Consider the following 43,549-nt stretch of genomic DNA (forward strand, 5'->3'; position numbering starts at 1 on the left):
GTACTGAGCACATAGCTTATCTGCGAGGGAGCGCAGGAAAGACGCTCGGCCAGCTCATTGCGCTGCACAAGCACAGTATCCTCGTGCTCTCGCAGCAGCTCACCTATAATAAAGCTTTCAATTGCATCTGCTAAATTTTTCATAGTAACTCACCTTGATTATATATTTGAATATATTATATTTGACTTTTCGACTTTAGGCAAGTGAAAAATCTATGACAGAAAATCGACGCGCAAAAAAAGACCACTGCAACTCTAATCAGCCGCAGCAGCCTCTTAAACATCAAATTTATTAACCCTTAATAGTCTTCAGCATCTGCAAAGCCTGCACGATATCCTGCATGGTAAAATTCTCCAGAGAAGTCGCTGCAGTCTCTTTCTTTGCTTTTTCTTCGCCAAATACTATTTCATCAATACCACAATCGAAAATATTCGTCATTTTAACCAGATTTTCCAAAGTCAGGCCAGCACGTCCACTTTCAATATTACTCATATGTGTTTGTGATACACCTATATTTTTGGCTAATTCAGTCTGATAAATATTGTTCTTTAAGCGCAAGGTCTTAATGCGCAAACCAACGGCCTTATAATCTACTTGCTTTGCCATATTAGCTCATCCCCTAACTATTTGCTGATATAGTGATGCCAGCTACCTCCTGATGTTTGCAAAATGACCTACTATATAACCTGCACACTATATGATTTTGCAATACATTCTCATAGAACACCTTCCTACCGTGCTTCCTCCTCTCTCGGAACAGACGCCTCATCTGCGTTTAAATTGTTCTTTTAACGAATGCTTATTCCAATTAACCTAGTTATATAATACACCTCTTTAAGACATTATGCAATAATAATAATTAATATTTTAACGCAATTAATTTACATTGAAACTTTTCTCCCTCTTATCCTCATTATTTGAAAACCAAAAGCATCTTTCATTTATAAATAAATTTTCTACTTTTCTGCTTCTGCCAAAATAAATACCTATAATTTCACAATAGTTTTGCAATTTTTTTGCCTTTTTGACTTTTCATAAATTGACAGCAGCAAAACTTTCTTTTACAATAAAATAAAGCAGGTCTTACAAGCCTGTCTAAAATCCGTTTATTGCGAAAGGAGATATACAAATGAAAGGTATTTTAGGCGTTCTCGCCGCTATTGTCATTATGGCAGCTATGTTTTTCAGCAGCTATAATGGTCTTGTAAGCATGAATGAAAATGTTACCGGCAAATGGTCGCAGGTGGAAAACCAGCTGCAGCGTCGCAACGATTTAATCCCCAACCTGGTAAACACTGTTAAAGGCTATGCTGCCCACGAAACAGAGGTTTTCAAGGCTGTATCCGATGCCCGCGCTAAGCTGGGCGGTGCCAAAACCGTAGCAGAAACAACTGCAGCCAACAACGAAATGAACAGCGCTCTGAGCCGTCTCTTAGTTGTTGCGGAAAACTACCCTGACCTGAAGGCCAACACCAATTTCCAGCAGCTGCAGGATGAGCTGGCAGGTACTGAAAACCGTATCGCTGTAGCACGCAAGGATTACAACGATGCCGTACAAGTCTACAACGCAAAAATTAAATCTCTGCCTACCTCTTTATACGCAGGTGCCTGCGGCTTTACTGCCAAAGACTACTTCAAGGCAGATGCAGCAGCGCAAAAGGTTCCGCAGGTTAAATTTTAATTTAATCCCGCTAGCTGCAAGCTGCTGACGGAGGGATGATAATGAAACGTTTTATAATCTGCCTGCTGCTTCTGCTGCAGACCTTCTTTGCTGCTTACGCCAGCGCCGCGCCTGCTATTCCGCCGCGTCCGGCGGCAGGCAGCGGCATTTACGTGCAGGATTACGCCGGTGTAATCTCTGAAGAGGACAAGCAGCAAATACTCAGCCTGGGCGCTGAGCTGGACAACAAAACTACAGCGCAGCTGGCAGTACTGACAATTAACACGCTCGACGGAGCGCCTATCGAAGATTACGCGCTGGAGGTTCTGCGCCAATGGGGCATTGGCAGCAAGGAGCAAAATAATGGTGCTCTCATCGTCGTCGCTGTCAAGGACAGACGCTCACGCATTGAAGTTGGCTACGGCCTGGAGGGTTCTCTGCCTGACGGTCTTACCGGACGCATCCAGGACCAATATATGATTCCTTACTTCAAGGACGGTAATTACAGCAAGGGTATTTTGCAGGGCTACAAGGCTGCAGCAGCCAAGATTGCCCAAGGCTATAACACGGAGCTGAGCGGTGTAAAATATCAGGCTCCCGCTCCCCAACCGCAAAAAAATACCGGCTCCAGCTTAGATGATTTGCTATTGGCACTAGGACTCATCGGCTTTCTGATTGTAGATAATCTTTTGTTAGGCGGCTTTTTTACGCGCATCCTGCTACTGCTGATTTTCCGCGGCGGTGGACGTGGTGGCGGTGGCGGTCGTGGCTTCGGCGGCGGCGGTGGCGGTGGCGGCGGTTCGTCCCGCAGCTGGTAAATTGCTAAATATGCACAACTTCAATTGAACTGCATCACCCCTTGGTGATGCAGTTTTTTCATGCTCGCTTTAAAGCGAGCATGTAGCAACAATACGCAGTCTTTTTAAGATATACAAAAAAATTCCTGCCAATGGCCAATGCCCAGGCAGGAATTTTTTCTTTAAAGCATTATTTTAGATAATTAAACGAACTTCAGCAATTATATCTATACCATACCTCTGATTTTCATTGCTTCCTCCAGGCTGCCCAGCGCAACCATGTAAGCAGCAACACGCAGCGGCACATTATACTGCTTAGCTTTTTCATAAACAGCCTTAAAGGCCTTGCGCATCAATGCGTTCTGCTTTTCAATAACCTCTTCTTCAGGCCAGAAGTAACGATACAGATTCTGTACCCATTCAAAATAGCTGACAGTTACACCGCCGCCATTAGCCAGAATATCCGGAATAACCATTACGCCCTTAGCCTCCAGAATGTCGTCAGCCTCCGGTGTAGTCGGTCCGTTCGCGCCCTCGCAGATAATGCTGGCCTGTACAGCCGCCGCATTTTCCGCAGTAAGCTGCAGCTCAATAGCGCAAGGTGCCAGCACAGTAACTTCCATCGCCAGCAAATCAGCATTGGTAATCGCTTTACTGCCCGGATAACCTACTATGCTGCCTGTTTTCTTAACATAAGCATCTACATCATAGCAGTCAAAACCGTCTGCATTAAAGATAGCGCCATAAACATCGCTCAAGGCAATAACCTTAACGCCTGCATCACAGAACAGCTTAGCAGTCCAGCTGCCTACGTTGCCGAAGCCCTGCACAGCAGCAGTTGCCTCATGCGGCTGAATTCCTTTCAGCTTCAGCGCTTCCAGTGCCGCCACAACAACGCCGCGTCCGGTAGCAGCAGTGCGTCCCAAGGAGCCGCCTACGCTGATTGCCTTACCGGTAATAAAGCCAGGCTCATATTGACCGGCCAGCTTGCTGTATTCATCCATCATCCAGCCCATAATCTGAGCATTAGTATTCATATCAGGCGCCGGGATATCACGTTTTTCACCGATAATCGGTGCAATTTTATCTATATAACCGCGTGTCAGACGCTCAAGCTCAGCCTTTGAAAGCTTTGCCGGATCTACGATAATACCGCCCTTACCGCCACCATACGGCAAACCGGCTACGGCACATTTACAGGTCATCCAAAAGGCAAGCGTCTTTACCTCATCCATGCTTACATTCTGATGATAGCGTACACCGCCTTTTGCGGGGCCAAGGATTGTGCTATGCTGGCTGCGATAGCCGGTAAATACTTTTGTAGTACCGTCATCCATTTTTACAGGAATAGAAACCTCCAAAGTACGTTCGGGAACCGCAATAATAGCTGCTGCGCCTGCATCAAGCTCCATTGTCTCAATCGCTTTATTCAGTGGAATTTGGGCCATTTCAAAAATATTCATAATCAAGCCTCCTTGCTTTCCAAAAGGATATAACCCCATATCCGTACTTTTATTATAACGTGTACATTATTCAGTGTCTACAGAATTTTTTGTAACTTTTCTTATATTCAAGAGCTTTTTTACTTGCAAAACCATTTTGTTTACAGTAAAAACGCCAGCGAAGCCGCCGGCGTTTTACTTTAGTCTATCACAGGGAATTCATCATATACTCTGCCAAAATCAATTCCACCAATAATTTTATTCTTGTACTGCTCGCGAATCGCCCGCTCGCCCTCCTCCATATGCTTGGAGGTTATACCATAGCGACGCGACAACCATACCTCTACAAAGGCCGAAAGATTATCGCAGCCTTTGAGCACGCTGCCGTCAATCGCATGGAAGCCAGGCTTGTTGTACTTGCTGCTAATCTCTTCAATACTCGTCTGCATCACCTTGCCGTCAATGCGCACACGGTTGGAAAATTCATTTTGCGTATAATATAGAATATCCTCATGCCAGGTATAGGGCAGCAGCGGCAGAATCTTTTCAGCCACCATCCGCTCCTCCATGCGCTTAATCAGCTCATCAAGTCCCGGCACACTGCGTTTCACCGGCGAAATAATATCGCGCGTCAACACCTCCGGCAAATCGTGGAAAAGACCACAGAGGAAATCGCCCACGATACGCTCATCACAGGCACCCAGCTTAACAGCGCAAAAATAACCCATAATCGCTACCAACAGCTCATGCCCCATGACGGAGGTTTCCGGGACACGCGGCGACTGCGCCCAACGCTTTTGGAAGCGCAGCTGGCCGACAAGGTCGATAAACTTGCTGCTTTTACCTTTAAGCGCCAGTTTTTTCACTGCTGCCAAATCGTAATGGTCCTCCAATTCATTTTCAATGATAGCTTTGGTATCCTCACTGCCGTAAATGCCTTCATTGAAATGATAAATCAGCTCAAATTCCCACTTCGTTGCCAGATAATGTGCTGCGCGCAAAATCTTTTTTTCTAAAGCGCAGTATTGCGGGTCCTCGAAATAGCACTGCATTTTCTCCATAAAGTCTTCCTGAATATCAGGAATTCTTCTACGCAGCTCCTGATAAACCCAGGCGTTAAGCTCCTTGCCATAAACACGCATCATTTCATGGAAAATCTGCGGCTTAATGTCAGTAAGCACGTTACGCTGCAAAAACTCAAAAATACCGCCCTCAATCAGCAGACGCCAGTTGAGCTGTGCACCATGGTCATCCTCCTCATGGCGGGCCAGCACATACATAATCATCATCTTGTGCGCCTGCTTATCAAGCTCTGTAAAGCCGCTGGGGCGGATATGCTCATTCCAGCGCTGAATATGCGCTGCATCATATAAAAATTCAATAAAGCTTTTGGTCAGCATTGCTTCATCTCCCTCATTAACACATCTACTCTTATTTAACAGCAAAAGCTTGCTTTTGGCAAGGACGTAAGTAATTTTATTTTATAGCTGCATATATTAAAAGGCAGCCTCCGCCTGTGCGAAAGCTGCCCGTTAATTAACTTATGCCTTTTTATCCAGCATCTGCTCCAGTGTATGCCAGCCAAGCACAGCGCATTTTACACGCGCCGGCATGTGGGATACGTCCTGCAGCACACCTGCTTCCTCCAGCTCGTCAATCTCTTCCTCGCTGGCAGTGCCCTTGATCATGCGCAGGAAGATATCTGCAAGGCGCAAAGCCTCTTCTTCGCTCTTGCCGATAACCAGGTCCAACATCATATCAGCGCTGGCCTGGCTGATTGCACAGCCGCTGCCCTGAAAGGCACCGTCGACAACCACACCGTCGGCAAGCTTCAGCTTCATGGTGATATCATCACCGCAGCTGGGATTATATCCGCGCATCTCTACGTCTGCGTCAGGCAAATCATGCTTATGACCGGGATGCATATTGTGGTCGATTAAAATTTCGTTATAAAAGGCTCTATTATCTGCCATAGCCCATTCTCTCCCTTATTGTAGACAAGCTGTTGATAAAGCGCTCTACATCTGCTGCCGAATTGTAGAAGGCCAGGCTTGCACGGGCAGTTGCACCAGTGCAAAGGTGGTCCAGCAGCGGTTGAGCGCAATGATTGCCGGCACGTACATTTACGCCGTCAGCATCAAGGATTGCAGCGATATCATGCGGGTGCACACCTTCTACCGTAAAGGTAAGAATACCCTTGTGCTCCTCTGCAGTTTTGCCGCCGATAATATGCACACCGGGAATCTTCTGCATAGCATCAAACGCCAATTTCGTCAGCGCTGCTTCGCGCGCTTCGATTACCTCAAAGCCAATGCTGTTGATGTATTCGATAGCTGCATGCAGTCCGGCAGCACCGGCAGCATTTACCGTGCCAGCTTCAAACTTGTGCGGCAACGGCGCATATTCCTGACCGTCACGGCTTACAAAGCTGATCATCTCGCCACCGCTCAGGAACGGAGGCATAGCCTCCAGCAATTCCTTCTTGCCGTACAGCACACCGATGCCCATAGGTCCGAGCATCTTGTGACCGCTGAAGGCAAGAAAATCAGCGTCCATTTTCTGCACATCAATCGCCATATGCGGTGCGCTCTGCGCTGCGTCAATCACAGCAACAGCGCCAACCTTATGCGCAGCACTGATAGCCTTGGCAATCGGGTTCAAGCGTCCCAAAACGTTGGAAACCTCTGCCATTGCTACGATTTTAGTTTTTTCGGTTACAGCAGCGTCAATAGCCTCATCGCTGATGCTGCCGTCAACAGCACATTCAATGTACTTTACTACAGCACCGGTCTGCTGCGCAACCATGCGCCAGGGCAGCATGTTGCTGTGATGCTCCATAATCGTGGTAACGATTTCATCACCGGGCTTAAGGTTAGCCAAACCGTAACTATAAGCCACCAGGTTCAGGCTTTCTGTAGTATTGCGGGTGAAAATAATTTCCTGCTCGCTTTTGGCATTGATGAACTTCTGCACAGCAACGCGCGTATCTTCATAAATGTCGGTTGCCTGCATAGCCAGGTCATACAAGCCACGCAGCGGATTGGCATTGTGCTTGAGATAAAAATCACGCTCTGCCTCAATAACGCAGGCAGGCTTTTGTGTGGTAGCAGAGTTGTCCAAATAAGCAACATCGTTAGCTGCCAGCAAAGGGAAATCCTTTTTATAATCAAAGGACAGTAAATCCTTATCATTCACCATCTGCCATCACTCCTTCCAGATAACGCTGTACCAATTGTACAGTATCCTCGTCATCAATCTTACGGCACAGGGCATCAATCTTCGCCTTGGCCATCATATCAACAGCCTCCTGCTCACTGAAGCCGCGGCTGCACAAATAAAATAATAATTCGTCATCAAGCTTGCCGATGCTGGCGCCATGGTTGCCCTGTACGTCCTCCTCGCTACACAGAATCAGCGGGATCGTCTGGTTAACCACGTCGTCGCTCAACAGCAATACTGTTTCCTTCTCGTCACCAATCGCACCGGCGCTGCCGTTTTTGAAATCAATAGTGCCACGGTAAATTTTCTTGGCACCACCCTGCAGCACACCGTCCGCAGTCATTTCGCAGGTAGTCTTTTTGCCGTAATGGTTGGCAATAAAGTTCATGTCCACAGTCTGTCCATGGCGGCCGTAGTAGCCAATCGCAGCCTTGAAATCACTGTTTTCACCAAGAAGCTCCGTGCGTGCGCCGTTGTAGATTTTATCTGCACCCAACTGGATTTGCAGAAGCTCAAAGGCAGCATTTGTGCCAAGCTCACTGCCAACGTCGTTGATATGCAGGAAATCTCTGCCTAAAAGCTGCACCTGCACCAGCTTAACCTTAGCGCCGGCAGCTACGTCTATCTTAGTCTGAATGCTGGCCTGACCTTTAGCCTGCGCTGTAGAGATATAGGTCATCAGCACAGTAACCTCACTGCCGGGCTTAGCTTCAATTTCAATCTGATTATAGCAGCTTGTATTATCGGCATAACGCAGAGTAACAGCAGCTACGCTCTTGCCTGCATCAGCAACAAGACGCAGCTTGTGGCCCTCGCCTAGACTGCTCATTGCTTCACCGACACCGCCTGCTATTTTGGCAAAATCAGTGCCATGTACTGCGCACTGTGCCTTTTCGCTACAGCCGCAGCAATTGCTGCCCTTGCTTTTATTCAGGCAAACGCTGCCCTCCAAAGCTACACGCGGTTCACAGCTATCCTGCGGCAGTTCTAAGCCGGCCAGCTTTGTTTCATTCATTTTTAACCTGTTCCAGGTCGGAGCAGGCAACTGATTAATCACTAATTCTTCTATCATGCTGCTCCTCCTTAACCTATACTGCCTTGCATTTCCAGGCGAATAAGGTTGTTCATCTCAACAGCGTACTCCAGCGGCAATTCCTTGGAAACATTATCCGCAAAGCCGCTGACAATCATCGCTCTTGCTTCTTCCTCGCTGATACCGCGGCTCATCAGGTAGAACACCGCATCATCGCTGATACGGCCGATTTTTGCCTCATGTCCGATATCCGCGTCGGCAGTACGCACATCAATAGCGGGAATGGTATCGGAACGGGAAATATTATCCAGCATCAGGCTTTGGCAGGAAACAGAAGATTTGGCCTGCTTAGCCTTATTGGTAACAACTACACTGCTGCGGAAGGTACTGATGCCGCCGCTCTTGGAAATAGAGCGTGTGTTGACAATGCTGGTAGTTTTCGGTGCATTGTGTACAACCTTGCAGCCTGTATCCAGATTCTGGCTGTGACCGGCAAAGGTTACGCCCGTAAATTCACTGTGCGCGCCGATGCCGTTCAAAATACTCATCGGATAGAGATAGGAAACGTGGGAACCGAAGGAGCCGGAAACCCATTCAATAGTACCGCCCTCTTCAACCAAGGCACGCTTGGTATTAAGGTTATACATATTCTTCGACCAGTTTTCAATCGTAGAATAACGCAGCTTAGCATTTTTGCCGATAAACAGCTCAACGCAGCCTGCATGCAGATTAGCAACGTTATATTTCGGTGCGCTGCAGCCTTCGATAAAGTGCAGGTCTGCGCCCTCGTCAACAATAATCAGCGTATGCTCAAACTGGCCTGCGCCCTTTGCGTTTAAGCGGAAATAGGATTGCAGCGGAATCGCCACGCTTACTCCCTTCGGTACATAAACAAAGGAACCGCCGGACCACACTGCGCCATGCAATGCAGCAAATTTATGGTCGGTAGGAGGCACCAGCTTCATAAAATGCTCATGCACCATCTCCGCATACGGTCCATTCAAGGCGCTTTCCATATCAGTATAAATAACGCCCTGCTCTTCTACCTCTTTACGCACATTATGATATACTACCTCGGAATCATACTGCGCGCCTACACCTGCCAGGCTGCTCTGCTCTGCCTGGGGAATACCCAGACGATCAAAGGTATCCTTAATATCTTCGGGAACATCCTCCCATTTACCCTGCATGTTCGTATTCGGACGTACATAGGTAACGATGTTATCCATATTCAGACCGTCAATCGAAGGTCCCCAGTTCGGCACCTGCAGCTTATTATAAATATCCAGGGATTTCAGACGGAATTCCAGCATCCATTCCGGATCATGCTTTTCGCGAGAAATTTTTTCAACAATCTCACGTGTCAGGCCTTCCTGAATGCGGTAAGCGTCCTTATCCTCGTTACGGAAGTCGTAAAGACTTCTGTCTATATCATCAACATAGGTTTTTTCTTCCATATTTTCCCCACCAGTTATTCCTTATTCTGCAAAAACTTTTCAAAGCCATTTTTGCTGACTTCGTCAACCAGCTCCGGACCGGCATTTTTGATAATTTGTCCCTGAGCCAGAATATGAGTGTGGTCAACATGCAGTGCATCCAGGATTTTAGTATTATGAGTGATAATCAGCAATGCTCCCTGACGATGCTCCTGGAAGGTTTTAATGCCCTGAGAAACAATCTTCACTGCGTCAACGTCCAGACCGCTGTCTGTTTCGTCCAAAATTGCCAGCTTAGGGTTCAGCATCAAAAGCTGCAGGATTTCTGCTTTCTTCTTTTCGCCGCCGCTGAAGCCGGTGTTCAGATCGCGCTCGGCATATTTGCTGTCCATCTGCAGCAAAGCCATTGCCTGACGCAGCTCCTTACGGAAATCCCAGGCCTTGATGCGTACACCGCGTTGCTGCTCCAAAGCAGTTTTCAAGAAGCTGCTCAGGCTGATGCCGGGAACCTCCAGCGGATTCTGGAAGGAAAGGAACAAGCCTGCCTTAGCACGTTTATCTACGGCAAGTTTGGTAATGTCTTCGCCGGCAAAATTAATGCTGCCGTCCTTTACGGTATATTTAGGATTGCCCATCAGCGCATAACCAAGAGTGGATTTGCCTGCGCCGTTAGGTCCCATAAGCACATGGGTTTCACCAGGCTTAATATCAAGATTAATATTGTGCAGAATCTCTTTGTCTTCTACATTGACTACGAGATTCCTTACCTCTAATAAATTCTCTGCCATATTTATCCTCCAATCGAAGCAATTGAGAAGAACTGCTTCTCAAAATTTTAATTCCCACATTTCTAGTATGAATTCCATAACCTATTATAAAATTATTTTTCACACTATGCAAGCACTAAGCGCAAAATCCGCCTACAATTTGCAAATATTTTGCAATGCTGCGCACCAAAATTTCTTTGTAACAGCATTCTTCTTATTATATAATATTTTTAGAAAAAATTATAGTGAGGTGCGAAAAATTATGGCTAAAACCGCAAAATTCACTGTCTACGAAAAACTTTCCAAAAAACAACGCCGCGAAATTGATAATGCAAAGCGTGGCAGCTGGGGTTTAGTTAAACCAATCACCAAGGTTAAGCCCTCCGGCAAGCTCTACAAACGCTCCAAAGCAAAACAGGATGTGCAGGCATATTCATCAGCTTGTACATCCTGTTTTGCTTTGTAATTTAAAATTGCTCAGCGACCACCAGCAAAGCTACAAATAAAAAACACCATACAACGAAAAAAAGCACTTCATTTACATGAAGTGCTGAATTTACGTGGTGGGCGCTAACGGGATCGAACCGCTGACATTCTGCTTGTAAGGCAGACGCTCTCCCAGCTGAGCTAAGCGCCCGAAAATGGTGACCGGTGGGGGAATCGAACCCCCGATACCGCCGTGAAAGGGCGGTGTCTTAACCGCTTGACCAACCGGCCAGGTGGCTCCCCGAGTAGGACTCGAACCTACGACGCCCTGATTAACAGTCAGGTGTTCTACCGGCTGAACTATCGGGGAATATTTTGTGATGTTTTGTATTGCTCAACATCACGAGTGTTATTATACTAAGTCCACACGCATTTGTCAACACTTTTTTTGAACTTTTTTATGATTTTTTCAGAAAAAGTTTTTCAAAGTTGCCGAGTCGCTTTGCTTAAGCAGCAAAAATCGCTCAACCATGCGTATTTCAGGCTTTTACCTTAACTACGATTTTTTGTACGTTGCTGGCGATTTTTTCTACAGAACAATTAGGTCTGTGCAATTCCCATGGGAAAAAAATAGCAAAATCACCGGAATTTAATACTGCGCAATTCTTCTCCTGCGGGTCAGCATAAAAAATTACATCTTCTTTTTCTGCTTTATTTTCTGTTTCTACACAATCAGCTGTCAGCGGTGTATACCAAATTGCTTCCTCACCGCGAGCAACAAACTGTACATCAATATAATCGTTGTGCTTTTCCGGACGGCGTTCAGCCTTAGGCTCGGTATCATATGTATTGACGCGGGCAAAAACATTACGTCCGTCAATTTCATATTCTCCGTTTTCTACCTTGCTGAAATCAGTCGCAGCAACGTAAGCCAAAGCTTTTTGCAAACGCTCGCTTACATACGGCAGAAGCTTTTCAATATCATTTTTATTTCCTTGCAGCATAATTATTTTCCTCCTCTATCGTTGACGAAAGCATTGTTGATTGTTATAATGTATATAGGTTGGTCTGACGATTGAGCCCGTCAGCTCTTCCCAATTAATTCTTTAAGTTAAGAAAAGGCTGGCTTGCTTTAGTCGGTCTTTTTCTTTTTATGTAATGTTACTTACACGCCAAGATAATGGTCGCAACAAGAATGCCGAAAGCAATCATAAGACTTAAGGCTTCGTACACTCGCATAGCTCCCACCTCCCTTGAGTGGCAGCCGACGTTCGTCAGACCATTATCATTATACCAAAACTAAACTAATAAAGCGAGGTTTTTATGAGCTACTTAAATGTCACCAATGTTTCCCACTCCTTTGGCGGCCGCCAGATTTTAGAAAACGTTTCCTTTAAGCTCCTGCGCGGTGAACACGTAGGTCTTGTCGGCGCAAACGGCGAAGGCAAATCCACCTTTTTGAATATCGTAACCGGTCACGTACTGCCTGACGAAGGTAAGGTTGAATGGCCCGGTAAAGTCACCGTCGGTTATCTGGATCAGCAAAGTACCCTGGAAAAGGGCATGACCATCCGCGAAGTTCTGCGCACTGCTTTTGACGGCATGTATGCTATGGAGCAGCAAATGCTGGAGCTCTACGATAAAATGGGCGATGCTTCTCCCGAAGAGCTTGATAAAATGATGAATACCGTCGGTGAAATCCAGTCTGAACTGGAGCACAGCGGTTTCTATTCTCTGGACAGCAAAATCGAAGAATTTGCCAATGGCCTCGGTCTTGGCAACATCGGTCTGGATAAAGACGTCAGCGAGCTTTCCGGCGGTCAGCGCAGCAAGGTTCTGCTGACTAAGCTGCTGCTGCAGAACTCCCAAATTTTGCTGCTGGACGAGCCCACCAACTATCTGGACGTTGAGCATATCGAATGGCTCACCAAGTTCCTGCAGAACTATGAGCATGCCTTTATTCTGATTTCCCATGACATTCCCTTCCTCAACAAGGTTGTCAATGTTATCTATCATCTGGAAAATTGCGAGCTTACCCGTTACAGCGGTGACTACGATAAATTCCAGGAAATGTATGCCATCTATCAATCACAGAAGGCTGCAGCCTACGAGCGTCAACAGCAGGAGGTTGCTAAGCTGGAGGACTTCATCGCCCGCAACAAAGCTCGCGTTGCTACCACCAACATGGCCAAAAGCCGTCAGCGCAAGCTGGATAAGATGGAAATGATTGAAAAACCGCGTGAAAAGCTGAAGCCGACCTTCAAATTCACCGAAGCACGCACCCCCAGCCGCTTCATCGTAGAGGCGAAGGATTTGGTACTCGGTTACGACAGCCCGCTCACCAGACCTGTTACCTTTAATCTGGAGCGTGGACAAAAAATTGCTATCCGCGGTGTCAATGGCTTAGGTAAAACCACCCTGCTGAAGACCATTTTAGGTATCATTCCGCCTGTCAGCGGCAAGGTTGAGCTGGGTGAATTTCTGGAGCCGGGCTATTTTGAGCAGGAGGAACGCGAAAAGAACGAAAACACTGCTCTCGATGATGTTTGGAACGAATATCCCGGCCTGACCAACTACGAGGTGCGTGCTGCACTTGCAGGCTGTGGCCTGACCAACGAGCACATCACCAGTAAGGTTTTCGTCCTCAGCGGCGGCGAAGCTGCCAAAGTACGTCTTTGCAAGCTGATGCTTAAAGATGTCAACTGGCTGGTACTAGACGAACCTACCAACCATCTTGATGTTGACGCTAAAGACGAGCTGAAGCGTGCGCTGAAGGAATTCAAGGGCAGCGTTCTGCTTGTTTCCCACGAACCGGAATTCTACGAAGACTGGGTAGATAAGGTTTGGAACATCGAAGACTGGACCACTAAGATTATTTAATATCTTAAGCACACGACAAAAAAGCGTTCTGCCGTAAAATTGCGGCAGAACGCTTTTTTTATTTGCAACAGCTTGCTTTTCAGCGTACACGTTTCTTAAAAATTTTAAACAGCTCCGGCTTTTCCTCAGACATAAATTCATAGCCTGGCGCCAAAAGTGCAGCACGCTCACGTGCTGCTTCCAAGTCATGAAACACGTCCCACTTAGAGGCCACCAGTTGCTTGCCGTACTGACGCAGCAAATACGCCGGATGGTAGGTAGCAATACAGTCAAAGCCCTGCTCCGTGCGGAACCACATGCCGCGGTCGCGCGTAATGCGCATATCGGGACGGCCCAGACAATGCAGCGCCACGCTGCCCAAGGCCACGATTACCTTCGGCTGAATAATCTCCAGCTCCCGCTGCAGCCACTGCTTAGCGCAAAAATCTGCTTCGGCAATATCCGGTGTACGGTTATTCTTCGGTCTGCATTTGATCACATTCGTGGTCAAGACTCTGTCACGCGTCATCTTGGCTGCCCACAGAGCCTTGTCCAGCAATTGACCGGAAGGTCCTATTAAAGGACAGCCGTAATCATCCTCGACCTGGCCGGGTCCCTCCCCTACAAAAACAATCGGGCTTTCGGGATTACCATACCAGCCAACAGGAGCAATAGCATCATTACGCAAATGGCAGGCTTGGCATTGCGCCAGCTCCCCTTCTAATTCACTTAAATCCATATCCTTATCCTCCACTATTTCCGTATTCTAATATCCCAAGGTAGCTTCATGCTGCGTTACAATAAACGGCAGCTGCTCGCACAAGGTTTCACGTGCCTGCCACAGGTTTTCGCCCGCAGCCTGGATATTGCCGACAGCAGGTGACACCTTGCGGCCGAAGCTGCCAAGAGTCAGCATGCGCCCATTTTTATCAAAAAGTCCTTGTTCAAGCGTCAGATACCAATAGCCTTCCCGGCGTGCCTGGCTGCCATCTATACCGCAGACAAGCATATATTCAGCACCGGCCTCCTTGCTGAGCTTCAGTAAATCCTGCGTTGTGTAGGCATCCTTCGGCAAATTGCGTTCCATAATAATATAGCTTGGCAGCATTTTGCGATATTCGTCAAGCACAAAACGCTTGATATCCGTTACATAGGCCAGTCTTTTCAGGCTGTCGGATGTATTTACCCAAACAGCTACCACCGGCTGCTGCGTAATTTTTCTATCCGTAACAGGCTCCAGGCGTCCCATGCTTATCTCTCTGTCACGCTCTTTATAGTATTCGCTGATGCTGTAATCAAAATACATAGCCATAGCATGCTGCAGATTGCTGATTTTATTGGAAAGACTATACTTCACCGGCTCGCCGAACTGCTTATAGCCGCCGAAAAACGTCTGCAGGCTGCCAGGAACAGGGTCCGCCGTGTTGCTGATACGCAGCAGCTTAATCTTATCGCCGTACTGCTCCGCAAAGGCACTGTTGCCAATCGCCGGAGCGCCAAAGGTGATAACAACGAACTTTTCCTTAGGCATTCCCAGGCTCGCTAAACGCTCGCCCAACAGCGTCGCTGTCGCTCCGCCCAGGCTGTGACCTGTAAGCACAAGATAAGCATTCTGGTCCTCGCTTACACGCTTGAAAAGCCCTCTCAGCTTGCCGTTCTCGTCAACTACGCCGCTGCGCAGTACTGCATCGACATAGCTATTGAAGCCTGCATGCACCGCCGGCCCATCTTTAAGCACAGGCTGCGCCGCCAGCTCCTGCATCTCCGTCAATGTTGAACCGCCGTAATTAACCTTTTTCGTTTCCAGATTAATCTTCCAATCGCTCTTGCTGGCACTACCGCGAAAGGTTACCAGATATATTTGCTTATTAACTTGCGGAAAATAATTTTTGGCTACAGCATAATTCAATTCCACCTTGCCATCATTTCCCTGCTGGCTTTCAATCTGCCAACCATAGCTGCGCAGATAATCAAACTCCTGAGAAGTATGCGGCAGATAAACCCCAAGACAGGATGCTGCCGCAATTGTTGTAAAATAACTCTGCACGTAGGCAGAACTTACAGGATTAGGTGACGCTGCATACGTCATTGTACCCAAGCCGAAAAATAAGCATACAATTGTAAGTAAACGCATAAGCTTAAGCATGCTGCACCTCCTTGTAACATACCATTGCTATTATTATAACACAAAAAGCCCGAACCTCTTGAAGAGATTCGGACTTTTGCGTTATATATCTGTGCTTACCTTTTAATTATTCCCCAAGGCCACGGACGAATTCGTCTACACCTTTACCGGGAGCAACCATCGGTACTACCATATCCTTAGGATCGATATCAACCTCAATTACATAGGTATGGTCCTTATCTAAGCCACGCTTTACAGCAGCAGCAAAATCTTCCGGTGTTGTGACATGCTCGCCTTCCAAACCGAAGGCTTCCGCATATTTCACAAAGTCAACATAGCCCGGGCATTCGCAAGCCATAAAACGCTTATTGAACTGTACAGTCTGCAGCTGACGGATCATACCCAAGCCGCTGTTATTGAAAACAACGGAAACTACAGGAACATTGTTGCTTGCTAATGTAAACAGCTCGCTGCCGGTCATTTTATAGCCGCCGTCACCGCTGATACAAATAACCTTCTTATCCGGGCAGGCAAATTTTGCACCCATAGCGGCAGGCAGACCAAACCCCATTGTTCCCAGTCCGCCGCTGGTAATCAGCTGACGTGCATATTCTACCTTCAAATGCTGTGCCGTAAACATCTGATGCTGACCTACGTCGGTAGCGACAAAATAATCTTTGCCCTTTAAGAGCGGATTCAGCGCTTCAATAAAAAGCGGCGCAGTATTATTTCCATAATCCTCATCCATGCTCGGCCAGGTCATAATTGTATCCCACCATGCTTTTATATCATGAGCTTTACAGCCCTTATCGAGCATTTTCAGGATAGTGCGCATATCACCGGCAATATCAATGCTGCTCTCAATATTTTTGTTTAATTCAGCAGGATCAATATCAATATGGATAATCGTTTTATGCGCGCTGTATTTATCACGGTCACCGGTTACACGGTCATTAAAGCGGGTACCAACTGCCAGCACTACATCAGCGTTAGCGATAGCACGGTTCGCACGTTCGTGTCCGTGCAGGCCGCTCATGCCCAAAAACTGCTCGCGATAGGAGCTGATGCAGCCCAAGCCCATCAGCGTGCTGGCTACAGGCAGATGCATTTTTTCACAAAGATGCACAGCTTCGTATTCCGCACCGGAGATAGCTACACCGCCACCAACAAGCATCACGGGACGTTCAGCCTTGTTCAGCGCAGCTACAGCTGCAGCAACCAAATCCTTTTGCGGCATAGCAACTGGCAGCTCGCGCAGCTTGCTCGCATGATATTCCATCATGCTCGTCTGCACGTCATGCGCTACATCTACAAGCACAGGGCCGGGACGACCGCTTTTCGCCATCTGAAAAGCCAGGCGCATGGTCTGCGCCAATTCTTCCGGCTTATTGACCAGGAAATTTTGCTTCGTAATCGGCATAGTGATACCGGTAATATCTACCTCCTGAAAGGCATCATGACCAATCATGCTGCTTTTTACCTGTCCGGTAATAGCTACTACAGGAATAGAATCAAGAAATGCATTTGCCAGACCTGTTACAAGATTCGTCGCACCGGGACCGGAGGTAGCACAGCACACGCCAACCTTGCCGCTGGCACGTGCATAGCCATCAGCAGCGTGCGCTGCTCCCTGTTCATGCGCTGTCAGTACATGCTTAATATTTTTTACATCACGCAGCGCGTTGTAAAACGGCAGTATAGCACCACCGGGATAACCAAAAATTGTCGAAACGCCTTCTTCCTCAAGGCATTTCACCATAACTTCCGCACCAGTAAGCTGCATAGTGTTATACTCCTTTCTTACGCTTCTTCGGCATGAGGCCATTCATAGCGTGATTCTTTAACTTCCAATGCTTCATCGCCACGTTCTAAAGCAACGATTCCAGTCTGCACCATTTCGACAATACCATAACGGCGCAGAGCATTGGCAAAGGCGCACAGCTTGCCTTCATCACCTGTGTTGACAAAGGTCATGCTGTTGCCGGTAACATCAATAGCATGTGAACGGAAGGCTGTTGCTAATTGCAGCACCTCCATCTGCTTTTCGCCGGCGTGTACCTTGACCAGTAGCATACTGCGCAGTGCGCTCGTTTCACGATGCAGCACCTTAATGCGTTCTACCTCGCTCAGCTTAGCCAATTGCTTGCAGACCTGCTCGATTGTCAGCTCGTCTGCATCCAGTACGATGGTCATACGTGCATATTCCGGATTCTGCGTACTGCCACTGGTTAAGCTGTCAATATTATAGCCACGGCGGGAAATCAGTCCCGTAACCCTCATTAACACACCAGGACGATTGTGTGCGACAATAGATAATATCTGTTTCATTTCTTTTCTCCTGAATCTGATAAATCCACAGCTATTTTATCTTTATTTAATAAATTTAACGTGTGGAATAATCTCGTTATATACTTCTTCCTTGCGTTGGTTATAGATGACTTTTTGCTCTTCAAAAAAATTTCTGCCATAGCTGTCGATAGAAACAATCAGCGGACCAAACATTTTTACATGGCAGCTCCACAGAGTTTCCGGCATACCCAGCTCACGCCAGTTTGCGTCAACGATTTCCTGTACCTCAGTTGCTGCCACAACAGCATTGCCTGCGGGGAATACGCAGTGAATAGCGCCAAAGTTTTTGCAAGCATATTCAGTGTTGGGGCCCATGCCGCCTTTGCCGACGATAACGCGGACACCGGTTTTTTCAACGAACTCTTTCTCAAATTTTTCCATGCGCATGCTAGTGGTAGGACCAACGGATACCATTTCAAATTTGTCATCGCCCAAGGGACGAATAATCGGACCGGCGTGCAGAATTGCTTTATCCTTAACATCAACTGGCAGCTCACGGCCATATTCTACGACACGGCGATGTGCAACGTCACGACAGGTGGTAATGTCACCATTCAGATAAACAATGTCGCCAATATGAATATTCTTTAAGTCTTCTGCGCTTACAGGAGTAGTTAAAACCTTTTTGCCATCAATTACTTCGTACATTATAAAGTCACCCCGCTATGAGAAAGAATTTTGTAGTTTAAGTTTTTGTCGAATACGATGTGGCCGCGACGATGAGACCAGCAGCCAACGTTTACAGCAACGCCGATTACAGACGGATGACGTGCAGAATTTTCTACGTTCACGCCCATAACGGAATATTTGCCGCCTAAGCCTTGAGGACCGAGGCCGATTTTATTGATGCCATCCTCCAGCAGTTGTTCCAGGAGTGCTGCATTCTTGTTCGGGTTATGGCTGCCAATCGGACGCATCAATGCTTTTTTAGCATGCAGAGCAGCTACTTCTACAGAAGTACCAACGCCAACACCTACCAGAAGCGGCGGGCAGGCATTCAAGCCATAGGAGGTCATAACGTCCAACACGAATCTGGTTACACCTTCATAACCGGCACCGGGCATCAGCACCATTGCTTTACCGGGCAGGCTGCAGCCGCCGCCGGCCATATAAGTGTACAGATCCAGCTCATCGCTGTTCGGCACAATCTCCCAGAAAATAGTTGGAGTACCGGTGCCGACATTTTTGCCGGTGTTGTATTCATCAAAGGTTTCTACACTGTTATGACGCAGCGGAGCTTGCTGAGTTGCGCGAATAACAGCTTCCTTCAGCAGCACCTCCAGCTCGTTGATCAGCGGGAAATTGGTGCCGCATCTTACTACGAACTGCATAACGCCGGTATCCTGGCAGCTGGGACGATTCAGATCCTTAGCCAGCTTCTGGTTCAGCTTCATGGTCTGGTAAATAGTTTTAGACAGCGGGCTGTCTTCCTTTTCTGCCAGCTCATCCAGCTTAGCGATAACATCGTCAGGTAAAACCTTAGCGGTGTGCGCTACAAAATGTGCTACATAGTTTGTTAATTGTTCAACTTGTTCTTGCTTATCCATTTTTACCCTCCATACGCAGCATCGGCTGCAAATTTATTATTTATTGCCTGCTTTCTCCACACTCTCAATTTCCTCCTTGGAAACATCCGTGAGAGTAAGCTTTTGAAAAAACCTTGTTTTCGGAACCAGGAAGGAAAATCCTTCGGTCCTGCCTATATAAGCCTTGCCTTCTTGCAGAGAGCAGTTAAAAACATGACCGCCCATCGTTCTGTCATCCGATATAAAATGTACATGCCAGCCTGCAACATTCAAGCCATCCATATATTGTGGAAAATATACACAAGCAAGACTGCCGCTGACATTTTTAAATTCAAACTCACGCTGGTCTGTTTCCAAGACCTTAGCGAAGGTTTTATAAGGCTCGCTGTGCTGCTTCATCTCAGAACGCACGTAAACCTCGTGAAAGCTTCCATCTATACGGCAAGCGTAGATGTTGTTCTCACCATGAGTCTTGACAACATCGTCCAGCTTAGCCAAAAGGCCGCTCATATCAGCGATGTTCTTTAAGTCAAACGTAAGCTCCTTATTGAGATACGTCACAGAAGCAAACGGGGTAGCGTCGCTGGCAGTAGCAATCTCTACTGTACCATCTGCTTTTGCCCGATAACAAATACCATCGAGCACAATCATTTCACCGTCAACCGCTTCAAAGGTACCTAAGCCTATATCGCCGTTGGCAAGCAGCTCTTCAATTGTTGCATTGCCATAAAAATCGCCCTTGGCCAAAGCCTGCAGGGTTGATACCTGATACATAAAAGCCATCCTCTGACCTCCTTATGCTTTTTATCTATTCAAGACTTTCCTGTAGTCGTGCTCTAAATCACGTACCTCACAATGGCTGTATGTAGTTATATTGCACTTTAGTAGCAGTCTTTCTTGACCTGCCTTTACTATAACATCAATCTAGTGTATAATCAATTTTATAGAATTAATGTTTCTATAAAGGAGATTTATAGTATGGAGTTAGAAAAAAAGTATATCTACCAGGTCTACCAATGCGGCAGTTTTTCAAAAGCTGCAGAAGCATTATTCATTACTCAGCCTGCACTGAGCATAGCCATCAAAAAAGTGGAGCAGGAAATAGGTGCTGCCATTTTTAACCGCAGTCAAAGACCGCTCACACTCACAAGCATCGGCGAACTGTATCTGCAGCACATCAAAAAGGAAATGCTCCTGGAGCAGCAGCTCAAGCAGCAGATTGATGATATTCATGGTTTAAAAAGCGGTGATCTGAAAATCGGCGGCACGCATTATATGAATGCTTATCTTCTGCCGTCATACATCGCCCAATTCAACACTCTCTATCCCAACATTAATATTACAATGGCAGAAACAAGCTCTGATATGCTCATTGAAATGCTCAAGGACAACAAGCTAGATTTCACCTTCAGCTGCGACGAGGACGTAGTGAGCGAGTTTGACAGCTATCCGACCTTTTCTGACCACATCCTGCTCGCTGTTCCGCAAACCTTCGCGCTCAGCGACAAGCTGCTGGCGCAAAGCCTCAGTGCGATTGAAGTCAAGCACGGCCTCCACTTGGCAGAAAGCTGCCCCAGCGTCAACCTGCACGAATTCACAGATTGCAGCTTCATCCGTATCGACGCCCATGTCAACCTTGGTATGCGTACGCTAAAAATGTTTGAAGAAGCAGAAATTCTGCCACGCATAAAGGTCAAGGTACCGCAGCTCGTCACAGCCTTCCAGCTTGCGGAGCATGGTATCGGCGCTACTTTTATCAGCGACAAGCTGGTAACCGGCAATGAATCAACTTTGCGCTTTTTCAAGCTGCAGTCTAAGCAGGCAGAAAGAAAATATTCTCTGCTTTTACCACATAATGTTTACGTTCCTAACGCAGTCATCGAATTCATCAAGCTTTTCCGGCAATGACATTATATGAAGAAAAATACAGCAGCTGAGGGTTTGCCCTTCAGCTGCTTTTCTTCGCGCTTTACTATAAATCAGATTTATACGCTTATTAATTCCATAAAATTGATTTATCTTACTATCCGTGGTATATTTTAGTCAGTTCAAAAAACAGCTGCTAAACAAGCATAAAGAAAAATACACAGCAGCTGTTATCCATACAAATTTTAAAAATCATGTTTTATTTTACGGAGGGATTTTACTATGAATAATGCAAAACAATACTTCAGAATCGAGCCCTGGAAAAGCGTTCGTGCTTTAAAACTTCAACTGCTTGGTCTGAGCGACTAATTAACATCAACGAAAAACATATTTGAACTTACGGAGGTAACTACCATGAATAACGCAAAACAATACTTCAGAATCGAGCCTTGGAAAAGCGTTCGTGCTTTAAAACTTCAACTGCTTGGTCTGAACGACTAATTTACATCAACAAGACTTTTTATTCAAACTTACGGAGGTAACTATCATGAGCAATGTAAAAGATTTCATCAGAATTGAACCCTGGACAAGCGTACGTACCCTGAAAGTAAATCTGCTTGCTTCGGCAATGCATCTCAACTAACCGGAGGCACGAGTATGGCAAACAAACCTGTAAAAATCGTAGAAACCGTCCTGCGTGACGGACACCAATCCATCGCCGCAACACGTATGCGCATCGTTGATATGCTGCCCGTACTCGAAAAGATGGACAACGCCGGCTACCATGCCATTGAAGCCTGGGGCGGTGCAACCTTTGACTCCTGCCTGCGCTTCCTGCATGAAGATCCTTGGCAGCGCCTGCGTCTGTTAAAGAAGAATCTGCCGCACACTCCTATCCAAATGCTGCTGCGCGGCCAAAACGTTCTTGGTTACACCAATTTAGCAGATGACGTTGTTTCGGAATTTGTTAAACGCTCTGTAGATAACGGCGTTTCCATCATCCGCATTTTTGACGCACTCAACGATACACGTAACCTGGAAACCGCAATGCGCGCCACCAAAGAAGCTGGCGGTCATGCACAAGGCTGTATCGTTTATACCATCAGCCCTTATCATAAGGACGCTGATTTCGTAAAGCTCGGCAAAGAGTTAGTGCAAATGGGTGCAGACTCCATCTGCATCAAGGACATGGCAGGTCTTCTGCGTCCTTACGAGGCTTACAACCTTGTAAAAGCTTTAAAAGCAGAAATCAACGTACCGATTGACCTGCACACGCACTTCACCAGCGGCATGGGTGATATGACCTATATGAAAGCTATTGAAGCAGGCGTAGACATCGTTGATACAGCGCTCTCACCCTTTGCCTGCTCTACCAGCCAGCCATGTACCGAATCTCTTGCAGCAACATTACAGGGAACAGAATACGACACCGGCATTGACCTGCCGCTTCTGCATGATTTGGCAGATTACTTCAAAGGTGTCAAAAAGGATCTGGTAGATGATTTCAACCTGAACACCAACATTCCTATCGATCCGAAGGTACTTACCTTCCAAATCCCCGGTGGTATGCTTTCTAATCTGCTCAATCAGATGAAAGAAATGGGCGTTGCCGATAAATATCCGCAACTGCTCGAAGAAATGCCCCGCGTGCGCAAGGAATTAGGCTATCCGCCGCTGGTAACACCTACCAGTCAGATTGTGGGCACCATGGCAGTACTGAACGTAGCCTTAGGCCGCTATAAGATGATTCCCCGCGAGGTTAAGGATTTAGTTTTGGGTAAATACGGACGTACACCCGCACCTATCGACCCTGAGGTTAAGCGTCTGGCTATCGGCAACGCAGAACCTATTACATGCCGCCCCGCAGATTTAATTCCGCCGCAGCTGGATAATTTCCGCAAACGCCTGGCTGAGGACGGCTATCCTAATGCCAGCATGGAAGACCTGCTGAGCTATATCTCCTTCCCGGAAGTAGCAAAAGCATTCTTCGGTCACAACAGATAAGCACAACTCAACTCATATTTCTCTCACAAAAAGTCATCAACATACTCCTACCTTTTATTTAAATACAGCAAATGGACAAAGAGCACAAAAAGCCCGAACCTCTTCAGGAGATTCGGGCTTTTCTATATTTCGGGATACACTCTTACACGTTTTATTGAATTTTTTCAAACTCGCCGTTGTAACGGGCATTTTCCTTCTCGTAGGCCGCAGGATCAGCATAGCGGTTAACCTTGCTGTTCAGCGTGCAAGCTTCAGTGATGCAATCATTAACAGCATTTTTGGTGTTGATGCGCGGATCATCTTCACTGGCAATAACATAACCAGCTACACGCAGCATGCTGCTGTCATATTCCTTGATACCATAATCATAGCTAAAAAGCTTACCGTCTACAACAGTGCTTTCCTTCAGCGCAACCTTCACAGTGCTGTATTTGCCTACCAGCTTTTCACCGCTGCCAACGCCGGCCAAATCAAGCTTCACAACAATCGGCACCCAGTTAGGACGGGTAACCAGGGATACATCTGCAGCAGTCAGTTCCTTATCCGGAGCAGCCTGCTTAATCATCTGTACAGGAAAACGCTTGCCGTAAGTGGACATAAGAAAGGCTTCAAATTCAGTCTTACCCTTTTCAACATCATTTTCAACATTCTGCGCTTCCAAAACAACCTCCGGAACCTGGTACCACAGCACTACCTTTTTGGCAGGGGCAGCAGCGCAAACGGAACACAGCAACAGACAGAGAATACAAAGAAACAGCTTTTTCATAGAACTTTCCTCCTCGCTATATTCATTAACTATATTGTAGCAAGAAAACACCCCGCTGAAAAGAGTATTTGCTAATACATTTCTGACAAAAACGAAAAGAGAGCAAGGCTTTTCCCTGCTCTCTCAGCAAATGACAAATTTTCTTATAATACTTACAGCATCAGCAAATCAACAGCCATCCAACCGGCAAATAAAACCAAAACCGGGTATAAATCCTGCATAACGCTTACCTCCTACGCATCTCGCAGATTCATTTATCTTCGTTATACATAGTATACCCATTGAATATTAAATACAGATTAACCTTAAGGTAAAATCCAGGTAAAGAGTATTTATTGTCAGTTCTCAGACTATATTTATCAAAGCTTATATTTTGCTTTCAGCTCTGCAATATGCGCTTCCAGCTCCTTGGTATTATTAAAGCCGCAACAGTATTCAAAGACCTGCGTAGCCTGCGGTGCATATTTTTTGACAGCGCCAAAATAAGCCTTCCAATCAATATCACCCTGTCCTACAGGCAGATGCACGTCACCGCTGCCATCGTTATCGTGAACATGGCAAGCCACTAAGCGTTCTCCCAAGGCCCGTACTACCGCAGGAATATCCCAACCGTTGACATGCGCATGACCTGTATCAAGCAGTGCGCCTGCCTGCGGGAAAATATCAAACAGAGCAATATACTCCGGCAAATCAAAGAGCACGTTATTTTTTGTACGCAGGCCAACGTTTTCGATAAGCACCTTAACGCCATAGCGTTTGCCCAGGTTCATAACCTGACGCAGACGACGGACAACGCGTGCCTGTAAAAGCTCCTTGTCACCTTCAATCGCTTCATTAGTATGCACTACAACAAAATCTGCCTTACATTTCTGCGCATAGGCAAAGGTCTTTTCTATAACGCGGGCATAATTTTTCTGCTTTGAATCAGCAAGATTAAGCGCAACGCAGGGAGTATGAATCGAAAGTGCTCGTTCGCCCCATTCCTCCACCTGCTGCTTCCAATAATAATCCTTACCGAACTCATAGAAGAATTCAATACCATACTGCTTATCAAGCCTCTTCATTGCATCCTTCGTAAATCCCGGAAAGAGTAAATCACTGACTTCAAATTGCATATAACTTCCTCCCTTCAAGGCTTAGCGTACCTTCGCTAAGTTTTCACCGCTTTCGGCATCAAACAGGCAAACATTTTGCCAGTCAAAATTAAAGCCACGAATATCCTCCATTTGCAGGCCTTGGTCACTGTCCTGCAGATAAAAGCTTTCGTTAGTCGCCAATTTAAGTGCAGCAGTTTTCAGGTTGCCTGTATTTTCAACAAAGTCTACCCTACCATTAATCATAGCACTTTCAAAGCTAGGTGTGCAAGCCTCCGGGCGCAGACCGAAGAGAACTTTGCTGCGGCCACCAATTTCCTGCAAGCGCTCCTGCGGTAGCTTCAGTGCGCAGTCACCGACGATAATTTTACCGTCCAAAATTTCTGCCTGCAGAATATTCATTGCCGGAGAACCGATAAAGGTTGCCACAAAGGTGTTGGCAGGGTGATGGTAAATATTCGCCGGAGTATCAATCTGCTGAATCTTGCCCTGGTTCATAACGGCAATACGATGCGCTACAGTCATTGCTTCAATCTGGTCATGGGTTACATAAACCATTGTCGGCTTGAACATTTCATGGATTTTTACCAGCTCGGTACGTGCCTTCTGACGCAGCTTGGCATCCAGGTTAGATAAAGGCTCGTCCAGCAGGAAGTACGGCGATTGCTTTACCAGCGCACGGCACAGCGCCACACGTTGCTTCTGACCGCCGCTCAATTCATGTGTCTTTTTGCTTTCGTAACCTTCAAGATGCAGAATTTCCATCGCCATACGTACACGCTTTTCCATTTCAGCCTGCGGCAGCTTTTGCAGCTGCAAGCCAAAGGTGATGTTATCCCAAACGCTCAGATGCGGAAACAGTGCATAGCTTTGGAACACCATAGCAATATTGCGCTCACCGGGAGCGATATCGTTAACAACGCGGCCGTCCATGTACAGCTCGCCCTTGGTGATTTCCTCAAAGCCGGCAATCATACGCAAAGTAGTTGTCTTGCCGCAGCCGGAGGGACCAAGCAAAATCAGACGCTCTCCCTTTCTGATATTCAAGTTTAAATCGTTAATTACGACATTGCTGCCATAAGCTTTTTGCACGTTAGAAAACACGATGCTGTATTCATTTTGTAAGTTTTCCATCTTCTTATCCTTTCACGCCCGATTGCATAAATGTGTTGATAATAAATTTCTGGCAGAAGCCATAAAGCACTAACGGAGGCAAGCTTGTCAGCGTTGCTACAGCCATGGCGATGCCCCATTCACTGCCACCCTCGGCACTGATAAACATCTGCAGCGCCAGCGGCAGTGTCAGATTAGCTTTATCCTGCAAAATCAGCAGCGGCCAGAAATATTCGTTCCAGCTGTTAATGAAGAATAAAATCGAAATTGCGAGTATCGAAGGCTTAATCAAAGGCATAATAACCTTGAACAGTACCTGATGCGGCTTGGCACCATCCAGAATTGCTGCTTCCAACAAAGGCTTGGGGATACCGCGCATGGTCTGACGCATCAGGAAGATACCCATACCGTCTACAAGACCGGGAAGCATAACGCCGTAAGGTGTATCCAAAAGTCCCAGCTTGGACATCATCAGATAGTTAGGCATAATCAAAACGGTGATGGGGATGAAGAACGTCAGCAGCATACCGTTGAAAACTGTTTCCTTGTATTTGAAATTGTAATACACAAAGGCAAAGGCTGCCAGCACGCTTGTCGCTGCCTTGCTGGCTGTAACCACTATAGCAATGTAAAACGTATTCCAGATATAGGTCAGCAGTGGGAAGTTATGTAAAACAGTAGTGTAGTTGTCAAAGGTCGGCGGAAACGGCAAAGGGTTCAGGGTTGACTCAAAAACCTGGTTTAAATCCTTCAGCGAGGTCGAAAGCATAAATACTATCGGCCACAGCATCAGGAAAACTGCGATAAGCAGAAACGCATGCCAATACCATTCATTTTGCAGCTTAGTTTTCATAGTACACCTTCTTTTCCAGATATTTATTCTTCACGAAGAGGAAGGCAAGATAGCAGACCATGGTAATAACTGCATAGGCTGCACTGGTTCCTGCCTTGAAGAAGGTAAAGGCATATTGGTAAATAATATATACAAGGTTACTGCTGCCCTGATCAGGACCGCCCTGCGTCAACATATTTACAGGTACAAGAACGTACTGCAGGCCAAAAACTACCGTTATCGTAAAAACATAAATTGCGGTAGAAGAGGTCATCGGCAGAATAATTTTTTTGAAGATAACCCAGTTGGAAGCGTTCTCCAGCTTCGCTGCTTCAATCATCTCTTTAGGAACCGCGACCATAGCAGCCAGCATTACGATAAGATTATAGCCAAAAACCTTCCAGCCGATAATCGTGCAGATGGCAAAAATAACCAGATAGTTTTCCTTGAACCAACGCGGTGATGCAATATCAAACTGGCTGAGGATAATGTTAATAGGACCGGCCAGCGGATTGTAAATCCACAGGAACAAAATACTTGCTACCGCCAGTGATAACGTTGACGGCAGAAACAGCGCGCTACGGTAGAAGGCTGTCCACCGATGCACTAAATGTCCCAGGATAAACGAATAAAAATAAGGCAGAACGAAATTAAGCACCAGCATAATTGCTACAAATAAAACGGTGTTGATTAAAATTTTAATCAGCTCAGCAGAGCTGAAGATAGTGATAAAGTTTTCCAGGCCCACAAATTTTTGATTAGGGCTGATCATATTCCAGGAAAAAACACTCAGATACATGTTCTGAAGCAGCGGCCAATAATAAAATACCAGGAAAAGTACGGCAGCAGGCAGCAGATAAAGTATTGCTTCCTTGTTGTTTTTACTCATAGTAACCTCCTTTGATCTATTAGCAAAATAAGCTGCCGCAACTGCGACAGCTTATTATTCAGACTAATTACAGCAGCTTGTTAATTTTTTCTGCGGTTTGATGTAAAGCATCCTGTGCACTCATTTTGCCGCTCAGGATGATATCACGTGCATCAATCAGCAGTTGTTCAGCCTGCAGACCGTTAGCACCCGGGAAGCTTGCCCATTTGGTAACCTTGGTCATTTCCTGCAGAGCCATTTTAATGTTGGGGTTTTCATCAGCAAGCTTTTTGAAGCCCTTCGGATCATCAGCTACGCCTTTGCGAGGTGGCAGGTAACCGGTACCGGTGCTCCATTTAGCAAGTGCTTCCGGAGATTCCAGATATTTGATGAACTCAATAGCAGCTTTTTGCTTTTCAGCATCTTTGGAGAAGACCATCAGGAAGTTGCCGCCTGCAGGAATCTTGGTCGGTTTGTTGCCAAAAGCAGGGAATGGAGAAGCCATTACTTTGAACTTAGCGCCCTTTTCGAAGTTAGCACGTTTACCGATGGTGGTGCAAACCATGCCCAGCTTGCCGCTCAGATAAGCCTGGAAGCCTTCTTCGTTAGTTGCATGCAAGCCGCTGCCGTTTTTAACCATATCAGCTACAACCTGATAAGCTGCAGCAGATTCCGGAGTATTAAAGCCTGCTTTAACCTTGCCATCAACCTTAGTCAGCATTTGGCCGCCGTTGGATTCGATCAGAGCCTGTTGAGTCCAGTTATCGGCATATTCCTGCATGAAGAAGCCCATGTTGCCGGTTTTATCTTTAATTTGTTTAGCTGCCTTGCTAACCTCTTCCCAGGTTTTAGGCGGATTTTTCGGATCTAAGCCGGCTTTTTCAAAAATTTCCGGATTGTAGAAGAGTACAGGAACACTTACGGAATACGGCAGACCGATTTGCTTGCCGTCTTCGGTTTGTGCCAGTTGCAGTACGTTCGGCAGGTAATTGTCTTTCATGAAGTTTTCATCGCCGGCAGCTTTAAATGCTTCGTTCAAGTCAGTGTATTTAAAGTTTTCAGCAGCGTAGTTCAGGAAGGAATAACCCATTTGTACTACGTCCGGATTCTTGCCGGAAGCCATAGCAGCCTGCAGGTTTTGTGTCAGGCCTTTGTACATATCCGGGTTATATTTTTCTACTACTTCAATGTTCGGGTGAGTTTTGTTGAAGTCAGCAACCAATTCTTTTACGGTTGCGCCGCCAAAGCTCTCAGCAGCAACGTGCCAGTATTCAATCTGCACCTTTTTGCCGGTGTCAGCACTTTTCTTATCGCTACCGCAGCCAACAAGTGCAGTAGTTGCCAGCAGGGAAATCATTGCTGCTGCCAAAACTTTTTTCAGTTTCATTTCCATTCCTCCGTTTACTGATATTCCACGAAAATTATTGTTGTTATCTTTACAACGTGCTTTTATTGTAACGGATGAATGTAAAATCCAAAGTAAGCTTGCGGTTAAATCTATGTTAAAAAGGTTACACATTAATCAGTATTATCTTATTCGCATATAAAGCTATAAGTTTTATCAATATTGTCCCGACCAGGCCTCAAGGCAATAAAAAAGTGCTGGCAACCTGACCTAAATCAAATCAGGATACCAACACTTATTTTTATAGAAGCAAGTTACCGAATGACTATTTTGTCAGCCAACAGTAGCTATTATAATTCATATTTTGCTCTCAGCTCTGCAATATGCGCTTCCAAATCCTTGGTATTGCTAAAGCCGCAGCAGTATTCAAATACCTGCGTAGCCTGCGGTGCATATTTTTTAATAGCATCAAAATATGCTGCCCATTCAATGTCACCCTGGCCAACAGGCAGATGAGCATCGCCATTGCCATCGTTATCATGAACATGACAAGCCACTAAGCGCTCGCCCAAGGCCTTTACTACCTCAGGAATATCCCAGCCATTGACATGCGCATGGCCTGTATCAATCAACGCACCAGCCTGCGGGAAGGTTTCAAAAAGTGCAAGATATGCCGGCAAATCAAACAGTACATTATTTTTTGTACGCAGGCCAACATTTTCAATAAGCACCTTAACGCCGTAGCTTTCGCCAAGACTAATTACCTGACGCAGACGACTGATAACCAGCTCACGCAATTGCTCCTTATCGCCAGCAATAGCTTCATTAGTGTGTACTACAACAAAATCAGCCTTGCATTTCTGCGCATAAGCAAAGGTTTTTTCCATAGCTTGCTCATAAATTTTCTGTTCTTTATCGGCCAGATTCAAAGCAACACAGGGAGCATGAATAGAAAATGCACGCTCGCCCCAGTCCTCCAATTGCTGGTTCCAGTAATAATCCTTGCCAAACTCATAGAAGAATTCGATACCATATTGCTTATCCAGATTTTTCATTGCATCTTTAGTAAATGCAGGGAAAAGTAAATCACTGACTTCAAATTTCATAAAACTTCCTCCATTCAGAGCTTACTTTGCTGCTGCCAGGTTTTCGCCACTTTCAGCATCAAATAAGCACACATTTTCCCAGTCGAAATTGAAACCTTTAACGTCTTCCATGTGCAGTGCCTGGTCACTTGCCTGCAGATAGAAGCTTTCGTCTGTTGCCAGATGCAGAGTAGCAGTTTTCAGGTTACCTGTATTCTCGACAAAATCTACTCTACCAGTAATCATAGCACTTTCATAGCAGGGAGTGCAAGCCTCGGGACGCAGACCGAAGAGAACTTTGCTGCGGCCGCCAATTTTCTGCAAACGCTCCTGCGGCAGCTTCAAAGTGCAGTTGCCAACAACAATTTTACCATCTGCTACCTCTGCCTTCAGAATATTCATTGCCGGAGAACCGATAAAGGTTGCCACAAAGGTGTTAGCGGGGTGATGATAAATATTTTCCGGTGTGTCAATCTGCTGAATCTTGCCTTGATTCATAACTGCAATACGATGTGCTACAGTCATTGCCTCAATTTGGTCATGAGTTACATAAACCATGGTCGGCTTGAACATTTCATGGATTTTTACCAGCTCAGTACGTGCTTTCTGGCGCAGCTTGGCATCCAGGTTAGATAAAGGCTCGTCCAACAGGAAGTACGGCGATTGCTTTACCAGCGCACGGCACAGCGCCACACGCTGCTTCTGCCCGCCGCTCAATTCATGTGTCTTTTTGTTTTCGTAACCTTCAAGATGCAGGATTTCCATCGCCATACGTGCACGCTTTTCCATTTCAGTCTGCGGCAGCTTTTGCAGCTGCAAGCCAAAGGTTATGTTGTCCCAAACGCTCAGATGTGGGAACAGTGCATAGCTTTGGAAAACCATAGCAATATTGCGCTCGCCCGGAGCGATATCATTAACCACACGGCCGTCCATGTACAGCTCGCCCTTGGTGATTTCCTCAAAACCGGCAATCATACGCAGGGTTGTTGTCTTGCCGCAGCCGGAAGGCCCAAGCAGAATCAGACGCTCGCCCTTTCTGATATTCAAGTTTAAATCGTTAATTACGACATTACTGCCATAAGCTTTTTGCACGTTAGAAAACACGATGCTATATTCATTTTGTAAGTTTTCCATCTTCTTATCCTTTCACGCCCGATTGCATAAATGTGTTGATAATAAATTTTTGGCAGAAGCCATAAAGCACTAACGGAGGCAAGCTTGTCAGCGTTGCTACAGCCATCGCAATGCCCCATTCACTACCACCTTCGGCACTGATAAACATCTGCAGTGCCAGCGGCAGCGTCAGATTAGCTTTATCCTGCAAAATCAGCAATGGCCAGAAATATTCGTTCCAGCTGTTAATGAAGAATAAAATCGAAATAGCCAATACTGAAGGCTTAATCAAAGGTAAAATAACCTTGAACAGTACCTGATGCGGCTTGGCACCATCAAGAATTGCTGCTTCCAGCAAAGGCTTGGGGATACTGCGCATGGTCTGACGCATCAGGAAAATACCCATACCGTCTACAAGACCGGGTAGCATAACGCCATAGGGCGTATCCAGCAGTCCCAGCTTAGCCATCATCAGATAGTTAGGCATAATCAAAACTGTAATAGGAATAAAGAATGTAAGCAGCATACCATTGAATACTGTTTCCTTGTATTTAAAGTTATAGTAGACAAAGGCAAAAGCTGCCAATACGCTTGTTGCTGCCTTGCTGGCTGTAACAACAATGGCAATATAAAATGTGTTCCAGATATAAGTAAATAAGGGGAAGTTGTTTAAAACTGTCGTGTAGTTATCAAGAGTCGGCGGACACGGCAAAGGGTTCAGGGTTGACTCAAAAACCTGATTCAAATCCTTCAGCGATGTCGAAAGCATAAATACTATCGGCCACAGCATCAGGAAAACTGCGATAAGCAGAAACGCATGCCAATACCATTCATTTTGCAGCTTAGTTTTCATAGTACACCTTCTTTTCCAGATATTTGTTCTTCACGAAGAGGAAGGCAAGGTAGCAGACCATGGTAATAACTGCATAGGCTGCACTGGAGCCTGCCTTGAAGAAGGTAAAAGCATATTGATAAATAATATATACAAGGTTACTGCTGCCCTGATCAGGACCGCCCTGTGTCAGCATATTTACCGGTACCAGAACGTATTGCAAACCAAAGACTACTGTTATCGTAAAGACGTAAATTGCGGTAGAAGAGGTCATCGGCAGAATAATTTTTTTGAAGATAACCCAGTTAGAAGCGTTCTCCAGCTTAGCTGCTTCAATCATCTCTTTAGGAACTGCAACCATGGCAGCCAACATAACGATAAGGTTATAGCCAAAAACCTTCCAACCAATGATGGTACAAATGGCGAAAATAACCAGATAGTTTTCCTTGAACCAACGCGGTGAAGCGATATCAAACTGGCTGAGGATAATGTTAATAGGACCTGCCAGCGGATTGTAAATCCACAGGAATAAAATACTTGCTACCGCCAAAGATAAGGTAGACGGCAGAAACAGCGCGCTACGGTAGAAGGCCGTCCACCTATGCACTAAATGTCCCAGGATAAACGAATAAAAATAAGGCAGAACGAAGTTCAGCACCAACATAATTGCTACAAATAAAATGGTATTGATTAAAATTTTAATCAGCTCAGCAGAGCTGAAGATAGTGATAAAGTTTTCCAGGCCCACAAATTTTTGATTAGGACTAATCATATTCCATGAAAAAACACTCAGATATATGTTCTGCAGCAGCGGCCAGTAATAAAATACCAGGAAAAGTACAGCAGCAGGCAGCAGATAAAGGATTGCTTCTTTGTTGTTCTTACTCATAGTAATCTCCTTTAGTAATCTCCTTTGCAATATTAGAAAAATAAGCTGCCGCAACTGCGACAGCTTATTGATTACACTAATTACAGCAGCTTGTTAATTTTTTCTGCAGTTTGATGTAAAGCGTCCTGTGCACTCATTTTGCCGCTCAGGATAATGTCGCGTGCATCAATCAGCAGTTGTTCAGCCTGCAGACCATTGGAGCCAGGGAAGCTAGCCCATTTGGTAACCTTGTTCATTTCCTGCAGTGCCATTTTGATGTTGGGGTTTTCATCAGCAAGCTTTTTAAAGCCCTTCGGATCGTCAGCTACGCCTTTACGAGGAGGCAGGTAACCGGTACCGGTGCTCCATTTAGCAAGTGCTTCCGGAGATTCCAGATATTTGATGAACTCAACAGCAGCCTTTTGCTTCGCAGCGTCTTTGGAGAAGACCATCAGGAAGTTGCCGCCAGCAGCTATCTTGGTCGGTTTGTCGCCAAATGCGGGGAACGGAGAAGCCATAACCTTAAATTTCGCAGCTTTTTCGAAGTTAGCACGTTTGCCGATAGTGGTGCAAACCATGCCCAGCTTGCCGCTCAAATAAGCCTGGAAGCCTTCCTCGTTAGTTGCATGCAGACCGCTGCCATCTTTAACCATATCAGCAATTACCTGATATGCTTCAGCAGATTCCGGAGTATCAAAACCAGCTTTAACCTTGCCGTCAACCTTAGTCAGCATCTGACCGCCGTTGGATTCAATCAGAGCCTGTTGAGTCCAGTTATCAGCATATTCCTGCATAAAGAAGCCCATATTGCCGGTTTTATCTTTAATTTGTTTAGCTGCCTTGCTAACCTCCTCCCAGGTCTTAGGCGGGTTTTGCGGATCTAAGCCAGCTTTTTCAAAAATTTCCGGATTGTAGAAGAGTACCGGTACACTTACAGAATACGGCAGGCCGATTTGCTTGCCATCATCAGTTTGTGCCAGTTCAAGAACGTTCGGCAGGTAATTATCCTTCATGAAGTTTTCATCGCCAGCAGCTTTGAATGCTTCATTCAAATCATTGTATTTAAAGTTTTCAGCAGCGTAGTTCAGGAAGGAATAACCCATTTGGACTACGTCCGGATTCTTGCCGGAAGCCATTGCAGCCTGCAGGTTTTGAGTCAGACCTTTGTACATATCGGGGTTGTATTTTTCTACTACTTCAATGTTCGGATGAGTTTTGTTGAAGTCAGCAACCAATTCCTTTACGGTTGCGCCACCAAAGCTCTCAGCAGCAACGTGCCAGTATTCAATTTGCACCTTCTTGCCAGTGTCAGCACTTTTTTTGTCACTACCGCAGCCAACAATTGCTGTAGTTGCCAGCAGTGAAATCATTGCTGCTGCCAAAACTTTTTTCAGTTTCATTTCCACATACACTCCTTTTTGTGTCTTCATTAATAATGAAATTTAGCGTCTTTCCCATTCTACGCCCATGATTCAATAGATTCGCTATAGACCGCTTTTTACCTGCTTACATTTTACATTATTTTTACAATTATTTAACTTTTTATGTCACCTTGACATTAATTTCGCGGACATTCCACCACCAGATTACATTTGACGATTTTTGTCCTACATGGACTATATATGTCCCGTGTTTTTAAGCTTCTGCAGCAACAAATAACTCATGTTCTACCTACTACCAACAAATATCCCTCTCCCGCAATTATATATATTTTGTTTAATTTTTATGTACACTACACTTTATATATAATTTTTACTTAGCAATAACATTAATTTTTTAATTATTTTTACCACTTATTCTTATATTTATAATTGACAAAAACAAATGTAGCTTTGTAAAATACAATTGAGGAGTATTTCCCTTTTTATTGCTTTGACGGAGGTGAAGCCATGTTACGAAAATTATCAGCCGTTCTTTTCCTCATACTGACCTCACTTGGATTTATAGCAGGCAATGTCAACGCCGCTAATGAACAAGCAAAGCAAGAGGTTGTTTTTGCCGACGCCGGCTGGGACAGTGTCAAATTCCACAACGCCGTTGCCGGTTTCATCGGCACTCACGCCTATAACATCACGCCTAAGATTATCAGTGGCTCCACTCCCATCATCCAGACGGCACTGCTCCGCGGTGACGTAGATGTGCATATGGAGCTGTGGACCGATAACGTGCCTACCTTTGAAGCTGACATGAAAACCGGTAAGCTGCTCAACCTGGGCATCAACTTTGATGATGATAAGCAGGGCCTTTATGTTCCCCGCTATCTTATTGAGGGTGACGCCAAGCGCGGCATCAAAGCTCTCGCTCCGGATTTGAAAACCGTCAAAGACCTGGCACGCTATGCACATCTTTTCAAGGATCCCGAAGATCCCTCCAAGGGCCGTCTTTACGGCGCTATTCCCGGCTGGAGCATTGATAAGATACTTTATTTAAAATATGAAGCCTACGGCTTAAACAAAAATTACGTCTACTTCCGTTCCGGCAGCGAGCCGGCGCTGAACAGCGCCTTCCTCGCCGCCTACACTAAGGGCGAACCGATTGTAGGCTACAACTACGAGCCGACCTGGCTCACCGGCAAGTTGGACCTCGTTCTGCTGCAGGACGAGCCCTACAACGAAGTCGGCTTTCAGCGTGGACTGACGGAAGCACGCTCCGTTCCCGTCTGCATCGTTGCCAACAAGCAGCTGCAAAGCAAAGCACCGGAGTTTGTTGCCTTCCTGCAAAAATATCACACCACCAGCGCACTCACCGCGGAAGCGTTGGCGCATATAGCAGATACCAAATGCACCTATGACGAGGCTGCCATCTGGTTCATGCAGCGCCATCCCGAGCTACTCGCACAGTGGTTGCCTGAGGATAAGCTGCAAAGTATCAACAAAGCACTCAAAGGCGATAATGCTACTGCAGCCAACTGGCTTCTTAGCTTTCCGGAAGAAGTGCAGGTAGACTGGACTAAGCCCATCGACAATTTCGTCAACTATATCAACACCACCTACGCCAGCTTCTTCAATAAGGTAAAGGATATTCTTACCTGGTGCATTCTTTCTATTGAACGATTGCTGAACTTTATTCCCTGGTGGCTGACTATCATCGCTATTGCTGCCTTGGGCAAGGTGCTTACCGGCAAGCTGTCGCGCGGTATTATCTACGGGATAGGACTGTTCGCCATCGGTGCCTTCGGCTACTGGAGCATGATGAATGAAACGCTGGCAGTAGTTATTTCCTCGGTTATCATCTCGCTGCTTTTAGGCCTGCCCATCGGCATTCTTGTGTCCACCAGCAGGCTAGCAAACCGCCTGCTGCGTCCTTTGCTTGACGCTATGCAGACTATGCCCACCTTTGTCTATATGATTCCCGCTGTTATGCTGCTCGGTCCCGGCAAGGTGCCTGCAGTTCTTGCTACGGTAGTTTATGCCGTCGTGCCTGTAATCCGCTTAACCAGCCACGGTATTCAGCAGGTTGATCCCAACGTTGTCGAAGCCTCCGCTGCCTTCGGCGCTTCGCGTTGGCAAACTCTGTTCAAGGTGCAGATTCCGCAGGCTATGCCCACGATTATGACCGGCATCAACCAGACGATGATGATGGCCGTAGCGATGGTTGTAACCTGCGCGATGATTGGTGCCAACGGCCTAGGCATGGAGGTGCTGATTGCCATCAACCGTACCGAATCCGGTCGTGGACTTATCGCCGGTATTTCTATCGTTATTATTGCGATTATCATTGACCGCCTGACGCAAAGTCTGGCTGACAAGAAAAAGGAGGGAAAATAAATGACTGTACCCGTATTGCAAGTAAAAAACCTGTACAAGCTGTTTATTCCTCTGGAGCATTCGCAAAACGAGAAAAAAGCTATGGCCATGCTGGAGCAAGGTGCTTCCCGCACCGAGGTGCAGGAAGCCACCGGCATTACTGCCGGCCTTATTGATATAAACTTTACCGTCAACAAAGGAGAAGTATTTGTTCTCATCGGTCTTTCCGGCAGCGGCAAATCTACGCTTATCCGCTGTCTGAATATGCTTAACCCACCAACCTCGGGTACAGTTTATCTTGAAGGCGATAACATTACCGACTTCAGCAATAAGCAGCTGCAGGAGCTGCGCCGAACTAAGGTTGCCATGGTGTTCCAGAACTTCGGACTTATCAGCAACCGTAATGTTTTGGAAAACACCTATTATGGTTTAGAAATACGCGGCGTACCGCTGAAGGAGCGAACCGAAAAGGCCATGCAGATGCTGGAAATGGTTGGCCTGCAGGGCTGGGAAAAAACTCGCATCAGTGCTCTTTCCGGCGGCATGAAGCAACGCGTCGGCATTGCCCGCGCACTTGCCAACGATCCCGATATTCTGCTGATGGATGAAGCCTTTTCCGCGCTCGATCCCTTGGTGCGCAATGATTTACAGTTTGAGCTGCTGCGTATTCAGGAAAAAACCGGTAAAACGATTGTTTTTATCACCCATGATATCAACGAAGCCTTCCGCCTGGGAACGCACGTCGGCATTTTGCGCGACGGCCGCATGGTGCAAATCGGTACGCCGGAGGAAATGATTACCAATCCCGCAGACGACTATGTACGCAGCTTTATCAACAATGCCAATTCCAGTAAAATCTTCACCGTGCGTAACGTCATGAGTACGCAGACCTGTATCGTGCGCAATATCGACGGTGCTGCCGTTGCGCTGCGTAATATGAAAAACAGCGGCGTGTCCAGTGCCTACGTAGTTGACGAGCATCTGCACTTTATCGGTATCATTACCTTGGATAGCGCTATGCAGGTGCTTTCCGGCTATACAACCTTTGAGAAAAGTATTCTGCGCAATGTGCCTGTGATAGATAATCTTGATACTCCTGTAGCAGATATCATGCCGCTTTCGGCAAGCACGCCCTTCCCTCTGCCTGTAATTGACGATAATAAACTGTTTTGCGGTATTGTCACCAAGGCCTCGGTGATATCCTCCTTTGTTACCAGCTGAACTCTCATCCTCCCGCAAACAGCAAAAAAGCTGATGCTCCGGCAGTTACCTGCCTTAGCATCAGCTTTTTATTTGCATTTATTATTCAACATGTACAACGTTAGTTGCCTGTTCGCCACGGTCTCCCTGGATAACGTCAAATTCTACGTTCCAGCCTTCTTCCAGAGTTTTAAAGCCTTCGCTTTTAATACCGGAGAAGTGAACGAACAAGTCCTTGCCGCCTTCTCGTTGGATAAAACCATAGCCTTTTTCTGCATTAAACCATTTAACCTTGCCTGTCATCTGTAGGCCTCCCTAAATACTATTTGAGCCTTTAAAACTCACTTAGCTTATTATAGCCTATATGTACAGGAAAAGCAAATATTTGTCTGAATCTTTATAATTTTATTCTGCAATGCGAGCCTGCCATGTCTGCAGCAAAGCGAGCTTCTGCTCCCGACGCAGCTTTTTTATAGCGCATTCGCGTCGCAAAGCCGCTTCCTTATCAGGCAGCTCTTCGCTGTAAACCAGCTCCAAAGGACCGCGTCCACGCGTATATTTAGCGCCGCGTCCGCTGTTATGCATCGCCAGACGGTGCTCCAAATCATTGGTCCAGCCTGTATATAAGCTGCCGTCCTTGCAGCGCAGCATATATACAAACGCCGCCATTTATTTTACAACCTCTACCTTTTCCATGGTCACAGCTTCGCGCGGACGGTCACGGAAATCAGTCGGTACTACGCCGATCAGACGTACAACATCCATGCCTTCAACAACTTTGCCGAAAATTGCATGGTGGCCGTTCAGCCAGGGAGTAGGTGCCAGAGTAATGAAGAACTGGCTGCCGCCGGTGTTCGGGCCAGCATTAGCCATGGACAGAATGCCCTCGTCATCATGCTTCAGGCCTTCACCGAACTCGTCTTTAATCTTGTAGCCGGGGCCGCCCATACCGGTACCGGTCGGGTCACCGCCCTGAATCATAAAACCGTCGATTACACGGTGAAAAATAATACCGTCGTAAAAGCCTTTTTCTACCAGTTCGATAAAGTTTTTGGTGGTCAGCGGAGCCTTGTCCTCAAACATTTCGGCAACGAAAACACCTTTATTAGTCGTAAATTTAATTTTTCTGTTTTCACTCATTGATATTTACCTCCAAAATCACTTTAAAATACTTCATGCTTCAGCAGCGCAACAAACAGATAGATACCGCAGCCTGCAGCAGCACCTACAGCCGGCATCAAAGACGGTACAATAGCATTGCCATGCAAAAATGTCAGACTGAACAGCATCATGCAGAAATAACCCTGCATGGTCTGCAGACGCTTCGGCAGCAGACGCTTGCCGTTTTTATCACCCTTGGACTTCACATAATCTGCCACACGGATTTCCGGCAGGAAAAGAATGAAGGCCAGCGCCATGATAATAATATTGCTCATGGACAGCTCATTAGCAACAGTATCATACTTTGCAAAAATCAAGCAAGCCAGAGAAATGCCTGCCAGATAAAGGCTACGGAAATAGCCTGCCTGAATCTGGCTTTCCAGAATATAGGCAGCACCGGTCAGCAGCGGAAATACCCACAAGCCTTGCAGGCCAAGCCAGGCAGCACTGCCAATCATAATAACGTTATCAATCAGACGATGTCTGTCACCGGAGCTGCGGTTCAGCATACGCAGGATAAAGAGCAGCCACAGCATTACCAGGATATTGCCTTCACCCATAAAATAGGTTGCTACCAGCGTCAGACCGCCGCCGATGAAACCGCCGAGCTGACGGTCTGGATCAAGCTCCAAAGCCAGCATATAGCTAAAGAGGAAGGATAAAGCATAACCCAAAGCGCTTACTACAGCAGCACCGGAATCCATACCTGTAGAGCATTTCCACAGCGTTACCACAACGGAAATGGCAACAGCGCACATCATAGCAATACGCACCGGCTTTTTGTCAAAGTCAATCGGGCGTCCCAGACCAAGATACTCGCTTATGCCCGTAGGATCGTAAGCGGCAGGCTGATCACCTGCATATTTATTACTTTTTTTCGACATATCATCACACCTTATCTGTAAGATTTTAACTATTTTATTATACCACAAGTGTAGTGTCTAGTCATTACGTAAAACATATAAAGGTTGGCAGAAAGTCAGAATATAGCAAAAAAGTTTCCCCGACGTAAATTAAATACGCGGGGAAAGCTTTCAACTCATTATTAAAATTTTATCAGAAGGTTTCTGCCAGCTCTGCCAAAGTCAGTGCAAAGGCTGTTGTTCTGGGAACCGCGGTATTCAAATCAACAGATTCATGGTCGGTATGCTCATCATAGTTTTCTACACCCAAAGCATCCAGTGTCGGTACGAACTTCGCTGTGCGGTTGCCGTCGGTCAGGCCACCTGCTACCCATTCGTTCACCTCAGCGCCGTATTCCTCTTTGACGATACGCTTATAAACGTCAACCATCTTCTGTGCCTGCGCGGTTTTTTGCATCGGTCCGGTAACAATGCCGCCGGTAATTTTAATGCTGGTACCAGGAATAACAGCCTTATCTGCCAGCGCCTTAACCTCAGCATCAATGCGCTGCTGCTCTTCAATCGTAAAGCAGCGGATATTTACCTCGCAGAAGGCATCACCCGGAATAACGCTGATTTTGTCATTGGTAGAACCGATTACGCCCACATTAACGGTATTCTGCGGAATAAACTGGCCTGCATCAACAATGCCGCGCGCCTTCAGCGCTGCTGCCGTATAATCCTCTGGATTTCCCGGCATGGGGCTGGCGAGCTTCTGCAGCTCGGTAATCGTGTATGCCAGCTGGTGAATAGCGTTAGCGCAGGATTGAGATGCGTTGCCGTGGTGTCCGCCCTTACCGGTAACCTCAACGCGGTATTTGGCATTGCCCTTGCGCTGTGTAACAATGCCCCAGTTCGGACGGGCAACGTCCATAATAATCGCAAAATCGGACTGCTGCGACAGCTCTGCCACAATATCCTCAGCGGTCTTGCTGCCGCCCTCCTCTTCACCGTTGGTATAATAAATAATTTCCTTAAAATTATCAAAGCCTGCAGCCTTCAAGGCTTCCAAGCCATATATAACCTCTACAACAGTAGCCTTATCATCGCCTACACCCGGTCCCCAAGCAAAGTTATTCTCGTCAACACGGAACGGACGACGTGCAGCTTCACCCTTCTTAAATACTGTATCAACATGGGCAACAAGCAGAATCGTGTATTTGCCTGTTCCCTTTAAGCGGGAAATCAGGTGGCAGGCTCTGTCATTATATCTGAACTCCGTGGTAGCACCGATAGCTGTCATTTTTTCAGCGACAAACTTATTTGCTGCTTCCGTACCTTCTCTGTCACCATTACCGGAATCAATATTAGTTAAGGTTTCCAAGTCCTTCACATAATCCTCATAATGCTCGGCAATATACTTTTTTACGGCTTCTCTCATTTTATTACCCCTTTCGTATTTGGAATCATATTTATATTTATTCGTTAGAATGGGTAAAAAATCCTGCCACGGGAGATTTTTTAAGTTGATAAAGTGAAAAGCAGCAGCCATTTCTGACTACTGCTTAACAACATGCTGCATATTATATTAGTGAGTACCGTCTACGATAGTAATGCCTGCTTCCTGCAGTTCATCGATAATCGCTTTAATCTTGGGACAGAGATGCTTTTCGCCATTGGCATCCTTTTTGTGCGTGCAGTGACTGATATGCAGCGCATCCAGCTCCAAAGCCTTCATGCGCTCAATCTTCTTGCGGATGCCTTCCTGGTTTTCCAGCTTGGAATTGCCGCAGCCGTTGCAGGTCCACATTGCCATCAGGCGCAGCTCCTCATCACCATACTGGGCAAAGGCTTTATCCTTTTCATACAGAGCGCGCAGACAGCCTGCTCCCGCACAAGAAGCGGAGGTAATCAGGCAGCGCAGAATTGCTATTTTCTTCATAATATAATCCTCCAAAAAATAACTTGCAGGCATTTGTAGCCTTGCTGTTTATTTGATTTTATCATTATTGATGATGGTTGGCAAGCAAATCATACTTAAACCGTGTGCTTTGTTGCTTAGTGCGCACGTCAAAAAGAGGACGGTGCGCACCGTCCTCTTTTAATTTATGCATATGCGATTTTTTGCTTTTCAGCGGATTGACGTAAAGTCAAATTAGAAAGTGAATACTACTTGGCTCCACAGAGTGTTGATATCGGAGTGGTTCCATTTGTCTTCCAGGTCATAGTATTCAACAGCACCAACAATGTTCTTAGCGAAGGTGTAGTTAGCGCCTACCATGTAGCCTTTGAAGCCATGGTTGCCGTATGCACCGTTCATGGTGTGAGCAACAACGGTGGAACGAGCTTGGTCATAGTATTTGCCGTAAACGCCGAAGGAACCTTCTTTAGCAGCTTTAGCACCAGCATAGTACAGACCGATAACGAAAGCATCGTCATCACCATAGATTTCTTGGTCAGAATCCATGTAGTTAGCAGTCAGGTTCAGATCTTTAGCCAGATCAAATGCTACGCCAACATTCCAGATTTTGTTGTCATCCCATTTTTCGGAGAATGCACCATCAGTGAAAGTGCCATCTTTGAATACAGTGTAACCAGCGGTTGCAGCTACAACGCCAAATTTAGCGTCAACTTTTGCACCGTAAACATTATCATATTCGAGATCTACAGTAGAACTCAGAGCTTTACCTTGGTCAGTCGGTTTAGCATAGAAACCGGTTACTTTAACGTCTTTGCCATAGGAAGCAACAACGCCGTCAGCACGGGTGTCATACAGGTTGCCATCAACCAGATTCAGCGGCAGACGACCAGCTTCAACAGCTAAGCCACCGATTTTACCATCAACATAAGCGCGTTGGAAATCAGTTTTCTCATCGCCAGCGTTGTTTTTCAGGTTTTGTACGTTTTGCAGCATGCCGGTGTAGGTCCAATCATCATTGATTTGGCCTTTTACCCAGATACGGGAACGCAGACCGGTTTTGTAACCGTCTTCATCATAGTCAGCATAGTTGTAACGGATGTTGCCGGTAATTTTTACATTGTCAGCTTTTTTCTCCAGGTTAGCAACGCGAACACCCAGGTTATCCAGCTCGTCAGCAAATTCAGCAGCCAGTTTGTCAACGTTAGCGCCTTTTGCCATTGCTTTAGCAACGATTTGAGCCATTTCATAACGGGT

44 protein-coding genes and 3 tRNA genes (1 of these 47 cut by a window edge) are annotated in these 43,549 nt (G+C 46.2%); 8 read left to right on the top strand and 39 right to left on the bottom strand.

The features are described 5' to 3' along the window. A protein-coding gene (locus Q0G26_RS00725) for a CtsR family transcriptional regulator (RefSeq protein ID WP_293827614.1) crosses the window boundary here: on the bottom strand, window positions 1-143 show its 5' end (the start). It extends 271 nt beyond the left edge of the window; 143 of the gene's 414 nt are visible here — the first part of the coding sequence; the start codon lies at window positions 141-143; the stop codon falls past the left edge of the window. Between the two features lie 148 nt (window positions 144-291). After that, window positions 292-606, bottom strand: coding sequence for a helix-turn-helix transcriptional regulator (locus Q0G26_RS00730; protein WP_293827616.1), 315 nt, complete (start codon window positions 604-606; stop codon window positions 292-294). A 523-nt stretch (window positions 607-1,129) separates the two neighbouring features. On the opposite strand from Q0G26_RS00730, the gene Q0G26_RS00735 reads away from it, so the two are divergent. Together Q0G26_RS00735 and Q0G26_RS00740 are read left to right on the top strand one after the other, a co-directional pair. Beyond that, a complete protein-coding gene (locus tag Q0G26_RS00735) occupies window positions 1,130-1,681 on the top strand; it encodes a LemA family protein (RefSeq protein ID WP_293827618.1) in 552 nt (183 codons plus the stop codon). A 41-nt stretch (window positions 1,682-1,722) separates the two neighbouring features. Then, entirely contained in the window at window positions 1,723-2,478 is a 756-nt protein-coding gene (locus tag Q0G26_RS00740) for a YgcG family protein (RefSeq protein WP_293827620.1), read from the top strand. A gap of 206 nt (window positions 2,479-2,684) precedes the next feature. On the opposite strand, the gene Q0G26_RS00745 is transcribed toward Q0G26_RS00740, so the two are convergent. The 7 genes from Q0G26_RS00745 to sufC all read right to left on the bottom strand — a co-directional run bounded on the left by Q0G26_RS00745 (window position 2,685) and on the right by sufC (window position 10,375). Then, window positions 2,685-3,920: a Glu/Leu/Phe/Val dehydrogenase gene (locus tag Q0G26_RS00745; protein ID WP_293827621.1), complete on the bottom strand. Its 1,236-nt coding sequence runs from the start codon at window positions 3,918-3,920 to the stop codon at window positions 2,685-2,687. 179 nt (window positions 3,921-4,099) lie between these two features. After that, complete coding sequence (locus Q0G26_RS00750; RefSeq protein ID WP_293827623.1) at window positions 4,100-5,299, bottom strand: HD domain-containing protein; 1,200 nt, start codon at window positions 5,297-5,299, stop codon at window positions 4,100-4,102. Between the two features lie 141 nt (window positions 5,300-5,440). Continuing rightward, window positions 5,441-5,872: a Fe-S cluster assembly sulfur transfer protein SufU gene (gene sufU / locus Q0G26_RS00755; protein WP_249747830.1), complete on the bottom strand. Its 432-nt coding sequence runs from the start codon at window positions 5,870-5,872 to the stop codon at window positions 5,441-5,443. Continuing rightward, a complete protein-coding gene (locus tag Q0G26_RS00760; protein WP_293827625.1) occupies window positions 5,862-7,097 on the bottom strand; it encodes a cysteine desulfurase in 1,236 nt (411 codons plus the stop codon). The genes sufU and Q0G26_RS00760 overlap by 11 nt, the downstream gene beginning before the upstream one ends. Further along, complete coding sequence (locus Q0G26_RS00765; RefSeq protein ID WP_293827628.1) at window positions 7,087-8,190, bottom strand: SufD family Fe-S cluster assembly protein; 1,104 nt, start codon at window positions 8,188-8,190, stop codon at window positions 7,087-7,089. Before Q0G26_RS00765 ends, Q0G26_RS00760 begins: the two co-directional genes overlap by 11 nt. A gap of 11 nt (window positions 8,191-8,201) precedes the next feature. Then, window positions 8,202-9,608 carry a Fe-S cluster assembly protein SufB gene (gene sufB / locus Q0G26_RS00770; protein ID WP_293827631.1) on the bottom strand — a complete coding sequence of 469 codons (1,407 nt, stop codon included), beginning with the start codon at window positions 9,606-9,608 and terminating at the stop codon, window positions 8,202-8,204. Between the two features lie 14 nt (window positions 9,609-9,622). Further along, the gene (sufC, locus tag Q0G26_RS00775) at window positions 9,623-10,375 is read right to left on the bottom strand and encodes a Fe-S cluster assembly ATPase SufC (RefSeq protein WP_293827633.1); all 753 of its coding nucleotides are present in this window, start codon (window positions 10,373-10,375) and stop codon (window positions 9,623-9,625) included. A gap of 241 nt (window positions 10,376-10,616) precedes the next feature. Between sufC and Q0G26_RS00780 the strand changes: the two genes are divergently transcribed. Beyond that, window positions 10,617-10,820, top strand: coding sequence for a hypothetical protein (locus Q0G26_RS00780; protein ID WP_293827635.1), 204 nt, complete (start codon window positions 10,617-10,619; stop codon window positions 10,818-10,820). A 95-nt stretch (window positions 10,821-10,915) separates the two neighbouring features. Here the strand turns inward: Q0G26_RS00780 and Q0G26_RS00785 are convergent. The 5 genes from Q0G26_RS00785 to Q0G26_RS11440 form a co-directional block, all read right to left on the bottom strand. After that, window positions 10,916-10,991, bottom strand: a tRNA-Val gene (locus Q0G26_RS00785). 5 nt (window positions 10,992-10,996) lie between these two features. Further along, window positions 10,997-11,071, bottom strand: a tRNA-Glu gene (locus tag Q0G26_RS00790). 3 nt (window positions 11,072-11,074) lie between these two features. Beyond that, window positions 11,075-11,150, bottom strand: a tRNA-Asn gene (locus tag Q0G26_RS00795). A 169-nt stretch (window positions 11,151-11,319) separates the two neighbouring features. Continuing rightward, complete coding sequence (locus Q0G26_RS00800; protein WP_293827637.1) at window positions 11,320-11,784, bottom strand: YhcH/YjgK/YiaL family protein; 465 nt, start codon at window positions 11,782-11,784, stop codon at window positions 11,320-11,322. 157 nt (window positions 11,785-11,941) lie between these two features. Beyond that, complete coding sequence (locus tag Q0G26_RS11440; protein WP_222859551.1) at window positions 11,942-12,019, bottom strand: putative holin-like toxin; 78 nt, start codon at window positions 12,017-12,019, stop codon at window positions 11,942-11,944. 84 nt (window positions 12,020-12,103) lie between these two features. On the opposite strand from Q0G26_RS11440, the gene Q0G26_RS00805 reads away from it, so the two are divergent. Continuing rightward, the gene (locus tag Q0G26_RS00805) at window positions 12,104-13,660 is read left to right on the top strand and encodes an ABC-F family ATP-binding cassette domain-containing protein (RefSeq protein ID WP_293827638.1); all 1,557 of its coding nucleotides are present in this window, start codon (window positions 12,104-12,106) and stop codon (window positions 13,658-13,660) included. 79 nt (window positions 13,661-13,739) lie between these two features. On the opposite strand, the gene Q0G26_RS00810 is transcribed toward Q0G26_RS00805, so the two are convergent. The 7 genes from Q0G26_RS00810 to budA all read right to left on the bottom strand — a co-directional run bounded on the left by Q0G26_RS00810 (window position 13,740) and on the right by budA (window position 20,422). Next, window positions 13,740-14,378 carry a uracil-DNA glycosylase gene (locus tag Q0G26_RS00810; RefSeq protein WP_293827641.1) on the bottom strand — a complete coding sequence of 213 codons (639 nt, stop codon included), beginning with the start codon at window positions 14,376-14,378 and terminating at the stop codon, window positions 13,740-13,742. Between the two features lie 27 nt (window positions 14,379-14,405). Next, entirely contained in the window at window positions 14,406-15,785 is a 1,380-nt protein-coding gene (locus tag Q0G26_RS00815; RefSeq protein WP_293827644.1) for a lipase family protein, read from the bottom strand. Window positions 15,786-15,891: 106 nt separating this feature from the next. Further along, window positions 15,892-17,547 (bottom strand): biosynthetic-type acetolactate synthase large subunit, encoded by a 1,656-nt coding sequence (gene ilvB, locus Q0G26_RS00820; RefSeq protein ID WP_293827645.1) that lies wholly within the window; start codon window positions 17,545-17,547, stop codon window positions 15,892-15,894. 17 nt (window positions 17,548-17,564) lie between these two features. After that, window positions 17,565-18,092: an acetolactate synthase small subunit gene (ilvN, locus tag Q0G26_RS00825; RefSeq protein ID WP_293827647.1), complete on the bottom strand. Its 528-nt coding sequence runs from the start codon at window positions 18,090-18,092 to the stop codon at window positions 17,565-17,567. Window positions 18,093-18,134: 42 nt separating this feature from the next. Beyond that, window positions 18,135-18,761, bottom strand: a complete 627-nt coding sequence (gene ttdB, locus Q0G26_RS00830; protein ID WP_210683980.1) for a L(+)-tartrate dehydratase subunit beta — start codon at window positions 18,759-18,761, stop codon at window positions 18,135-18,137. Next, window positions 18,761-19,660 carry a L(+)-tartrate dehydratase subunit alpha gene (gene ttdA / locus Q0G26_RS00835; protein WP_293689970.1) on the bottom strand — a complete coding sequence of 300 codons (900 nt, stop codon included), beginning with the start codon at window positions 19,658-19,660 and terminating at the stop codon, window positions 18,761-18,763. The genes ttdB and ttdA overlap by 1 nt, the downstream gene beginning before the upstream one ends. 36 nt (window positions 19,661-19,696) lie before the next feature. Further along, window positions 19,697-20,422: an acetolactate decarboxylase gene (gene budA, locus Q0G26_RS00840; protein WP_293827649.1), complete on the bottom strand. Its 726-nt coding sequence runs from the start codon at window positions 20,420-20,422 to the stop codon at window positions 19,697-19,699. A 195-nt stretch (window positions 20,423-20,617) separates the two neighbouring features. On the opposite strand from budA, the gene Q0G26_RS00845 reads away from it, so the two are divergent. Together Q0G26_RS00845 and Q0G26_RS00850 are read left to right on the top strand one after the other, a co-directional pair. Beyond that, entirely contained in the window at window positions 20,618-21,547 is a 930-nt protein-coding gene (locus Q0G26_RS00845) for a LysR family transcriptional regulator (protein ID WP_293827651.1), read from the top strand. Between the two features lie 615 nt (window positions 21,548-22,162). Beyond that, a complete protein-coding gene (locus Q0G26_RS00850; RefSeq protein ID WP_293827653.1) occupies window positions 22,163-23,509 on the top strand; it encodes a pyruvate carboxylase subunit B in 1,347 nt (448 codons plus the stop codon). A 151-nt stretch (window positions 23,510-23,660) separates the two neighbouring features. On the opposite strand, the gene Q0G26_RS00855 is transcribed toward Q0G26_RS00850, so the two are convergent. The 11 genes from Q0G26_RS00855 to Q0G26_RS00905 all read right to left on the bottom strand — a co-directional run bounded on the left by Q0G26_RS00855 (window position 23,661) and on the right by Q0G26_RS00905 (window position 34,825). Further along, window positions 23,661-24,275, bottom strand: a complete 615-nt coding sequence (locus tag Q0G26_RS00855) for a hypothetical protein (RefSeq protein ID WP_293827655.1) — start codon at window positions 24,273-24,275, stop codon at window positions 23,661-23,663. A gap of 359 nt (window positions 24,276-24,634) precedes the next feature. Further along, window positions 24,635-25,390, bottom strand: a complete 756-nt coding sequence (locus tag Q0G26_RS00860; protein WP_293827657.1) for a sugar phosphate isomerase/epimerase family protein — start codon at window positions 25,388-25,390, stop codon at window positions 24,635-24,637. Between the two features lie 21 nt (window positions 25,391-25,411). Beyond that, window positions 25,412-26,503 carry an ABC transporter ATP-binding protein gene (locus tag Q0G26_RS00865; protein WP_293827662.1) on the bottom strand — a complete coding sequence of 364 codons (1,092 nt, stop codon included), beginning with the start codon at window positions 26,501-26,503 and terminating at the stop codon, window positions 25,412-25,414. A 4-nt stretch (window positions 26,504-26,507) separates the two neighbouring features. Continuing rightward, window positions 26,508-27,335, bottom strand: a complete 828-nt coding sequence (locus Q0G26_RS00870) for a carbohydrate ABC transporter permease (protein ID WP_293827664.1) — start codon at window positions 27,333-27,335, stop codon at window positions 26,508-26,510. Continuing rightward, window positions 27,325-28,203: a sugar ABC transporter permease gene (locus Q0G26_RS00875; RefSeq protein ID WP_293827667.1), complete on the bottom strand. Its 879-nt coding sequence runs from the start codon at window positions 28,201-28,203 to the stop codon at window positions 27,325-27,327. The genes Q0G26_RS00870 and Q0G26_RS00875 overlap by 11 nt, the downstream gene beginning before the upstream one ends. 67 nt (window positions 28,204-28,270) lie before the next feature. Further along, the gene (locus Q0G26_RS00880; protein ID WP_366517704.1) at window positions 28,271-29,575 is read right to left on the bottom strand and encodes an ABC transporter substrate-binding protein; all 1,305 of its coding nucleotides are present in this window, start codon (window positions 29,573-29,575) and stop codon (window positions 28,271-28,273) included. 302 nt (window positions 29,576-29,877) lie between these two features. Next, complete coding sequence (locus Q0G26_RS00885) at window positions 29,878-30,633, bottom strand: sugar phosphate isomerase/epimerase family protein (RefSeq protein ID WP_293827671.1); 756 nt, start codon at window positions 30,631-30,633, stop codon at window positions 29,878-29,880. 21 nt (window positions 30,634-30,654) lie between these two features. Beyond that, window positions 30,655-31,746 (bottom strand): ABC transporter ATP-binding protein, encoded by a 1,092-nt coding sequence (locus tag Q0G26_RS00890; RefSeq protein WP_293827674.1) that lies wholly within the window; start codon window positions 31,744-31,746, stop codon window positions 30,655-30,657. Between the two features lie 4 nt (window positions 31,747-31,750). Beyond that, window positions 31,751-32,578 (bottom strand): carbohydrate ABC transporter permease, encoded by an 828-nt coding sequence (locus Q0G26_RS00895; RefSeq protein ID WP_293827676.1) that lies wholly within the window; start codon window positions 32,576-32,578, stop codon window positions 31,751-31,753. After that, complete coding sequence (locus Q0G26_RS00900) at window positions 32,568-33,446, bottom strand: sugar ABC transporter permease (protein ID WP_293827678.1); 879 nt, start codon at window positions 33,444-33,446, stop codon at window positions 32,568-32,570. The genes Q0G26_RS00895 and Q0G26_RS00900 overlap by 11 nt, the downstream gene beginning before the upstream one ends. An 80-nt stretch (window positions 33,447-33,526) precedes the next feature. Further along, a complete protein-coding gene (locus Q0G26_RS00905; protein WP_293827682.1) occupies window positions 33,527-34,825 on the bottom strand; it encodes an ABC transporter substrate-binding protein in 1,299 nt (432 codons plus the stop codon). Between the two features lie 489 nt (window positions 34,826-35,314). Between Q0G26_RS00905 and Q0G26_RS00910 the strand changes: the two genes are divergently transcribed. Together Q0G26_RS00910 and Q0G26_RS00915 are read left to right on the top strand one after the other, a co-directional pair. Continuing rightward, on the top strand, window positions 35,315-37,192 hold the full coding sequence (locus Q0G26_RS00910; RefSeq protein WP_293827684.1) for a glycine betaine ABC transporter substrate-binding protein: 1,878 nt from the start codon (window positions 35,315-35,317) through the stop codon (window positions 37,190-37,192). Further along, a complete protein-coding gene (locus Q0G26_RS00915; protein WP_293827686.1) occupies window positions 37,193-38,392 on the top strand; it encodes a glycine betaine/L-proline ABC transporter ATP-binding protein in 1,200 nt (399 codons plus the stop codon). An 81-nt stretch (window positions 38,393-38,473) separates the two neighbouring features. Here the strand turns inward: Q0G26_RS00915 and Q0G26_RS00920 are convergent, their stop codons facing one another. The 7 genes from Q0G26_RS00920 to Q0G26_RS00950 all read right to left on the bottom strand — a co-directional run. After that, a complete protein-coding gene (locus Q0G26_RS00920; RefSeq protein WP_009145305.1) occupies window positions 38,474-38,674 on the bottom strand; it encodes a cold shock domain-containing protein in 201 nt (66 codons plus the stop codon). Window positions 38,675-38,776: 102 nt separating this feature from the next. Then, window positions 38,777-39,040 (bottom strand): GIY-YIG nuclease family protein, encoded by a 264-nt coding sequence (locus Q0G26_RS00925; RefSeq protein WP_009145306.1) that lies wholly within the window; start codon window positions 39,038-39,040, stop codon window positions 38,777-38,779. After that, complete coding sequence (locus Q0G26_RS00930) at window positions 39,041-39,511, bottom strand: peptidylprolyl isomerase (RefSeq protein WP_009145307.1); 471 nt, start codon at window positions 39,509-39,511, stop codon at window positions 39,041-39,043. 23 nt (window positions 39,512-39,534) lie between these two features. Continuing rightward, on the bottom strand, window positions 39,535-40,416 hold the full coding sequence (locus tag Q0G26_RS00935; RefSeq protein ID WP_293691751.1) for a hypothetical protein: 882 nt from the start codon (window positions 40,414-40,416) through the stop codon (window positions 39,535-39,537). A 172-nt stretch (window positions 40,417-40,588) separates the two neighbouring features. Continuing rightward, a complete protein-coding gene (locus tag Q0G26_RS00940) occupies window positions 40,589-41,815 on the bottom strand; it encodes a M20/M25/M40 family metallo-hydrolase (protein ID WP_293827689.1) in 1,227 nt (408 codons plus the stop codon). A 147-nt stretch (window positions 41,816-41,962) separates the two neighbouring features. Then, a complete protein-coding gene (locus Q0G26_RS00945; RefSeq protein ID WP_293690695.1) occupies window positions 41,963-42,316 on the bottom strand; it encodes a CGGC domain-containing protein in 354 nt (117 codons plus the stop codon). Window positions 42,317-42,529: 213 nt separating this feature from the next. Then, on the bottom strand, window positions 42,530-43,549 hold a 1,020-nt coding region (locus Q0G26_RS00950), incomplete at its 5' end, for a hypothetical protein (protein ID WP_293827694.1).

Source organism: uncultured Phascolarctobacterium sp., from assembly GCF_934190775.1.
GTDB lineage: Bacteria > Bacillota > Negativicutes > Acidaminococcales > Acidaminococcaceae > Phascolarctobacterium_A.

Coding starts and splice junctions, on each gene's coding strand:
- Q0G26_RS00730 (WP_293827616.1), bottom strand. CDS start 606: ATGGCAAAGCAAGTAGATTATAAGGCCGTTGGTTTGCGCATTAAGACC.
- Q0G26_RS00735 (WP_293827618.1), top strand. CDS start 1,130: ATGAAAGGTATTTTAGGCGTTCTCGCCGCTATTGTCATTATGGCAGCT.
- Q0G26_RS00740 (WP_293827620.1), top strand. CDS start 1,723: ATGAAACGTTTTATAATCTGCCTGCTGCTTCTGCTGCAGACCTTCTTT.
- Q0G26_RS00745 (WP_293827621.1), bottom strand. CDS start 3,920: ATGAATATTTTTGAAATGGCCCAAATTCCACTGAATAAAGCGATTGAG.
- Q0G26_RS00750 (WP_293827623.1), bottom strand. CDS start 5,299: ATGCTGACCAAAAGCTTTATTGAATTTTTATATGATGCAGCGCATATT.
- sufU (WP_249747830.1), bottom strand. CDS start 5,872: ATGGCAGATAATAGAGCCTTTTATAACGAAATTTTAATCGACCACAAT.
- Q0G26_RS00760 (WP_293827625.1), bottom strand. CDS start 7,097: ATGGTGAATGATAAGGATTTACTGTCCTTTGATTATAAAAAGGATTTC.
- Q0G26_RS00765 (WP_293827628.1), bottom strand. CDS start 8,190: ATGATAGAAGAATTAGTGATTAATCAGTTGCCTGCTCCGACCTGGAAC.
- sufB (WP_293827631.1), bottom strand. CDS start 9,608: ATGGAAGAAAAAACCTATGTTGATGATATAGACAGAAGTCTTTACGAC.
- sufC (WP_293827633.1), bottom strand. CDS start 10,375: ATGGCAGAGAATTTATTAGAGGTAAGGAATCTCGTAGTCAATGTAGAA.
- Q0G26_RS00780 (WP_293827635.1), top strand. CDS start 10,617: ATGGCTAAAACCGCAAAATTCACTGTCTACGAAAAACTTTCCAAAAAA.
- Q0G26_RS00800 (WP_293827637.1), bottom strand. CDS start 11,784: ATGCTGCAAGGAAATAAAAATGATATTGAAAAGCTTCTGCCGTATGTA.
- Q0G26_RS11440 (WP_222859551.1), bottom strand. CDS start 12,019: ATGCGAGTGTACGAAGCCTTAAGTCTTATGATTGCTTTCGGCATTCTT.
- Q0G26_RS00805 (WP_293827638.1), top strand. CDS start 12,104: ATGAGCTACTTAAATGTCACCAATGTTTCCCACTCCTTTGGCGGCCGC.
- Q0G26_RS00810 (WP_293827641.1), bottom strand. CDS start 14,378: ATGGATTTAAGTGAATTAGAAGGGGAGCTGGCGCAATGCCAAGCCTGC.
- Q0G26_RS00815 (WP_293827644.1), bottom strand. CDS start 15,785: ATGCTTAAGCTTATGCGTTTACTTACAATTGTATGCTTATTTTTCGGC.
- ilvB (WP_293827645.1), bottom strand. CDS start 17,547: ATGCAGCTTACTGGTGCGGAAGTTATGGTGAAATGCCTTGAGGAAGAA.
- ilvN (WP_293827647.1), bottom strand. CDS start 18,092: ATGAAACAGATATTATCTATTGTCGCACACAATCGTCCTGGTGTGTTA.
- ttdB (WP_210683980.1), bottom strand. CDS start 18,761: ATGTACGAAGTAATTGATGGCAAAAAGGTTTTAACTACTCCTGTAAGC.
- ttdA (WP_293689970.1), bottom strand. CDS start 19,660: ATGGATAAGCAAGAACAAGTTGAACAATTAACAAACTATGTAGCACAT.
- budA (WP_293827649.1), bottom strand. CDS start 20,422: ATGGCTTTTATGTATCAGGTATCAACCCTGCAGGCTTTGGCCAAGGGC.
- Q0G26_RS00845 (WP_293827651.1), top strand. CDS start 20,618: ATGGAGTTAGAAAAAAAGTATATCTACCAGGTCTACCAATGCGGCAGT.
- Q0G26_RS00850 (WP_293827653.1), top strand. CDS start 22,163: ATGGCAAACAAACCTGTAAAAATCGTAGAAACCGTCCTGCGTGACGGA.
- Q0G26_RS00855 (WP_293827655.1), bottom strand. CDS start 24,275: ATGAAAAAGCTGTTTCTTTGTATTCTCTGTCTGTTGCTGTGTTCCGTT.
- Q0G26_RS00860 (WP_293827657.1), bottom strand. CDS start 25,390: ATGCAATTTGAAGTCAGTGATTTACTCTTTCCGGGATTTACGAAGGAT.
- Q0G26_RS00865 (WP_293827662.1), bottom strand. CDS start 26,503: ATGGAAAACTTACAAAATGAATACAGCATCGTGTTTTCTAACGTGCAA.
- Q0G26_RS00870 (WP_293827664.1), bottom strand. CDS start 27,335: ATGAAAACTAAGCTGCAAAATGAATGGTATTGGCATGCGTTTCTGCTT.
- Q0G26_RS00875 (WP_293827667.1), bottom strand. CDS start 28,203: ATGAGTAAAAACAACAAGGAAGCAATACTTTATCTGCTGCCTGCTGCC.
- Q0G26_RS00880 (WP_366517704.1), bottom strand. CDS start 29,575: ATGGAAATGAAACTGAAAAAAGTTTTGGCAGCAGCAATGATTTCCCTG.
- Q0G26_RS00885 (WP_293827671.1), bottom strand. CDS start 30,633: ATGAAATTTGAAGTCAGTGATTTACTTTTCCCTGCATTTACTAAAGAT.
- Q0G26_RS00890 (WP_293827674.1), bottom strand. CDS start 31,746: ATGGAAAACTTACAAAATGAATATAGCATCGTGTTTTCTAACGTGCAA.
- Q0G26_RS00895 (WP_293827676.1), bottom strand. CDS start 32,578: ATGAAAACTAAGCTGCAAAATGAATGGTATTGGCATGCGTTTCTGCTT.
- Q0G26_RS00900 (WP_293827678.1), bottom strand. CDS start 33,446: ATGAGTAAGAACAACAAAGAAGCAATCCTTTATCTGCTGCCTGCTGCT.
- Q0G26_RS00905 (WP_293827682.1), bottom strand. CDS start 34,825: ATGAAACTGAAAAAAGTTTTGGCAGCAGCAATGATTTCACTGCTGGCA.
- Q0G26_RS00910 (WP_293827684.1), top strand. CDS start 35,315: ATGTTACGAAAATTATCAGCCGTTCTTTTCCTCATACTGACCTCACTT.
- Q0G26_RS00915 (WP_293827686.1), top strand. CDS start 37,193: ATGACTGTACCCGTATTGCAAGTAAAAAACCTGTACAAGCTGTTTATT.
- Q0G26_RS00920 (WP_009145305.1), bottom strand. CDS start 38,674: ATGACAGGCAAGGTTAAATGGTTTAATGCAGAAAAAGGCTATGGTTTT.
- Q0G26_RS00925 (WP_009145306.1), bottom strand. CDS start 39,040: ATGGCGGCGTTTGTATATATGCTGCGCTGCAAGGACGGCAGCTTATAT.
- Q0G26_RS00930 (WP_009145307.1), bottom strand. CDS start 39,511: ATGAGTGAAAACAGAAAAATTAAATTTACGACTAATAAAGGTGTTTTC.
- Q0G26_RS00935 (WP_293691751.1), bottom strand. CDS start 40,416: ATGTCGAAAAAAAGTAATAAATATGCAGGTGATCAGCCTGCCGCTTAC.
- Q0G26_RS00940 (WP_293827689.1), bottom strand. CDS start 41,815: ATGAGAGAAGCCGTAAAAAAGTATATTGCCGAGCATTATGAGGATTAT.
- Q0G26_RS00945 (WP_293690695.1), bottom strand. CDS start 42,316: ATGAAGAAAATAGCAATTCTGCGCTGCCTGATTACCTCCGCTTCTTGT.